At 48.5% G+C, this 57,671-nt stretch carries 49 protein-coding genes, 2 tRNA genes, 3 rRNA genes and 1 pseudogene (1 of these 55 running past the window's edge); 27 read left to right on the top strand and 28 right to left on the bottom strand.

Annotation, left to right across the window (positions count from 1 at the left end; translation table 11 throughout):
* The first annotated feature begins 176 nt into the window (after window positions 1-176).
* The 6 genes and pseudogenes from KGF88_RS00005 to KGF88_RS00030 form a co-directional block, all read left to right on the top strand.
* Window positions 177-1,720 (top strand): 16S ribosomal RNA (locus tag KGF88_RS00005).
* A gap of 70 nt (window positions 1,721-1,790) precedes the next feature.
* A tRNA-Ile gene (locus KGF88_RS00010) sits at window positions 1,791-1,867 on the top strand.
* Window positions 1,868-2,047: 180 nt separating this feature from the next.
* Window positions 2,048-2,123 (top strand) — tRNA-Ala (locus tag KGF88_RS00015).
* A gap of 253 nt (window positions 2,124-2,376) precedes the next feature.
* Window positions 2,377-5,258: ribosomal RNA gene (locus KGF88_RS00020) — 23S ribosomal RNA — on the top strand.
* 119 nt (window positions 5,259-5,377) lie between these two features.
* A 5S ribosomal RNA gene (gene rrf / locus KGF88_RS00025) occupies window positions 5,378-5,492 on the top strand.
* Together the 16S, 23S and 5S rRNA genes with 2 tRNA genes alongside form the textbook arrangement of a ribosomal RNA operon.
* Before the next feature lie 268 nt (window positions 5,493-5,760).
* Window positions 5,761-7,116: pseudogene (locus KGF88_RS00030) on the top strand (TonB-dependent receptor plug domain-containing protein); the annotation flags it as partial.
* Between the two features lie 41 nt (window positions 7,117-7,157).
* Here the strand turns inward: KGF88_RS00030 and KGF88_RS00035 are convergent.
* Window positions 7,158-8,363, bottom strand: a complete 1,206-nt coding sequence (locus KGF88_RS00035) for an IS256 family transposase (RefSeq protein WP_257119929.1) — start codon at window positions 8,361-8,363, stop codon at window positions 7,158-7,160.
* Here KGF88_RS00035 and KGF88_RS00040 point away from each other — a divergent pair.
* The 4 genes from KGF88_RS00040 to KGF88_RS00055 all read left to right on the top strand — a co-directional run bounded on the left by KGF88_RS00040 (window position 8,341) and on the right by KGF88_RS00055 (window position 11,173).
* Window positions 8,341-9,480: a TonB-dependent receptor domain-containing protein gene (locus KGF88_RS00040; RefSeq protein ID WP_228759536.1), complete on the top strand. Its 1,140-nt coding sequence runs from the start codon at window positions 8,341-8,343 to the stop codon at window positions 9,478-9,480. The two genes, KGF88_RS00035 and KGF88_RS00040, sit on opposite strands and share 23 nt — an antisense overlap.
* A gap of 156 nt (window positions 9,481-9,636) precedes the next feature.
* Entirely contained in the window at window positions 9,637-9,948 is a 312-nt protein-coding gene (locus KGF88_RS00045) for a hypothetical protein (RefSeq protein ID WP_153826813.1), read from the top strand.
* 35 nt (window positions 9,949-9,983) lie between these two features.
* Entirely contained in the window at window positions 9,984-10,409 is a 426-nt protein-coding gene (locus KGF88_RS00050; RefSeq protein WP_153826812.1) for a copper chaperone PCu(A)C, read from the top strand.
* A 14-nt stretch (window positions 10,410-10,423) separates the two neighbouring features.
* Entirely contained in the window at window positions 10,424-11,173 is a 750-nt protein-coding gene (locus tag KGF88_RS00055; RefSeq protein ID WP_110075903.1) for a TIGR04219 family outer membrane beta-barrel protein, read from the top strand.
* A gap of 23 nt (window positions 11,174-11,196) precedes the next feature.
* Here the strand turns inward: KGF88_RS00055 and KGF88_RS00060 are convergent, their stop codons facing one another.
* The 5 genes from KGF88_RS00060 to KGF88_RS00080 form a co-directional block, all read right to left on the bottom strand.
* Window positions 11,197-11,691: a DUF3299 domain-containing protein gene (locus KGF88_RS00060; RefSeq protein WP_153826811.1), complete on the bottom strand. Its 495-nt coding sequence runs from the start codon at window positions 11,689-11,691 to the stop codon at window positions 11,197-11,199.
* Window positions 11,688-12,941 carry an ABC transporter permease gene (locus KGF88_RS00065; RefSeq protein WP_153826810.1) on the bottom strand — a complete coding sequence of 418 codons (1,254 nt, stop codon included), beginning with the start codon at window positions 12,939-12,941 and terminating at the stop codon, window positions 11,688-11,690. The genes KGF88_RS00060 and KGF88_RS00065 overlap by 4 nt, the downstream gene beginning before the upstream one ends.
* On the bottom strand, window positions 12,934-13,632 hold the full coding sequence (locus KGF88_RS00070) for an ABC transporter ATP-binding protein (RefSeq protein WP_153826809.1): 699 nt from the start codon (window positions 13,630-13,632) through the stop codon (window positions 12,934-12,936). The genes KGF88_RS00065 and KGF88_RS00070 overlap by 8 nt, the downstream gene beginning before the upstream one ends.
* A gap of 8 nt (window positions 13,633-13,640) precedes the next feature.
* Entirely contained in the window at window positions 13,641-14,168 is a 528-nt protein-coding gene (ppa, locus tag KGF88_RS00075) for an inorganic diphosphatase (RefSeq protein WP_110075899.1), read from the bottom strand.
* A gap of 78 nt (window positions 14,169-14,246) precedes the next feature.
* Window positions 14,247-15,221: a class 1 fructose-bisphosphatase gene (locus KGF88_RS00080; RefSeq protein WP_153826808.1), complete on the bottom strand. Its 975-nt coding sequence runs from the start codon at window positions 15,219-15,221 to the stop codon at window positions 14,247-14,249.
* A 146-nt stretch (window positions 15,222-15,367) separates the two neighbouring features.
* Here KGF88_RS00080 and mpl point away from each other — a divergent pair, with 146 nt between their 5' ends.
* Genes mpl through panP form a run of 6 tightly spaced genes read left to right on the top strand, consistent with a single transcriptional unit; the run spans window position 15,368 to window position 21,498 of the window.
* A complete protein-coding gene (mpl, locus tag KGF88_RS00085; RefSeq protein WP_153826807.1) occupies window positions 15,368-16,708 on the top strand; it encodes a UDP-N-acetylmuramate:L-alanyl-gamma-D-glutamyl-meso-diaminopimelate ligase in 1,341 nt (446 codons plus the stop codon).
* Between the two features lie 52 nt (window positions 16,709-16,760).
* Window positions 16,761-17,381, top strand: coding sequence for a flavin prenyltransferase UbiX (locus tag KGF88_RS00090; protein WP_153826806.1), 621 nt, complete (start codon window positions 16,761-16,763; stop codon window positions 17,379-17,381).
* A gap of 3 nt (window positions 17,382-17,384) precedes the next feature.
* Entirely contained in the window at window positions 17,385-18,320 is a 936-nt protein-coding gene (locus tag KGF88_RS00095; protein WP_153826805.1) for an ABC transporter ATP-binding protein, read from the top strand.
* Between the two features lie 4 nt (window positions 18,321-18,324).
* Window positions 18,325-19,107 carry an ABC transporter permease gene (locus KGF88_RS00100; protein WP_110075894.1) on the top strand — a complete coding sequence of 261 codons (783 nt, stop codon included), beginning with the start codon at window positions 18,325-18,327 and terminating at the stop codon, window positions 19,105-19,107.
* Window positions 19,104-19,808: a tRNA (guanine(46)-N(7))-methyltransferase TrmB gene (gene trmB, locus KGF88_RS00105; protein ID WP_257119946.1), complete on the top strand. Its 705-nt coding sequence runs from the start codon at window positions 19,104-19,106 to the stop codon at window positions 19,806-19,808. Before KGF88_RS00100 ends, trmB begins: the two co-directional genes overlap by 4 nt.
* A gap of 37 nt (window positions 19,809-19,845) precedes the next feature.
* Window positions 19,846-21,498, top strand: a complete 1,653-nt coding sequence (panP, locus tag KGF88_RS00110; protein WP_110075893.1) for a pyridoxal-dependent aspartate 1-decarboxylase PanP — start codon at window positions 19,846-19,848, stop codon at window positions 21,496-21,498.
* Window positions 21,499-21,531: 33 nt separating this feature from the next.
* Here the strand turns inward: panP and panC are convergent, their stop codons facing one another.
* The 7 genes from panC to sfsA form a co-directional block, all read right to left on the bottom strand.
* Window positions 21,532-22,371: a pantoate--beta-alanine ligase gene (gene panC, locus KGF88_RS00115; protein ID WP_153826804.1), complete on the bottom strand. Its 840-nt coding sequence runs from the start codon at window positions 22,369-22,371 to the stop codon at window positions 21,532-21,534.
* Window positions 22,372-22,377: 6 nt separating this feature from the next.
* Window positions 22,378-23,172, bottom strand: coding sequence for a 3-methyl-2-oxobutanoate hydroxymethyltransferase (panB, locus tag KGF88_RS00120; protein ID WP_110075891.1), 795 nt, complete (start codon window positions 23,170-23,172; stop codon window positions 22,378-22,380).
* Between the two features lie 38 nt (window positions 23,173-23,210).
* Window positions 23,211-23,690: a 2-amino-4-hydroxy-6-hydroxymethyldihydropteridine diphosphokinase gene (gene folK, locus KGF88_RS00125; RefSeq protein ID WP_110075890.1), complete on the bottom strand. Its 480-nt coding sequence runs from the start codon at window positions 23,688-23,690 to the stop codon at window positions 23,211-23,213.
* Window positions 23,683-25,125, bottom strand: coding sequence for a polynucleotide adenylyltransferase PcnB (gene pcnB / locus KGF88_RS00130; protein WP_153826803.1), 1,443 nt, complete (start codon window positions 25,123-25,125; stop codon window positions 23,683-23,685). Before pcnB ends, folK begins: the two co-directional genes overlap by 8 nt.
* Before the next feature lie 64 nt (window positions 25,126-25,189).
* Window positions 25,190-26,080 carry a tRNA glutamyl-Q(34) synthetase GluQRS gene (gene gluQRS / locus KGF88_RS00135; RefSeq protein WP_228759535.1) on the bottom strand — a complete coding sequence of 297 codons (891 nt, stop codon included), beginning with the start codon at window positions 26,078-26,080 and terminating at the stop codon, window positions 25,190-25,192.
* A gap of 1 nt (window position 26,081) precedes the next feature.
* Complete coding sequence (gene dksA, locus KGF88_RS00140; RefSeq protein WP_110075888.1) at window positions 26,082-26,534, bottom strand: RNA polymerase-binding protein DksA; 453 nt, start codon at window positions 26,532-26,534, stop codon at window positions 26,082-26,084.
* Between the two features lie 87 nt (window positions 26,535-26,621).
* Window positions 26,622-27,347 carry a DNA/RNA nuclease SfsA gene (gene sfsA, locus KGF88_RS00145; RefSeq protein WP_153826802.1) on the bottom strand — a complete coding sequence of 242 codons (726 nt, stop codon included), beginning with the start codon at window positions 27,345-27,347 and terminating at the stop codon, window positions 26,622-26,624.
* 70 nt (window positions 27,348-27,417) lie between these two features.
* Between sfsA and pepB the strand changes: the two genes are divergently transcribed.
* The 3 genes from pepB to mrcB are packed head-to-tail and all read left to right on the top strand — an operon-like array spanning window position 27,418 to window position 33,447.
* Window positions 27,418-28,707, top strand: a complete 1,290-nt coding sequence (gene pepB, locus KGF88_RS00150; protein WP_153826801.1) for an aminopeptidase PepB — start codon at window positions 27,418-27,420, stop codon at window positions 28,705-28,707.
* 13 nt (window positions 28,708-28,720) lie between these two features.
* A complete protein-coding gene (hrpB, locus tag KGF88_RS00155; protein WP_153826800.1) occupies window positions 28,721-31,186 on the top strand; it encodes an ATP-dependent helicase HrpB in 2,466 nt (821 codons plus the stop codon).
* Window positions 31,183-33,447, top strand: a complete 2,265-nt coding sequence (gene mrcB, locus KGF88_RS00160) for a penicillin-binding protein 1B (RefSeq protein ID WP_153826799.1) — start codon at window positions 31,183-31,185, stop codon at window positions 33,445-33,447. The genes hrpB and mrcB overlap by 4 nt, the downstream gene beginning before the upstream one ends.
* On the opposite strand, the gene hemL is transcribed toward mrcB, so the two are convergent.
* The 3 genes from hemL to KGF88_RS00175 all read right to left on the bottom strand — a co-directional run bounded on the left by hemL (window position 33,439) and on the right by KGF88_RS00175 (window position 36,279).
* On the bottom strand, window positions 33,439-34,722 hold the full coding sequence (gene hemL / locus KGF88_RS00165) for a glutamate-1-semialdehyde 2,1-aminomutase (protein WP_153826798.1): 1,284 nt from the start codon (window positions 34,720-34,722) through the stop codon (window positions 33,439-33,441). The two genes, mrcB and hemL, sit on opposite strands and share 9 nt — an antisense overlap.
* Window positions 34,723-34,754: 32 nt before the next feature.
* On the bottom strand, window positions 34,755-35,771 hold the full coding sequence (locus KGF88_RS00170) for an aspartate carbamoyltransferase (protein ID WP_110075882.1): 1,017 nt from the start codon (window positions 35,769-35,771) through the stop codon (window positions 34,755-34,757).
* 79 nt (window positions 35,772-35,850) lie between these two features.
* Window positions 35,851-36,279: a CopD family protein gene (locus tag KGF88_RS00175; RefSeq protein ID WP_110075881.1), complete on the bottom strand. Its 429-nt coding sequence runs from the start codon at window positions 36,277-36,279 to the stop codon at window positions 35,851-35,853.
* Window positions 36,280-36,368: 89 nt separating this feature from the next.
* Between KGF88_RS00175 and KGF88_RS00180 the strand changes: the two genes are divergently transcribed.
* From KGF88_RS00180 to pepQ, 3 genes are read left to right on the top strand one after another with little or no spacing between them, the layout of a single operon-like run.
* Window positions 36,369-37,115 (top strand): DUF6776 family protein, encoded by a 747-nt coding sequence (locus KGF88_RS00180; RefSeq protein ID WP_153826797.1) that lies wholly within the window; start codon window positions 36,369-36,371, stop codon window positions 37,113-37,115.
* Window positions 37,116-37,173: 58 nt separating this feature from the next.
* The gene (gene erpA / locus KGF88_RS00185) at window positions 37,174-37,518 is read left to right on the top strand and encodes an iron-sulfur cluster insertion protein ErpA (protein WP_153826796.1); all 345 of its coding nucleotides are present in this window, start codon (window positions 37,174-37,176) and stop codon (window positions 37,516-37,518) included.
* Window positions 37,519-37,578: 60 nt separating this feature from the next.
* A complete protein-coding gene (pepQ, locus tag KGF88_RS00190; RefSeq protein WP_153826795.1) occupies window positions 37,579-38,895 on the top strand; it encodes a Xaa-Pro dipeptidase in 1,317 nt (438 codons plus the stop codon).
* Here pepQ and KGF88_RS00195 read toward each other — a convergent pair.
* Together KGF88_RS00195 and KGF88_RS00200 are read right to left on the bottom strand one after the other, a co-directional pair.
* Window positions 38,892-40,031 carry an anhydro-N-acetylmuramic acid kinase gene (locus tag KGF88_RS00195; RefSeq protein ID WP_153826794.1) on the bottom strand — a complete coding sequence of 380 codons (1,140 nt, stop codon included), beginning with the start codon at window positions 40,029-40,031 and terminating at the stop codon, window positions 38,892-38,894. The two genes, pepQ and KGF88_RS00195, sit on opposite strands and share 4 nt — an antisense overlap.
* Window positions 40,031-41,335, bottom strand: a complete 1,305-nt coding sequence (locus KGF88_RS00200) for a peptidoglycan DD-metalloendopeptidase family protein (protein ID WP_375152909.1) — start codon at window positions 41,333-41,335, stop codon at window positions 40,031-40,033. The genes KGF88_RS00195 and KGF88_RS00200 overlap by 1 nt, the downstream gene beginning before the upstream one ends.
* Before the next feature lie 191 nt (window positions 41,336-41,526).
* Here KGF88_RS00200 and tyrS point away from each other — a divergent pair, with 191 nt between their 5' ends.
* Window positions 41,527-42,732: a tyrosine--tRNA ligase gene (tyrS, locus tag KGF88_RS00205; protein WP_153826793.1), complete on the top strand. Its 1,206-nt coding sequence runs from the start codon at window positions 41,527-41,529 to the stop codon at window positions 42,730-42,732.
* 67 nt (window positions 42,733-42,799) lie between these two features.
* Here tyrS and KGF88_RS00210 read toward each other — a convergent pair whose 3' ends face one another.
* From KGF88_RS00210 to KGF88_RS00235, 6 genes are read right to left on the bottom strand one after another with little or no spacing between them, the layout of a single operon-like run.
* Window positions 42,800-43,648 carry a symmetrical bis(5'-nucleosyl)-tetraphosphatase gene (locus KGF88_RS00210; protein ID WP_153826792.1) on the bottom strand — a complete coding sequence of 283 codons (849 nt, stop codon included), beginning with the start codon at window positions 43,646-43,648 and terminating at the stop codon, window positions 42,800-42,802.
* A gap of 11 nt (window positions 43,649-43,659) precedes the next feature.
* A complete protein-coding gene (gene apaG / locus KGF88_RS00215) occupies window positions 43,660-44,028 on the bottom strand; it encodes a Co2+/Mg2+ efflux protein ApaG (protein WP_153826791.1) in 369 nt (122 codons plus the stop codon).
* Window positions 44,021-44,830, bottom strand: a complete 810-nt coding sequence (rsmA, locus tag KGF88_RS00220) for a 16S rRNA (adenine(1518)-N(6)/adenine(1519)-N(6))-dimethyltransferase RsmA (protein WP_153826790.1) — start codon at window positions 44,828-44,830, stop codon at window positions 44,021-44,023. The genes apaG and rsmA overlap by 8 nt, the downstream gene beginning before the upstream one ends.
* Window positions 44,827-45,807, bottom strand: coding sequence for a 4-hydroxythreonine-4-phosphate dehydrogenase PdxA (gene pdxA, locus KGF88_RS00225; RefSeq protein WP_153826789.1), 981 nt, complete (start codon window positions 45,805-45,807; stop codon window positions 44,827-44,829). The genes rsmA and pdxA overlap by 4 nt, the downstream gene beginning before the upstream one ends.
* A gap of 4 nt (window positions 45,808-45,811) precedes the next feature.
* Window positions 45,812-47,104, bottom strand: a complete 1,293-nt coding sequence (gene surA / locus KGF88_RS00230; protein WP_153826788.1) for a peptidylprolyl isomerase SurA — start codon at window positions 47,102-47,104, stop codon at window positions 45,812-45,814.
* A 13-nt stretch (window positions 47,105-47,117) separates the two neighbouring features.
* A complete protein-coding gene (locus KGF88_RS00235) occupies window positions 47,118-49,397 on the bottom strand; it encodes an LPS-assembly protein LptD (RefSeq protein ID WP_153826787.1) in 2,280 nt (759 codons plus the stop codon).
* 120 nt (window positions 49,398-49,517) lie between these two features.
* On the opposite strand from KGF88_RS00235, the gene KGF88_RS00240 reads away from it, so the two are divergent.
* From KGF88_RS00240 to djlA, 3 genes are read left to right on the top strand one after another with little or no spacing between them, the layout of a single operon-like run.
* Window positions 49,518-50,525 carry an aminoglycoside phosphotransferase family protein gene (locus tag KGF88_RS00240; protein ID WP_162014584.1) on the top strand — a complete coding sequence of 336 codons (1,008 nt, stop codon included), beginning with the start codon at window positions 49,518-49,520 and terminating at the stop codon, window positions 50,523-50,525.
* A gap of 5 nt (window positions 50,526-50,530) precedes the next feature.
* On the top strand, window positions 50,531-51,202 hold the full coding sequence (murU, locus tag KGF88_RS00245) for an N-acetylmuramate alpha-1-phosphate uridylyltransferase MurU (RefSeq protein ID WP_313932838.1): 672 nt from the start codon (window positions 50,531-50,533) through the stop codon (window positions 51,200-51,202).
* On the top strand, window positions 51,199-51,990 hold the full coding sequence (gene djlA / locus KGF88_RS00250) for a co-chaperone DjlA (protein ID WP_110075867.1): 792 nt from the start codon (window positions 51,199-51,201) through the stop codon (window positions 51,988-51,990). Before murU ends, djlA begins: the two co-directional genes overlap by 4 nt.
* Here the strand turns inward: djlA and KGF88_RS00255 are convergent.
* The gene (locus KGF88_RS00255; protein WP_153826785.1) at window positions 51,968-52,636 is read right to left on the bottom strand and encodes a pseudouridine synthase; all 669 of its coding nucleotides are present in this window, start codon (window positions 52,634-52,636) and stop codon (window positions 51,968-51,970) included. The genes djlA and KGF88_RS00255 overlap by 23 nt on opposite strands.
* Window positions 52,633-55,314 (bottom strand): SNF2-related protein, encoded by a 2,682-nt coding sequence (locus KGF88_RS00260; RefSeq protein ID WP_153826784.1) that lies wholly within the window; start codon window positions 55,312-55,314, stop codon window positions 52,633-52,635. Before KGF88_RS00260 ends, KGF88_RS00255 begins: the two co-directional genes overlap by 4 nt.
* Before the next feature lie 173 nt (window positions 55,315-55,487).
* On the opposite strand from KGF88_RS00260, the gene KGF88_RS00265 reads away from it, so the two are divergent.
* Window positions 55,488-56,873 carry a PhoH family protein gene (locus tag KGF88_RS00265; RefSeq protein ID WP_153826815.1) on the top strand — a complete coding sequence of 462 codons (1,386 nt, stop codon included), beginning with the start codon at window positions 55,488-55,490 and terminating at the stop codon, window positions 56,871-56,873.
* Window positions 56,874-56,944: 71 nt separating this feature from the next.
* Here KGF88_RS00265 and ruvX read toward each other — a convergent pair whose 3' ends face one another.
* Both ruvX and KGF88_RS00275 read right to left on the bottom strand, forming a co-directional pair.
* The gene (gene ruvX, locus KGF88_RS00270) at window positions 56,945-57,358 is read right to left on the bottom strand and encodes a Holliday junction resolvase RuvX (RefSeq protein ID WP_153826783.1); all 414 of its coding nucleotides are present in this window, start codon (window positions 57,356-57,358) and stop codon (window positions 56,945-56,947) included.
* Window positions 57,355-57,671: the 3' portion of a YqgE/AlgH family protein gene (locus tag KGF88_RS00275; protein ID WP_110075863.1), read on the bottom strand. Its footprint extends 250 nt past the window's final position; the window shows 317 of its 567 coding nt (coding positions 251-567); its start codon lies off the right edge, out of view; its stop codon occupies window positions 57,355-57,357. The genes ruvX and KGF88_RS00275 overlap by 4 nt, the downstream gene beginning before the upstream one ends.

Below are 57,671 nucleotides of genomic sequence, written 5' to 3' on the forward strand. Positions count from 1 at the left end.
CGTTCTTTAACAATATACCAAGCCAAGCAAACTGTGTGGGCACTTACCGGATTCAGGCAGAGAAGCATCTTCGGATGCAACAAAGGTCATTAACTTGATCACCTGACTGATTGGAAAAGTGCTTAACAAATTAGATTTTATTAAGTCATTGATTCAATGGGTCGATTAAACACTTTAAATTGAAGAGTTTGATCATGGCTCAGATTGAACGCTGGCGGCAGGCCTAACACATGCAAGTCGAGCGGCAGCGGGGAGTAGCTTGCTACTCTGCCGGCGAGCGGCGGACGGGTGAGTAATGCTTGGGAACTTGCCTTTAGGAGGGGGATAACCACGGGAAACTGTGGCTAATACCGCATAATGTCTACGGACCAAAGCAGGGGATCTTCGGACCTTGCACCTAGAGATAGGCCCAAGTGAGATTAGCTAGTTGGTGGGGTAAAGGCCCACCAAGGCGACGATCTCTAGCTGTTCTGAGAGGATGATCAGCCACACTGGGACTGAGACACGGCCCAGACTCCTACGGGAGGCAGCAGTGGGGAATATTGCACAATGGGGGAAACCCTGATGCAGCCATGCCGCGTGTGTGAAGAAGGCCTTCGGGTTGTAAAGCACTTTCAGTGGTGAGGAAGGCTTGTAGATTAATACTCTACAAGATTGACGTTAGCCACAGAAGAAGCACCGGCTAACTCCGTGCCAGCAGCCGCGGTAATACGGAGGGTGCAAGCGTTAATCGGAATTACTGGGCGTAAAGCGTACGTAGGCGGCTTGTTAAGCAAGATGTGAAATCCCCGGGCTCAACACTGGAATGGCATTTTGAACTGGCAGGCTCGAGTTCTGAAGAGGGTGGTAGAATTTCCAGTGTAGCGGTGAAATGCGTAGATATTGGAAGGAATACCGGTGGCGAAGGCGGCCACCTGGTCAGAAACTGACGCTGAGGTACGAAAGCGTGGGGAGCAAACAGGATTAGATACCCTGGTAGTCCACGCCGTAAACGATGTCAACTAGTTGTTCGTGTCATAAACGATGTGAGTAACGCAGCTAACGCACTAAGTTGACCGCCTGGGGAGTACGGCCGCAAGGTTAAAACTCAAATGAATTGACGGGGGCCCGCACAAGCGGTGGAGCATGTGGTTTAATTCGATGCAACGCGAAGAACCTTACCATCCCTTGACATCCAGTGAATCATCTAGAGATAGAAGAGTGCCTTCGGGAACACTGAGACAGGTGCTGCATGGCTGTCGTCAGCTCGTGTTGTGAGATGTTGGGTTAAGTCCCGCAACGAGCGCAACCCTTATCCTCAGTTGCCAGCACGTCATGGTGGGAACTCTGTGGAGACTGCCGGTGATAAACCGGAGGAAGGTGGGGACGACGTCAAGTCATCATGGCCCTTACGGGATGGGCTACACACGTGCTACAATGGCGCGTACAATGGGAAGCAAGCTAGCGATAGTAAGCGGATCTCAAAAAGCGCGTCGTAGTCCGGATCGGAGTCTGCAACTCGACTCCGTGAAGTCGGAATCGCTAGTAATCGTGGATCAGAATGCCACGGTGAATACGTTCCCGGGCCTTGTACACACCGCCCGTCACACCATGGGAGTGGGCTGCACCAGAAGTAGATAGCTTAACCTTCGGGAGGGCGTTTACCACGGTGTGGTTCATGACTGGGGTGAAGTCGTAACAAGGTAGCCGTAGGGGAACCTGCGGCTGGATCACCTCCTTATGAAAAAGCCTTGAAGAAGTTAAGTGCTCACACAGATTGCCTGGTTTGGTAGATGTAACGGATAGAAACTGGGTCTGTAGCTCAGCTGGTTAGAGCGCACCCCTGATAAGGGTGAGGTCGGTAGTTCAAGTCTACTCAGACCCACCACTTCTGCGGTTATGCTGCGTTGGAAAGCCACTCACATACTGATGTATGCTTCGTGCGTTCCCGCCTTGCCTAACCTTGAAGTTAGCCTTATCGGTTTGTTGGTTTGGTTATTGTGTTTGGTTTGTTGTTTTTACGAATAACGAACAACGAATAACGAACAGCGACAGGCCTACGGCCTGTGGGGCCATAGCTCAGCTGGGAGAGCGCCTGCCTTGCACGCAGGAGGTCAGCGGTTCGATCCCGCTTGGCTCCACCATTTCTTAGTTATCGAACAGCGAAGCGTACGAATAACGAATCACGTTTCTATCCAAAGTTAGCGATAAACATTCTCACGAGAATCTTTATCAGTAACTTGATGTTACACCGCTCTTTAACAATATGAACAAGCTGATTGTAATAAAGTAATGAAATGCCACTCTACTTGAATCCAAAAATGGTAGAGGCGTATCGAACTTGTGTACAGCAAAGAAACAGCCCATAGAGCTCGAATAAACATTTTCGGGTTGTATGGTTAAGTGACTAAGCGTAGACGGTGGATGCCTAGGCAGTTGGAGGCGATGAAGGACGTACTAACTTGCGATAAGCCATGATGAGGCAGTAAGAGCCGCTTGAGTCATGGATTTCCGAATGGGGAAACCCAGTGTGCATGCACACTATCTTGCACTGAATACATAGGTGTAAGAAGCGAACCCGGAGAACTGAAACATCTAAGTACCCGGAGGAAAAGAAATCAACCGAGATTTCCCTAGTAGCGGCGAGCGAACGGGAATTAGCCCTTAAGCAATCATGGTTCTAGTGGAATGAGTTGGAAAGCTCAACGATACAGGGTGATAGTCCCGTACACGAAGGAAACATGAAGGTGAAAACGAGTAGGTCGGGACACGTGTTATCTTGACTGAATATGGGGGGACCATCCTCCAAGGCTAAATACTCCCAACTGACCGATAGTGAACCAGTACCGTGAGGGAAAGGCGAAAAGAACCCCGGCGAGGGGAGTGAAATAGAACCTGAAACCGTCTACGTACAAGCAGTAGGAGCACCTTCGTGGTGTGACTGCGTACCTTTTGTATAATGGGTCAGCGACTTATATTTTGTAGCAAGGTTAACCGAATAGGGAGCCGTAGGGAAACCGAGTCTTAACTGGGCGTCTAGTTGCAAGGTATAGACCCGAAACCGGGCGATCTAGCCATGGGCAGGTTGAAGATTGAGTAACATCAATTGGAGGACCGAACTCACTAATGTTGAAAAATTAGGAGATGACCTGTGGCTCGGAGTGAAAGGCTAATCAAGCCCGGAGATAGCTGGTTCTCCCCGAAAGCTATTTAGGTAGCGCCTCGGACGAATACCACTGGGGGTAGAGCACTGTTTGGGCTAGGGGGTCATCCCGACTTACCAACCCCATGCAAACTCCGAATACCAGTGAGTACTATCCGGGAGACACACGGCGGGTGCTAACGTCCGTCGTGAAGAGGGAAACAACCCAGACCGCCAGCTAAGGTCCCCAAGTCATGGCTAAGTGGGAAACGATGTGGGAAGGCTTAGACAGCTAGGAGGTTGGCTTAGAAGCAGCCATCCTTTAAAGAAAGCGTAATAGCTCACTAGTCGAGTCGGCCTGCGCGGAAGATGTAACGGGGCTAAGCCATGCACCGAAGCTGCGGCAGCAAACTTGTTTTGCTGGGTAGGGGAGCGTTCTGTAAGCCGTTGAAGGTGTGTTGAGAAGCATGCTGGAGGTATCAGAAGTGCGAATGCTGACATGAGTAACGATAATGGGGGTGAAAAACCCCCACGCCGGAAGACCAAGGTTTCCTATCCCATGTTAATCAGGGTAGGGTAAGTCGGCCCCTAAGGCGAGGCCGAAAGGCGTAGTCGATGGGAAACGGGTTAATATTCCCGTACCGACATGAACTGCGATGGGGGGACGGAGAAGGCTAGGCAAGCCGGGTGTTGGTTATCCCGGTGAAAGTATGTAGGTTGGTGGTTTAGGAAAATCCGGACCGCTAAGACTGAGATACGAGACGAGCATCTACGGATGCGAAGTTGTTGATGCCATGCTTCCAGGAAAAGCCTCTAAGCTTCAGGTTCATGTTGACCGTACCCCAAACCGACACAGGTGGTCAGGTAGAGAATACTAAGGCGCTTGAGAGAACTCGGGTGAAGGAACTAGGCAAAATAGTACCGTAACTTCGGGAGAAGGTACGCCAGAGCTGGTGAAGTCCACACGGACGGAGCCGGAGCTGGCCGCAGTGACCAGGTGGCTGGGACTGTTTATTAAAAACACAGCACTCTGCAAAATCGAAAGATGACGTATAGGGTGTGACACCTGCCCGGTGCCGGAAGGTTAATTGATGGGGTTAGCGTAAGCGAAGCTCTTGATCGAAGCCCCGTAAACGGCGGCCGTAACTATAACGGTCCTAAGGTAGCGAAATTCCTTGTCGGGTAAGTTCCGACCTGCACGAATGGTGTAACCATGGCCACGCTGTCTCCACCCGAGACTCAGTGAAATTGAAATCGCCGTGAAGATGCGGTGTACCCGCGGCTAGACGGAAAGACCCCGTGAACCTTTACTACAGCTTGGCACTGAACATTGAACCTCCATGTGTAGGATAGGTGGGAGGCTATGAAGCGTTGGCGCTAGTTGACGTGGAGCCATCCTTGAAATACCACCCTTGTATGTTTGATGTTCTAACTTAGCCCCATTATCTGGGGTGAGGACAGTGCCTGGTGGGTAGTTTGACTGGGGCGGTCTCCTCCCAAAGAGTAACGGAGGAGCACGAAGGTTGGCTAAGTACGGTCGGACATCGTACGGTTAGTGTAATGGCACAAGCCAGCTTAACTGCGAGACAGACACGTCGAGCAGGTGCGAAAGCAGGTCATAGTGATCCGGTGGTTCTGAATGGAAGGGCCATCGCTCAACGGATAAAAGGTACTCCGGGGATAACAGGCTGATACCGCCCAAGAGTTCATATCGACGGCGGTGTTTGGCACCTCGATGTCGGCTCATCACATCCACGGGGCTGTAGTCGGTCCCAAGGGTATGGCTGTTCGCCATTTAAAGTGGTACGCGAGCTGGGTTTAGAACGTCGTGAGACAGTTCGGTCCCTATCTGCCGTGGGCGTTTGAGAGTTGAGAGGGGTTGCTCCTAGTACGAGAGGACCGGAGTGAACGAACCGCTGGTGTTCGGGTTGTCATGCCAATGGCACTGCCCGGTAGCTACGTTCGGAATCGATAACCGCTGAAAGCATCTAAGCGGGAAGCGAGCCTCAAGATAAGCTCTCACTGACATGTAATTGTCCTAAAGGGTCGTTGGAGACTACAACGTTGATAGGCGGGGTGTGGAAGCGTAGTAATGCGTTGAGCTAACCCGTACTAATTGCCCGTGAGGCTTAACCATACAACACCGAAGGTGTTTAGGGCTGTAGCCAAGACATAAGTTCGAGCTTCTACTAGGCTCAACTAGAGTGGTGCATTACTGGCACGACAATCAGCGAATTCATATTGTACAAGTTTACGCCTGGCGGCAATAGCGAAGTGGAACCACCTGATCCATTCCGAACTCAGAAGTGAAACGCTTCCGCGCCGATGGTAGTGTAGGGTCTCCCTATGCGAGAGTAGGTCACCGCCAGGCACCAAATACGAACAACCCCTAGCAGCTATGCTAGGGGTTTTTTCGTTGCGTGGTCGAAAAGATCGCGCAGAGCGTCCAATAATCTTAACTTTCTGTCTGTTCGTCTCATAAATCTGCATAAACATTGAACTATGTTAAATTTATATGCAGTCTCAGACTTTGGTCATATTGCTTTATGATCTATACAAGAAGATACTGATGTATATAAAAGAATAAATGTACTGCTAATATGTACTTTGATTTTTATAATAATCAGCAGGAGAAGAACATGAAATACGCGAAGTTAAGTTATCTGATTGCGGGAGCGTTAGCAGTTCCATCAGCTTTAATGACTCATTCAGCACTTGCCCAAGAGGCTTCAGTAGAAGCTGAAGAAACCATCCAAGTAGTAGGTTCTCGTTTATCGGTACGCACAGCGACTGACGGTTCGGCGCCAGTAGATATCATCAGTGGTGAAGATCTTGCGGCTAGCGGCATCACTGAAACGGCACGTGCATTACAATACGCAGTGCCTAGTTTTAACTTCCCATCGTCATCGATTACCGACGGTTCAGATGCCGTTCGCCCAGCGTCATTACGTGGTTTATCTCCTGATCACACACTCGTCTTGATTAACGGCAAGCGTCGTCACAGTAGTGCTCTCGTGCATTTAAATGGTACTACCGGACGTGGTAGTTCCAACGTCGATTTGAACGCAATCCCTATCTCATCCATCAAGCGCATTGAAGTTCTTCGTGATGGTGCAGCTGCACTATACGGTTCTGATGCAATTGCCGGGGTGATCAACATTGTACTCAAAGATCAATCAGAAGGCGGCTCAATAACAGCTAATGCAGGCCAAACTTATATTGGTGATGGTGACCAATATAAAGTACATGGTAACACTGGATTTGCGCTGGGTGACGATGGATCTTTGATGTTAGCGTTTGAATACCATCATAAAAATAAAACTAATCGTGCCGGTCCTGATCCACGCCAGCAATATGAGTTAATTAATGGTGAAGAAGATCCACGCGAAGAAACCTTCAACAGATTAAGTCATCATGTTGGTGATGCTTCGTTTGAAAACAAAGCCATCTTCTTTAACGCTAATATGGCAGCTGGTAACGAAGGCGAATTGTACGCCTTTGGTGGATACAGTGATAGAACATCGCAATCTGGTGCATTCTATCGTCGTGCTTTAGACAACCGTAACTTAACAGAAGTCTATCCGGATGGTTATCTGCCGCTTCTTACCCCAGAAACATCAGATTTTTCTGTAGTTGGTGGTTATAAATTCCTATTAGCTGATTGGAACGTAGATGCCAGCGTAGGTATGGGCACCAGTGAGTTCCAATATCGCTTGGAGAATTCGTTAAACGCATCTTTTGGTCCGTCAACGCCAACAGAATTTGATGCAGGTACTCTAGAACTGAATGAAGTTAATGCTAGCGTTGACGTTCAGCGGTTCTTCCCGTTTGTAAATAACTCAGATTTGTCGGTAGCTTTCGGGCTTAGCTATCGTGAGAACACTTATAAGATTTCAGCGGGAGAGCCAGCATCTTATGAGAACGGCGGTTACGATGGGCGTCCAGGAGGTAGCCAAGGTTTCACTGGGTTTAAACCTGAGTCTGAAGTAGATGAATGAGACTGTAAAAGATTTTGTGTAAATGGCTGGTTTCACTGTTAAATCCGATCCTGATATATAATCTCGAACTGTGCCATCGCTGGCTTCCAGTTGCGTATGGGCATAGTCCACTTTTTTGAAGCCTGATGCAAGGCCAAGTACAGCACCTTCATGACGGCTTCGTCGTTAGGGAACGACCGGCGAGTTTTGGTGATTTTGCGCAGTGACGCATTCAGCGACTCAATGGCATTGGTGGTATAAATGGCCTTGCGTATCTCAACTGGGTAGTCGAAGAACACACTTAAGCGCTCCCAGTTTGCCCGCCATGAGCGACTGATGGTGGGATGCTCAGAGTCCCATGTCGAGGCGAAATTTTCTAGTGCCTGCTCGGCTTCAGCGCGAGTAGCCGCGCCATAAATGAGTTTTAAATCAGCGGCAATAGTCTTGCGCTGTTTCCAGTTTACGTACCGCAGAGAGTGGCGAATTTGGTGCACAATGCACAGTTGCACTTGAGTCTTCGGGTAAACCGCCTCAATGGCTTCAGGGAAGCCTTTAAGGCCATCGCAGCAGGCAATGAAGATATCGTCTACACCACGGTTTTTCAGCTCGTTCATTACCGATAGCCAGAATTTAGCGCCTTCAGTTTGAGCCATCCACAGCCCGAGCAGCTCTTTTTCACCGTCAGTGTTGATGCCAAGCGCTAGGTACACTGACTTATTCTGTACAACACCAGAATCACGGCTGCGAACGACTAGACAATCAAGGTAAACAACTGGGTACAGCTTTGCCAACGGACGATGCTGCCAGGCCTTGACCTCGTCCATGACGGCGTTGGTCACCTGAGAAATGAACGTCGGCGAGACTTCAACACCATAGGCTTCTTCAAGGTATGCTTGAATGTCACGAGTAGTCATGCCACGCGCATACAATGCTATGATGCGCTCATCAAATCCATTCAGCTGGCGTTCGCCTTTGCGAACTAACTTGGGCTCAAAACTACCGTTACGGTCACGAGGAATATCTAGTTCGACATCGCCATTGATGCTACGAACAGTTTTCTTGGTTTTACCATTACGAGAGTTGCCGCTGTTGTTGCCGGCTGAGACATTTGGTGCGTAGCCTAAATGAGCTTCCATTTCAGCCTCTAGCACCCGCTCTGCCACCTTCTTGGTAAGCTGTTTGAGTAGGCCGGCTTCGCCTAAGATGTCTTCTGGGGAATCACAGCCGTCCAGCAGCTGGTCGATGAGTTTGTCTGATATTGGCATTCTGATATCCTTCTTCGATATTGTTAAGAATGCCATTTACACAGATATTTTTACACTCTCAGATGAATCGCGTGATAACGTGGGTTTGTATGTAGAGCTTGAAAACATGCTGACTACTCAGTTTCAATGGGGTGCAGCAGTTCGTTATGAAGACTATTCAGACTTCGGTAACAATACCAGCTGGAAGATCTCGGGCCGTTATGATGTGACTGATCAGTTCGCTATTCGAGCTACCGCGAACACCGGTTTCCGCGCTCCTAGTGTGCAGCAAATCTATTTCACGAATATCTCAACTCTGTTTGTTAACCGTAACGGTGAGTTAGTACCTGAACAGTCAGGTACCTTCAATAACATAAGCCCGGTAGCTCAAGCACTGCAGTTAGGTGCGCTACAACCAGAAGAGTCACAAAGCTTAAGCTTTGGTTTGGTTTGGAGTGGCGACGATGGCCTGTCAGTAACAGTTGATGCCTTCCAAATTGATATCGATGATCGAATCATTCTCTCTAGCTCGCTAATTCCAAGCGATTCTCCCGCAGTTGCTGCAGCGCTTGCGGCAGCTGGTGCAGATAACGCACGCTTCTTTATTAACGCAGTAGATACCTCAAGCCGTGGTGTGGATGTGGTGGCAACCCAAGAGTTCGATGTTGGTAGCTCGCTACTCAAAACGCAATTGGCTTATGGCTATAATAAAACGGAAGTGGATGGTGTTAACCTACCAACTATTTTGGATGGTTTAGAAGATAAACTGTTTGATAATGTGGAACAAACCCGCATGACTCGTTCAGTACCGCGGCATAGCGGCTCGTTATCTTTTACCTCGATTGTTGAAGATTTTGAAACTCGTTTGGGCTTCAATTACTTTGGCGATTACATGTTAGAGAATAATGCTGGGCTACAAACTGAGTTTAGCGGTAAATGGGTAGTTGATTTTTCCGTGAAGTATAAAATGGATGACAACTTATCTTTCAATGTGGGTGTACAAAACTTGCTGGACGAATACCCAGATAAGCAGGACCCATCAAACCAGTTTAATGGTATCTTTATGTATCCAAATACTAACGCACCGTTTGGTTTCAATGGTGGCTACTATTATGGTGAAGTGACTTATAGTTTTTAATAGCTAAAAATCGCTAATTATTGGTCAAAGCCGCTAACCTAGGTTAGCGGCTTTTTCTTTTTCATCTTATAAATCTATATTAAACAAAGCGTTATTAATTTCGGCATGGTAATTGCTTTATACCTTATGAGGTTTCTATCTTTTAGAGGATAAGCAATGAACAAACAATCATCATGGTTATGGATACTATTAGGATTATTTGCCTTAGTTGTTTTTGGCGATGAACTATTGGCTATTGTTGGGGCTATTATTGGAGTGATTTTCAGTGTTGGCTTCGCTGGATTATTGATACTTACCATCGCAGCGGTTGTGTTTGGCGCGGTGCTAGTAGTTGGTGGTAGTGTTGCAGTAGCGCTACTCGCAGCCGGTGTCGCTTTAGCTGCGGTCTTATTTAGTTGGTTATGGCCCTATTTATTGGTCGGTTTTATTATCTATCTAATGGTACGAAAACGCCCTAAAACTGTGTAAACTTGTTATCAAATAATAACAAGGTGAGCAAAATCATGTGGCGTATTCTATTGGCACTGGTATTTCTTGGTGGTGGTATTAGCCTAGTTGCGGCTGCAGAAGTAGAAATCAGTAATGTATGGATGAAAGAATCCATTCCTGGTACTGAGAACGGAGCAGCCTATTTTACGATCAGTAATAGCTCGGCTGCACCAGTCGTCTTGATCGGTGCCAATACTGATGCTGCTCGGGCCACCGAGGTACATCAACACGTTATGCGTGATGGTATGATGCGGATGCGCAGAGTACCAGAATTAGTGATAGAGCCCAATCAGACCCTAGTGTTTCAGCCGGGCGGCTATCACTTGATGCTATTTGGTGTAAAAAAAGCGTTTAAGCCAGGCGAAACGGTCGATTTTGTTTTAGAGTTTAATGATGGTGATACAGCCACTATGACTGCTGTAGTCAAAACAATACGATGAAAGGATGAGCATTAATGAGAAAACTAGCTACTGCGTTAGTACTACCCGCATTGCTGTTAGGTGCCAATGCACAAGCAGATACCATTTTAGGGATTTATGCCGGTGGCCAATATTGGGACACCAGTAACTCGGGTAATTTTGGCTCAGGTAATGGTACTCAAGGATTTAATTTTGCTGACGAAACGCAAAACAGTTTTTACGTCGCACTAGAGCATCCGATTCCATTGTTGCCAAACTTTAAGGTGCGCCGCAACGATTTAACGACCTACGGTGTCACCACGCTTGGTAGCGATTTTAGTTATAACGGCATCGGTTACAGTGCGGGCACAACCCTAAACAGCAGTGTCGATTTAACCCATACTGACTACACGTTGTACTACGAAATTTTTGATAACGATTTACTGAGTGTTGATTTAGGTATAACAGCGAAACAAGTGGATGGTTTATTGGCAGTAAGAGACGCTACTGCCGAAAACAGTTTAGATGCCGACGGTTGGATCCCAACCGGTTATGCTCAAGTGCGGGTCGGCATTCCTGCCACAGATCTTACGCTATATGGCTTAGCCAATGCGGTTTCTATTGATGATAGCAGCGTACGTGACATTGAAGCTGGTATTGAATATCGCTTAGTAGATAGCTTGGCGGTGAATTTAAATCTGCAACTGGGCTACCGGGATATCACGATTGAACTAGACGACTTAGATAACATCTATTCAGATATTCAGTTTAAAGGCCCTTACCTTGGCTTAGAAATCCATTTCTAAGCGCTCTGCAAGTTGATGGAGCCTTAATAATAAGGCGTTACTGTGGCGGCTGTCATTCGATAGCCGACCACGGCTACATCCCCTTCCACGCGTTCAACCTTAATAACTCCTTCTACCCATACGGCATCAAAAGTATCTTCGTACTTCACCCCTTCAGCAAAATCAACCAACACAATTTGATTTGGTGGTGGTGGTGGCACGTGTACACAAGCGCCAAAATAAGGAACCAACAGAAACTGTGTGACTTTCTCCGCGTCACCTTCTAACTGCACCACATAGCCAGGAATCTTTATTTTCTTGCCATCTAGCTCGGCTACCATTGGGGCATCAAGTTCAGGTTGATTAGCTAATTCGGGATTGGCATCATAAAAAGCTTGGCTTCGAACAGGCGGGGGCTTATAACCTGGGGGAACCAGTTCTTTCCACTGTGTATTCACATAGTCATCGGCAGCGAAAGCCGGCACGATTGCCGCCAAGCTTACCAGTAATAACGCAACATATTGACGAAATTTGATCATAATTTAATTGTTAAACCATCAGCTAGTGCATTGCGGAAGGCTCGCCATGCAGGGATTAAACTCAATATTAAAGCAGCAGCTAAAATGGCTGCCAGTAATACCCATTCGTTACTTGTTAAAGGGCTTGCTCTTAACAACATACCTGTGTGAGTGAGTAATAGATCGCCACCCAGCATTAACCCTAAGAACAGTAACAAAACCCCAGTACTAACGCCAATGACGGTAAGCAACATAGCTTCGCTCACCAAGAGGCTAAAAATACTAAATGGTCCGGCCCCAAGGGCTCGCAGCACGGCCATTTCTCGGCGCCGTTCGCGCAAGCTAGCCAAAAGTGTTGTGAGCATTCCTAATAGACCGGTTGCGACGACGAGCGCGGCGATCGCTAGCAGTGCTTGTTCGAATAGAGCTAAGGTGCGCCACAATTCGGTTAACGCCATTCCAGGCATAATTGCAGTGAGTGGTTCATTCTTGTAGGTATTGATTTGTCGTTGCATACGCAAGGCTAAAGGACGCGCTTCCAGCCCAATTAGGACAGCACTTAACGTATAAACAGGTGGTGCATGGCTAGCGTGGTCATGGTGATCATCATGGTCGTGATCTGCGCTATGCTCGGAATCAAACTCACCGTGTAAGAGACCAAGGCCTTCAAGATGAATATAGACAGCTTGGTCGACGGGGGTTCCAGTACGATTCAAAATGCCACTCACCACAAAGGGGTGCTGATCGTGGTCACTAAAACTGATACCGCCACTGCCATGTGCCAAGGTGAGCGGATCGCCTTGCTGTAGGCCAAGCCGGGCTGCCACCTCGGCACCCAGAGTGGCCTGGTTCATTTCGCTAAAGACAGTACCCTTAGCGAGTTCTAGAGAGAGTCCATCACCATAACGAAAATAGCTAAAGAAATCGCTGGTGGTTGCTACTACCGGATAGCCTGCCACGCTGTCGCCAAGAGCCATGGGAATATGCCACTTAACTCCGGGCAACTTAGTTAAATACTGATAACTATCCCAACTTAAGGTGTTATTCAGGCTGCCTATGTGAAACACGCTGCTTAATAGCAGTTGGGTTGATCCTGTTCTGGCACCAACAATTAAATCAGTGCCAGCAATGGTGTTAGCAAAATTAGCTTGGGTTTGTTCGCGCACCCGTTCTACTCCTAAGAGCAGGAGGGTACTGATAGCTATCGCCAGAATCGTGAGGATAGCGCTGGCACGACGATTACGTAAGCTAGCCCAAGCCAATTTAAGCATCGCCATCATCCTTACGTGCGTGATTGATATCGCTAAGTTCAATGGTTCTTTCAAACATTGGCGCTAGGCCTTGATCGTGCGTAACAAAGAGCAGCGTGGTTTGATTGGCAGCACAAGCTTTGAATAACACCTGAATGAATTCGTCTCGATGCTCGGCATCTAATGCTGATGTTGGCTCGTCGGCTATGATGAGAGAAGGCGCCCCAAACAGGGCTCGTGCAGCAGCCACGCGTTGTTGTTGGCCGACGCTCAATTGGCTAGCCAAGCGCTGGGTGTCTGCCGCAGCTAGGCCTAATTGCTTAAGCAAAGACTGAGCATGTTGTTCGGGGTTTTGTACACGTTTGCGCCGAGCGGGTGCAAATTGGCTTGCTAACGTGACATTTTCTTCTGCATTAAGAAAAGGTAGCAAGTTAAATTGCTGAAAAATATAGCCTATTTCATTAGCACGTAATTGGTCACGGCGGTGTTGGCTAAGCCGACCAAGATCATGTCCTAATACTTCGAGTTGTCCAGCTGGGGCTTGGTGCACGCCGGCAATCAAGCTCAGTAAGGTAGACTTACCCGAACCACTGGCACCACGAAGGAGGACTCGCTCACCACGAGCTATGGTCAATGATGGGATTGTCAGCAGGGGAGAAGGGGCACCCGGCCAGCGAAACTCGAGATGTTTTACTGCAATACAGGTGCCCATAGCGGTTCTTATTTCTGCGCCCGCTCGAACGAAGACATAATTTCTTCTTTGGCAGCGTTGATATCGCCCCAACCTTCAACTTTCACCCATTTTCCTTTCTCAAGCTCTTTGTAACGCTCGAAGAAGTGAGTGATTTGCGCTTTTAATAGCTCTGGCAAATCGTCAACATTTTGAATGTGATCGTATTCTTTCGTTAATTTACTCACTGGCACTGCAATGACCTTAGCATCTTCACCAGATTCATCAGTCATTTTCAATACGCCAACCGGACGACACTTAATCACAGAGCCAGCTTGCAGTGGATACGGCGTAGGTACTAGCACATCAACTGGGTCGCCATCTAACGATAAGGTATTGTTAACAAAACCGTAGTTACACGGATAGAACATTGGAGTAGACATAAAACGGTCAACCCATAAGGTGCCAGTTTCTTTATCAACTTCATATTTGATTGGGTCGGCATTGGCCGGAATTTCGATAACTACGTTTACTTCATCTGGCAGGTTATTACCTGCGCTTACATTACTTAAGCTCATGAAAGGTCCTGTTTACTTAGTTTTAAATGACGATAACTTAAATTCTTCTAATGGGCCCTATTATAAAGGCTGCTGGTGCTATTGCGAAGCTTTCAAATAGCCTAAACAAGCATTCACTTCATTGCGCGCACCAAGAATAATGCCGACTCGCTGGTGGATATCAGTTGGTTGAATATCCAAAATAGCCATGTCGCCACTATGAGCTAGACCGCCAGCTTGCTCTACGAGCATGGCCATCGGATTACCTTCATACATCAAGCGAAGCTTGTAGGGCTTATCAATCGAGCGTGCATCCCAAGGATACAGAAAGATGCCACCACGAATAAGCACACGGTGCACATCCGCCACCATGGCGGCAACCCAACGCATATTAAAGTTCTTACTACGCTGCCCACTGGTACCTGCTAGCAAATCATCAACGTAGAGTTGCATGCCTTCTTGCCAATGACGGTAATTGGACATATTAATGGCAAATTCAGAAGTATCAGGAGCTATTGCTAAATCACGTTTAGTTAGTAAAAACTCACCAACGGTCTGATCTAACGTGAAAATTTTAACGCCCTTGCCGGTCGTTAAAGCCATCATGATAGATGGGCCATACAAAATGTATCCTGCGGCAACTTGGTTGCGACCTGGCTGGAGGAACATATCCGCAGTGCCTGAATTATTTTCCGGAACGGGCAAAATCGAGAAAATGGTACCAACCATACTGTTGATATCAATATTTGAGCTGCCATCTAACGGATCAAACGCAATCAAGTACCCGCCATTTTCATGGCCCAACACGATTCCTTCTTCTTCTTCTGAAGCGACGGCACGCACATGGCCGCATTCCAGCAAAATATCTTTAATGAGCTGGTTGGATAGGATGTCGAGTTTCTTTTGGGTTTCGCCTTGAATATTCTCTGACAGGGTTGAGCCGAGGACACCGGCTAAATCACCTTGGCCAACTCGGAAAGAAATTTCTTTCGCAGTAATTTGCAAAGAATGAATAACTGAAATTAAAGCCTCGTCGACCTGATCTTGGCGCAAGGTCGGAATTAAGCGTTGCATGAAACCCTCGTACAGTAGCTGGTGTTACGGATAGGTGGCAAAAACGCTGCTAAGTTTACCGCATTTTTAGGCAAATTGCCTGCACAGAAATTCGCGCATTTTCATCCCCGTGGTACACTAGCCTTTTTGCTGCAATGAGACACATCATGCATATTCATATACTCGGCATATGCGGAACCTTTATGGGAGGCATCGCCGCCATTGCTAAGGCGCTGGGCCACCAGGTTACCGGAAGCGATGCTCAGGTCTATCCGCCGATGAGTGACCAATTACGGGCACTCGGCATTGAGTTAATCGAAGGTTATGATCCGGCACAGCTCCAGCCGCGGCCTGATTTAGTGATCATTGGTAATGCCATGAGCCGTGGTAACCCAGCGGTAGAAGCCGTGTTAAACCAGCGTATCCCGTATTGCTCGGGGGCGCAGTGGCTCCATGATGAAGTGCTGCAGCAACGTTGGGTGCTGGCGGTGGCTGGCACCCATGGTAAAACGACTACGGCTAGCATGCTCACTTGGTTACTTGATTATGCAGGGTTAAAGCCAGGGTTTTTAGTTGGTGGGGTGCTGGCTAATTTTGAGCAGTCGGCGCGCTTGGGCGAGAGCGATTTTTTTGTTATCGAAGCCGATGAATACGATACCGCCTTCTTTGATAAGCGCTCTAAATTCGTGCATTACTGCCCATCAACACTCATTTTGAATAATCTCGAATTTGACCATGCTGACATTTTTCCCGACTTAGCAGCGATTCAACGTCAGTTTCACCATCTAGTTAGAGTGGTCCCTGGGTATGGAAAAATCTTCCATCCGGCTGGAACAGAGACGCTAGAGCAAGTTTTACAGCAAGGCTGCTGGAGTGAGACCAGTACGGTTGGGATCGTTTCGGGCGACTGGCGAGCACAGTTAATCGAAGCTGATGGCAGTGCTTTTGCGGTCTATTGGCAAGGCCAAAAGCAGGGTGAAGTGCACTGGTCGTTGATCGGTACCCACAATGTTTACAATGGCTTAATGGCTATTGCGGCAGCCCAGCATGTGGGCGTGAGCGCTGCGGTAAGCTGTGCTGCTTTTAAACAATACCGCAACACCAAGCGCCGCTTAGAGCTAAAAGGGGTAGCGGCAGAGGTGGCTGTGTATGATGATTTTGCTCATCATCCAACGGCGATTGCTACGACGTTGGCAGGAATGCGTGCCAAAGTGGGCCAACAGCGGATTTTGGCCGTACTAGAGCCGCGTTCAAACACGATGAAGCTAGGCGTGTTAGCCGACCAATTAGCACCGGCGCTAGCAACGGCAGACCTAGTGTTTATGCTTCAGCCTGAGGGCTTACAGTGGTCTGTGGCTGAGCTGGTCCCGCAGGCGCAGGTCGCCGACTCAATCGAGCACTTAGTCGATCAGATTGTGGCGGCCACAGCAGCAGGTGACCACATCGTGGTGATGAGTAATGGCGGGTTTGGCCAGATCCATCAGCGGTTGCTGCAGGCATTGGCTTAGTTTGGACCACTGTTTTTGTAACTCATAGCCTTATTCAACAAAGGAGTTTGACATGACTGCTCAGCAAGTTACCGTGGCCATTACCGGCGCCTCTGGAGCACCTTATGCAATGCGCCTGATTGCTTGCTTATTAGAACAGCAGCAACAGGTTCACTTGTTAATGTCGAGTGCCGCCCGAGTGGTTTTTGCAACCGAGTTAGAGTGGCAGTTACCGGCAAATCCGAAAGCTTTGGCTGCGGCCTTGTGTGAGCATTTTTCGGTGTCAGCAGAACAACTGAAAGTGTATGGCAAAGACGAGTGGTTCGCGCCGGTCGCATCGGGCTCAGCAGCGCCAAAGAAGATGGTGGTATGCCCTTGCTCAACAGGAACTTTATCAGCCATCACTCACGGCGCGAGCGATACCTTGATAGAACGCGCAGCAGACGTTGTTATCAAAGAGCGAGGGCAACTTATTTTAGTGCCTCGAGAAATGCCGCTATCGGCTATTCATCTAGAGAATATGTTAAAATTAGCCCAGTTGGGAGTCACCATCATGCCAGCCGCACCAGGTTTTTATCATCAACCGCAAAGCATTGCTGATTTGGTTGATTTCGTGGTGGCCCGTATACTCGATCATCTTAACTTAACGCAGCAATTACAGCCGCGTTGGGGTTATGGACAGGAGCCTAAATAAGTTATGCAAGCGTTATCTATTCGCGGTTTAAAGAAAACCTATAAAGGTGGACATGAGGCCTTGAAGGGCATTGATTTGGATGTTGCTGAAGGGGATTTCTTTGCATTACTGGGGCCTAACGGTGCTGGTAAATCAACCACAATTGGAATTATCTCCTCATTAGTTAATAAATCAGCGGGCAAAGTAAGTGTGTTTGGCCATGATTTAGACACCGAGTTAGTTGCCTTAAAACGTCAAATTGGTCTGGTTCCGCAAGAGTTTAATTTTAACCAGTTTGAGACGGTACAGCAGATTGTGGTTAATCAGGCCGGTTATTATGGAGTACCGCGACAGCTTGCTAAACAGCGTTCAGAGAAATATCTGAAGCAGTTAAGCTTGTGGGAAAAACGCAATGCACCGGCGCGGATGCTGTCGGGTGGGATGAAGCGCCGACTGATGATAGCGCGGGCATTAGTTCATGAGCCGCGGTTACTTATTTTAGATGAGCCGACCGCGGGCGTTGATATTGAGCTGCGTCGCAGCATGTGGGATTTCTTGACCGAGATTAACAAGCAGGGAATTACTATTATTCTGACCACGCATTATTTGGAAGAAGCGGAAAGTCTTTGCCGCAATATTGCCATAATCGACCAAGGCTCGATTATCGAGAACACATCGATTAAAAAGCTTTTAGCCACTCTCAATATGGAAACTTTTGTGCTGGATGTTGAGTATCCAGCGGGTGTGACTAGTGCCACCTTAGAGGGTTTTACTTGGCGTGCAATTGATGATCACAGCATTGAGGTTGATGTTGAAAAGAGCCAAGGTTTGAATCCAGTGTTTGAACAACTCACGGCTCAATCGATACAAGTGTTGTCTATGCGCAACAAGGCAAATCGTCTAGAAGAACTTTTCGTGAACCTGGTCGAAAAAGGCCGTAAGCCACAAGGAGCAGCTTAATTACATGGCTTCGTTAACTTATACCGCATTAAAAACTATTTGGATAAAAGAATGCACAAGATTTTTGCGCATTTGGGTGCAAACCTTAGTCCCACCAGCCATTACCATGACTTTATACTTTGTCATCTTTGGTAATATTATTGGTACTAGAATTGATGCATCAGGCGGCATGAATGGCATTCCATACATGGAATTTATTGTCCCTGGGCTGATAATGATGTCGGTGATAACCAATTCCTATTCAAACGTAGCATCTTCGTTTTTTAGTGCAAAATTTCAGCGCAATATTGAAGAGATGCTTGTTGCGCCAGTGTCTAGTGCGGTGATTATTGCCGGCTATGTGGGCGGAAGCTTAGCGCGTGCCTTGATTGTGGCTTGTATTGTGACGGTTGTGTCTTTTATTTTTGTCGACAATATTCAAATTTATCATGCGGGCATTCTTGTTTTAACCGTGGTGTTAACCTCAACTTTGTTTAGTTTAGGTGGTTTGATTAACGCAGTGCATGCAAAAACATTTGATGACATATCAATTGTTCCAACCTTTGTATTAACCCCATTAACCTATTTAGGCGGGGTTTTCTTCAGCATTAGTATGCTGCCAGAGATTTGGCAAAACATTGCGCAAATCAATCCCGTGTTGTACATGGTGAATGCATTTAGATATGGCTTTTTAGGTGTGACTGACGTCAATATCGGCCTTGCCCTAGGATTACTCATAGGCTTTAACCTGATTCTTTTTGCTCTTGCTTATACGCTGCTGCAACGGGGTGCGGGGATTCGTTCGTGAATCATGAATCAAGACCTGTAACTACCAATCAGCATGGTAATCATGACGATTTAGTTAGTGTGGTGATGCGCCATTTACGCTCGCCTTTTCGTAAGCCGATTCAAACGCATAATCGCGAGGCTTTTGAGCAGGCGCAACAGTTAGTAGCAGATTGGCAAGGGCCACTGATTCTTGACTCTTGTTGTGGTGTCGGCGAAAGCACTGCTTGGATAGCCGAGCAGCATCCTGATGCGTTAGTTATCGGAGTAGATAAATCAGCTCACCGCTTAGGGCGTCATGCCCAATACGCAACGGCCGCAGCCGGCCAGCGCTATATGTTAGTACGAGCGGATTTGAATGATTTCTGGCGACTAGCAGTAGCAGCGCATTGGGAGTTAGAAAAACACTATATTCTGTACCCCAACCCTTGGCCTAAAGCCTCACATTTTAGTCGACGCTGGCATGGTAGCCCGGTCTGGCCTTATGTACTAGGCTTAGGTGGTACTTTGGTCATGCGCTCTAATTGGGTGACCTATTTAACTGAAGTGGCAAGTAGTTTGGCGCTGGTTAATTGTGCTGCACAGCTAACACCTCTGCTAGCTAAGCATGAGGCGATGACGCCGTTTGAGCGTAAGTATCAGCGCAGTGGACAGCAACTTTGGGAGTTGTCCGCTAAGCTGCCAGAAGACGGTCGCTATTTTTCTGCAATCGAGGCAGAATAGTGCACTTTTATGCGCGGGTAATCACAAGGAAATACGCTTGAGTGACAGTCATTTTGCAGAAGTAAGCCAAGAGGCGCTGCTAAAAATATTCACCATTCCTGAGGCGCCAGACTCTACCCTCGGGAAGATAGAGAAGCACCTCAGTGAAAATCTTATGGGCTTTTTAGGCGAGCACATCGTCGCCCGCGAAAAGCCCTTGCATGAGATTGAGCAAAACTTTAATGCCAGCGAAATTCCTGAGCAGCCGCAGTATGTATCGGACCACACTGAGTTTTTATTAAATAATTTAGTGGCTCATTCAGTGCATACCAGTTCGCCACGATTTATTGGCCACATGACCTCAGCACTGCCTTATTTTTTATTGCCGCTGGCTAAGCTGATGGTGGGTTTAAACCAAAACCTAGTCAAAATTGAAACCTCGAAGGCCTTTACCCCGCTCGAACGCAATGTCTTGGGTATGCTTCATCACCTCGTTTACCAACAAGATGCAGCTTTCTATCAGCGCTGGATGCATAGCGCCCAGCACTCGCTCGGAGCTATGTGCTCGGGCGGGACTGTGGCTAATATGACAGCTCTGTGGGTAGCACGTAATCTATTACTAAAACCTACGACAGGCTTCGCCGGTATTGCCAGTGAAGGGCTCGCAGCGGGATTACTGCATTATGGCTACAAGCGCCTGACTATTATGGTGTCTGAGCGTGGTCATTACTCGCTGGGCAAAGCTGCTGATGTGTTAGGGATCGGAAGAAAAAATTTAATAGCGGTTGCTACCGACGAGAATAATCGGATCAAAATAGATGCGCTACGTGAAGCTTGTGCTGCGGTTCAAGCCGATGGTGGGCAAGTATTAGCGATCATTGGGGTAGCGGGCACCACAGAAACGGGACACATAGATCCACTCGACAAAATGGCCGATGTGGCGAGTGAGGTTGGTGCGCACTTTCATGTAGATGCCGCATGGGGTGGGGCTACCTTGCTGTCGAACAATCATCGCCAATTGTTACATGGCATTGAGAGAGCCGACAGTGTCACTATTGATGCGCATAAACAGATGTACGTGCCGATGGGCGCTGGCATGGTGCTCTTCCGTGATCCAAGCATGGTGCGCGCGATTGAGCATCATGCGGAATATATTATTCGCCATGGTTCAAAGGATTTAGGTGCACATACCATGGAAGGCTCGCGGCCGGGAATGGCCATGTTGGTGTATTCGGCGCTACATGTCATGGGCCGGCGCGGCTACGAATTGTTAATTGATCAAAGCTTAGCCAAGGCTAAAGATTTTGCGCGCTTGATTGCCGCACAAGACGATTTTGAAGTAGTGACTGAACCCGAGCTATGCATTCTAACCTATCGTTTTGTCCCTGCTCGTATTAAGCCGTTATTGGCAGGCCTTAATGCTGAGCAAGTACGCCGCATTACGCCTCATTTAAATGCACTGACCAGGTTTATTCAGAAGCGCCAACGCGAAACGGGAAGCTCATTCGTGTCTCGTACTAAGCTGACTCCCGCACAATATCATCGTGAGCCTACGGTGGTGTTTAGAGTGGTATTAGCGAATCCTTTAACAACTCATGAGATGCTCGCAGAAATCCTTCAAGAGCAACGCGAGATAGCCGAACAGGCGATGAGTTTACGTGGTGCTTTATTTACTGAGCTTCGTGAACTGGGTTTGGTGCGCGAACGCTAATCAGTACCTAACCATGAGTTTTAAGCGGTTTGGTTAAGACCGCTTAAAACTTAAGTTATCGATAAGTCTGGTGCTGCCTAAGTAAGCTGCTACTAACAACACTAAATGCTTATCGGTTGCTTGTGCAGGTTGTAGATCTGCATGTTGGCGTAATTCTAAATAATCTAGTTTGAAGCCAGCAGCGGTGATGTGTGTCACCGCTTGATTAAGCACTTGCTGCGCATCCTCGCCAGCGCTGATTCGTTCGGCACAGGTTTTCAGTTGTTGATAGAGCAGTGGTGCTTGCTGGCGCTCGGTATCTGATAGATAACCATTGCGCGAGCTGAGTGCTAGGCCATCAGTCGCACGCTGAGTTGGCAGGCCTAAAATGTCCACAGGCAAGCTCAAATCTTGCACCATGAGACGAATAACTTGTAATTGTTGAAAGTCTTTTTCACCAAAAATGGCTAAATCTGGCTGCACCATATTGAACAACTTCGCCACAATCGTAGCCACCCCACGAAAATGACCAGGACGGCTAGCACCACAAAGAATGGTAGAGATACCAGGTACCTCTATTGTGGTTTGTTCCGCTAATCCGCGTGGATACATATCTTGTACGGTTGGAGCAAACACGGCGCTGACACCACGTTCAGCGAGCGCGCGACAATCAGCATCAAGGGTACGAGGGTAGTTATCAAGATCTTCGTTTTGACCAAACTGCAGCGGATTAACAAAGATACTCACGACGACTTTATCAGCCCGTTGGCGCGCCATATCAACCAACTTCAAATGACCTTCGTGCAAATTCCCCATGGTGGGTACGAGGGCTACTTGCCCCTGTTGTTGTGCACGCCAAGCGCGAAGTTCTTCAAGACTAGTGAGTCGTTGCATCGTGGGTTACTCAAAAGAATGTTCAGGACCTGGGAATTGCCCGGCTTTAACTTGCGCAACATACATCTCAACGGCACCGCGCAAATCACCGGCATCAGCTAAAAAGTTCTTTACAAATTTAGGTAAATAGTCGCTGTTTAAGCCAAACATATCATGCATGACTAAAATTTGTCCGTCTGTATGCGGACCAGCACCAATGCCAATGGTAGGGATGGTCAGGGCTTCGCTAATGCGTTGACCGAGGGCCACCGGCACACATTCTAGCACCAATAATTGTGCCCCAGCTTCTTGCAATGCCAACGCTTGGCGCAAGGTATTGTCCGCCGCAGATTGCTCTCTGCCTTGAATCTTATAACCGCCAAGTACATTAACCGATTGGGGTAACAGCCCTAAGTGGGCGCATACTGGAACGCTCCGTTCAACCAAACAGCGTATGGTTTCAAGCAGCCAATCGCCGCCTTCAAGCTTTACCATATTGGCGCCGGCGCGCATCAGTTCAGCGGCGTTATCGCATGCTTGGGCTGGGCTGGCATAAGTCATAAATGGCATGTCAGCCATCACGAAAGCCTCAGGGGCACCACGGCGCACAGCTTGAGTGTGATAAACAATATCAGCAAGAGTAACGGGCAAGGTGCTGGACTGCCCCTGTACCACGTTGCCTAAGGAGTCACCGACTAACATAAAATCGACGCCACACTCGGCAAAAAGCTTCGCAAACGAGGCATCGTAAGCCGTAATTGAGGTGATTTTTTCGCCAGCTAACTTCTTCTTAGCTAGTTTGGCTATGGTCATAGCGGCCATCAGATACTCCTTGCAGGAAAGCTCAGAACTTGATTGTATCAGCTAATCTTAACGAGGTCATGATGCTGCATGGACTGTTTTAACTGCTGTAGCGTCTGTCCGTTAGGTAACACTAAAGTTGGCGCTAGCTCAGCTAAGGGCACCACCACAAAATCTCTTTCAGAGAGGCCAGGGTGCGGAAGCGTTAACCGTTCGCTCGTACTCACTAGGTCATCCACCAGCAGAATATCTAAATCGAGTGTGCGAGGGCCCCAGTGGCGCAAACGCTGGCGCCCGAACTGCTGCTCAATGGCTTGCAGATAATCTAGCAGCGCTAGTGGTTCTAGCTCGGTGGTCGCAGTCACTACCGCGTTCACATAATCGGGTTGGTCAGCCGGGCCCATTGGCTTGCTGCGGTACAGTGAGCTGGCGCGAAGCTGCTGCAATGCAGGACCACTGGCTAATTCCAGTAAAGCATCTTTTAGCGTTTGCACAGGGTCGCCAAGATTAGCGCCCAAGGCGATATAAACCTTAGCCATTAGAGTTCTCTTGCTTGGGGCTTCGACGTCGACGTCCGGCTCTGCGGCCGCGCCGCTTAGGCTTGGGTCTATTGCCGGCATCATCTGCGCTAGGCGCAATAGCAGGGGTACCGTTTTGTTGCTGTTTGGTCCAAAACTGTGCCAGTTGCTCTAATTTACCGCGTTCAAGGGCGGTCGCTGTGTTAGCTCGCAGGAGCAAGAAATCGTATGCAGCGCGAAATTTCGGATGCCCTAAGACCATGCCAATGCGTTTACCTTGAGCGCGCTCTAAACGTTGCTGTAATTGCCAGATCTCACGCGCAGGAATGGTGAAGCGTTTAGGGATAGCAATACTTTGCACCTGTTTACCTATCACATCGGCTGCTGCTAAGTTAAGTGCATCAGCCTGAGATAGACCACCTTCAAAGGTCAGCTGTTCCATGCGAGCCTGGAGTGGCCACCACAATAGCGCTGCATATAAGTAAGCCGGAGTAATACGTTGACCATTGCGGACCCGCTCATCGGTATCTGCAAAGGTTTGTTTAAGCAACTGATAGGGTGCCTCGTCAGGGGCCTTCAGATAACTACGCAGTAGCGGGAATAGCTGTTGAAATAATTGATATTCAACCAGCATCTCAAAATTTGCGAGGCCTTTGCCAGCGGTAAATAGTTTGAGACTTTCTTCAAACAGGCGTGCTGCAGGAATATTTTGCAGCAACGGAGCTAGTTCTTTAATGGGGTCTGCAACACTGCTATCCATACGCATGTTTAACTTGGTGGCAAAGCGAATGGCACGCAACATGCGCACTGGGTCTTCACGGTAGCGAGTGGCACTATCACCAATCATCCGCAACACCCCAGCCTCGATGTCTTTCACCCCGTTGGCAAAATCATAAATACCAAAATCGGCGATGTTGTAGTAGAGCGCATTGACGGTGAAATCACGTCGTTGTGCATCTTCTTCAATAGAGCCGTAAACATTATCGCGAACCAACATACCGGCAGCATTTTGCTTGGCAATTTTATCGGTCTTGGCCGGCTCATCGGCGGGGCTATCGTGATGCCCACGAAAGGTGGCTACTTCGATAACTTCGCGGCCAAAAACAACGTGTGCTAAGCGAAAACGACGGCCAACTAAACGGCAGTTGCGAAATAACGCCTTCACTTGCTCAGGTTGAGCATTGGTAGCCACATCAAAATCTTTAGGTTGAATACCTAGTAATAAATCGCGTACACAACCGCCCACTAAGAAAGCTTGGTAGCCAGCATTGTGCAGGCGGTACAAAACTTTTAAGGCGTGCTCAGGAATGTCTTTACGCGAAATGGGATGCTGATCGCGAGTAATAACAATAGGTTTGGCAAGAATATTTGCTGGCAGCGAGGATTCTGGTTGACGTTGTAGGGCTCGCTTTGCCAATGCTTTAATGCGCTTAATAATGAGGGTTTCTCCGTACATTTAGATGAGGCGCGTGGCTGCGTCATAAGGCTAGCTACTCACATTAAGGCCTCGGTGCTTAAAATTAACGCGTTATTGTATCCTGTGCAGACGTTTCAGGAAAGAACTTAGCACGCCAAGCTTGAGTGGCTAGGCTTAAAAGGTCTGCGGAATTGGTTAAGGGGACTTCAGTGAGCTGTAGAAACTGACAGGCTTGCCAGAGTTGCTCACTAACTTGCTGCGGATTAAGCGCGGGGGCATGATTTTGCTTACTGAGTTTCTGCCCCTGTTCATCTAGAGCTAGCGGAATATGTTTAAAATGCGGCTGGCGCTGGCTAAAGTGGCGCCACAAATTAATTTGCCAACTGGTTGCAGTGAGCAGGTCTGCGCCGCGAACGATATCTGTAACCCCTTGATCAATATCATCTATCACAACCGCCAGTTGATAGGTGAACCAACCATCACGCCGCAACAACACAAAATCTTCGCCAGCAACAGCGGGAGCTATGTTCACCTCGCCTTGAATACCATCGGTAAAGGCCATAACAGGAGTTTGATTTAAATAGCGAATGGCATAGGGCCCAGGTCCTTCGACCCCGGCACGACAGTGACCGGTATAGTATTCACCACGGGCTTTGATTTGTTTTCGGGTGCAGTTGCAAGGATAGGTTAACTGTTGCTGCTGTAACTCAGCTAGAGCCTGACGATAACGCTCTTTGCGCTGACTTTGGTAAATAACGTCGCCGTCCCAATGCAGACCAAAGCGCTCTAATTGTTGCAGGATAACTTGGTCGGCTCTTGCTACTGCGCGCGGTTCGTCAATGTCCTCGATGCGCACTAGCCAGCGTCCGGCATGAGCTTTAGCATCTAAATAGCTGGCCAAAGCGGCTACTAATGAGCCAAAATGCAAGGGCCCCGACGGGGTCGGGGCAAAGCGGCCACAGTATGGCTGGTTGGCCATGCTTGGTGTCGCCATATTAGGCGCCGGTCATCTGCTTCTCTTTGATTTCGGCGAGGGTTTTGCAATCGACGCAAAGGTCAGCAGTAGGACGCGCTTCTAAACGTCGCACACCGATTTCAATGCCGCACGAATCACAAAAGCCGAAGTCATCAGCTTCAATTTTCTGCAGTGTTTTTTCAATTTTCTTGATCAGCTTACGCTCGCGGTCGCGAGTACGGAGTTCTAAACTGAACTCTTCTTCTTGCGCGGCGCGGTCCACTGGATCAGGGAAATTAGCTGCTTCGTCTTTCATGTGGTGAACAGTACGGTCAACTTCTTCACGCAACTGAGCACGCCACACTTCTAAAATTTTACGAAAATGCGCACGTTGCGCCTCATTCATGTATTCTTCACCTGGCTTCTCTTGATAAGGTTCAAGGCCAGCTTGTGCCAGAATGCCATGGGCTTTTTTCGGCGTTCCTTGAGGCATTATGGATCTCCTGTATGAGACGGTTAAAAAAATGGTCGGTACATATACCAGAAAGTAATCGGCGGTGCAATTTTATTTAAACAAAAGTTAACTTTTTGCACTGCTGCTAACAGGTATCACCGGCAAGGTTGTTGTCGCGGTGATTTCGCTCGGGCTGATATGGCACCCCAATGCGTAAAATTCAACTCCTATTTTTGCCGCCTCAATACACATCTGCGCGTAGTTTGGATCAAGCTGGCTAGCTGCCGTGACCTGTTCGATAGCGCTATGCAAGACCACGTAGAGCACTACCGCCCGATGACCATCGTTAACCATATCCATCAAACTGCGTAAATGTTGCGTTGCCCGTTGGCTAACAGTATCGGGAAAATAGCCCTGATTATGCTCAGCTAAGGTGACACTTTTTACTTCAATAAAGACTTTTTGCGCATGTTTATCCAGACCCAGCCAGTCAATGCGGCGGTTGTCGTAACCATATTTCTGCTCCGCTTGCAGTTCGTGTAACCCCTCCAGTTGCGGAATCACGCCATCAGCTAAAGCCTCGCCAGCAATCTTGTTGGCTTGCTGGGTATTCACGCAGATCATGTGACCGGCGCTGCTTTGGGCGAGTTCCCAAGTGTAGCGATATTTACGTTTAGGATTATCCGAGGCGCTCATCCATACCCGCATGCCGGGTTCGGCACAACCGGTCATGGCACCAGTGTTTGGGCAGTGAATGGTAAAGGCTCTACCATCGGCAGTCTCCACATCTGCTAGGAAGCGTTGGTAACGTTTAGTTAAGGTTGCCGGCTTAAGTACCTTGATAAACTTCATTGTCAGCCCCATCTTGCTCAAGTACGATAGACACCATCTAAACACGCAAACATACTGGGAGCCACATCGCATGTCTAGCACAGTACCTGTCTTTTTAGAATCCGCAAGCACCACCACTACAGGCGGTTGGAAGGCTTCTGCCGCGGTCATCATGAATGAACGCGGCGCCGTGATCTCGTTAACTGGCAATGAAGCTAACGATTTACGTAAAATTCAGCGGGCCGGCCGCCAATTAGATAATCTTGGAATCAATGCTGTTAGCTTGCGGGGTGACAACTGGAACTTAGAGCAGCAATGGGCTTTCGCTAAAGGCTTTACGGACACTCTTAGCAAAAATAAGATCACGTGGGCCAACCATGAGCAGCAACTTAATTTATTACAGAAGCATGCAAATTGGGTGCGAGAGTTAATTAATTTACCGCCCGAGGCCATCTATCCTGAGGCCCTTGCCCAACGTGTGGCTGATAAACTTACCGAGTTGGCACCAGCAGCTATTAGTGTCCGCAAAGTGGTTGGCGATGAGTTATTGGCTGAGCAACGTATGGGTATTCATACGGTGGGTAGAGCTAGCGTCAAGCCACCGGTGATGCTGGTGGTAGACTACAACCCAAGCAAGGACCCAAAAGCTGAGGTAGACACAGTATTGATTGGTAAAGGGATCACCTTTGATAGCGGTGGCCTAAGTATTAAGTCTAGCGAAGGCATGTTAGCAATGAAGTGCGACATGGGTGGCGCGGCAACCGTAGCAGGTGCTTTAGGATATGCCATTGAACAGGGCCTAAACAAACGAGTGCAATTGGTGTTGTGTTGTGCGGAAAACCTGATTGATGGGCGCGCCTATAAGTTAGGTGACATCATTACTTATAAAAATGGCACCACAGTAGAGATTGTCAACACTGATGCCGAAGGACGTTTGGTGCTAGCCGATGGCCTTATTTATGCGGCTGAAGTTAATGCCAAGCATATCATTGACGCAGCCACGTTAACGGGCGCAGCGCAGGTTGCTGTTGGTACTGAGTACAATGCGTTATTTAGTGTTGATGATGACTACGCTCAGCAGGCGCTAGACTCAGCTGCGGCTAATCAAGAATTACTCTGGCGTTTGCCGTTGCAACCATGGCATCGTGATAATTGCCCATCCGCTTTTGCAGATACCGCCAATAGCCGTCCGCAAAAAGGTGGTGGTGCTGGTGGCGCAAGTAATGCCGCTGGCTTTTTATTGCGTTTTGCGCCGAATGAAGGTGCGGGTTGGCTGCATTTTGACATTGCTGCGGCGTATCATGGTAGTGCTAATGGAATGTGTGCGGCGGGCGCCACCGCGCTGGGCTTCCGTACTATTGCGGCCACCTTGTTAAACTGATTTGTAAGCGTAAATGACCACAGAGCAGTTGCCGGTACAAGCTTTAATTGAACCTTTGGTAAAGTTGTTACCGGCGGCTCGAGTTGTCATCGAAGCCCCGCCAGGGGCGGGCAAGTCGACACTGTTGCCACTGGCGTTGTTGCAGCAGCCTAGTCTCGCTCAGCAACGCATTTTAATGTTGCAACCGCGGCGGCTAGCAACCCTTGCCATTGCAACCTATCTGGCTCGACAGCTGGATGAACCCGTGGGGCAAACGGTAGGTTACCACATTCGCGGCGAGGCTCGCTTTAACCAACACACTCGGTTGCTCATTGTTACCGAGGGTATGTTTACTCAATACCTGCAACAAGACCCGGAGCTAGCCGGGGTGGGTATGGTGATTTTTGACGAGTTTCATGAGCGGAATTTGGCGAGTGACTTGGGCCTAGCAATGTTGCAAGAAAGCCTCCTATTGCGACCTGACTTAAGTGTACTGGTGATGTCGGCCACGTTACCAGCAGAGCCGATTGCGGCTTGGCTTAGCGAAGCTGGGGTAGATTGCCAGATTCTTCGCAGTGAAGGGCGTCAGTATCCCATCAGCATTCATTATCGACCACCTCCTGCCAGTAGCCGTTGGCAGCAGCATTTACCTCAAGTTATCCAAGAAGCATGCCAAGTAGCACAACAAGATGTGCTGGTATTTGTGCCTGGGCTTGCTGATATTCAGTATGTTACGCGCTCCTTGAATGAGCAGTTGCAGGAGCAGTGGCAAGTTTATCCACTACACCGGCAAGTAGCGCCGGCAGCACAGCGTGACGTCTTACGAGGGCGCCAAGGCGAAGGTAAACGGCGAATTATCTTAGCGACAAATATTGCTGAAACCAGTGTGACCATTCCTGGGGTAGATGTAGTGGTGGATAGCGGTCGTGAGCGCCAAGCTCTTTATTATCCCCAACATGGCGTTAGTCGCTTAGTCACCCGGCGGATTAGCAAGGCTTCTGCTACGCAGCGAGCTGGCCGTGCTGGACGAACGGCGGCCGGGGTTTGTTTTAGAGTGTGGGCTGAAGCAGATCAGCATGGCTTGCGTGATTATCAAGTGCCAGAACTTGAAACCGCAGATTTAACCTCGCTGCTACTAGAGTGCAAGCGATGGGGCAGTGAGCCTGCCCAACTGCGCTTCTTTACCCCTCCGTCGGCAGCCAATTTAGCCGCTGCGCAGCAAGCATTGGTTAACTTGCAGGCCGTGCAAGAGAACGGACGTTTAACCGCGCTCGGTCAACAGCTAAGTGAGTTGGGGAGTGACCCGCGTTTAGCGCGAATCATAGCTCATGCACAATCACAATCAGCCAGCTACCGGGCGACAGTGGCCTATTTAATCGCGCAACTGGAGCAGCTACCGCGTCAACCGCAGCAGTTTCCGCAGCCGCTGGCTCAATTCAATAGCGCCCAACAACAACGCTATCAGTATTGGTTAAAACGCTTAGGAATAACTGCTAGTGAGCGCCTACTTCCGCCCAGTGCGTTTGCAGAAATATTGCTGTGGGGCTTTGCTGATCGAGTGGGCTTACAGCGAGCTAAGAGTGATCGATATCTACTAGCCTATGGCGGTGGTGCCAGTTTTCATCATCAAGACTTACGTCAACCTAGCCGCTGGCTGTTAGTACTGACAGTCAACTTCAGCGAAGGCCAAGCGGATGCTATTATTGGTGCTGCGCTAGAATTAACTGAGGCAGATTTAACGCATCCAGCGTTAACCATCAGTAGTTACGATGAAACCACGTGGAGTGGGCCGAGCAAGCGCTTACAAACGACTCGTTGGCAGCAGTTGGGAGCGATTAAGTTTAATCCGCAACCAGTAGCTCAGCTGCCTAGTGCGGAGCAACGGATACAGGCATTACGCGACTATGTACAGCAACAGGGATTGGCTGTGTTGGGTTGGAGTGCTAGCTGTCAGCAATGGCTGGCGCGAGCACGGCTCTTAGAACAGCATTTACCAGCGGCCCAGCAAGCCCAGTGGCCGAGTTTTTCTGAGGCTTATTTACTAACTAGCTTAGCTGACTGGGCGAGTCCCTATTGGCAAGATATTACCAGTTTGCAGCAGCTAACCCAGTGGCGTCCACTTACGGCTTTGCAAGCTCGGTTGAACTACTCTCAGCAGCAACTCTTACAGCAAGCTTGTCCCAGTCAATTGCGCTTGCCTAGCGGCCGTGAACAAACGATTGACTATACCCAGGCAACGCCACTGATAGCGGTTAAATTACAAGAAATGTTTGGTGAACCAGTGTCACCAACACTGTGCTTCGGACAAGTCACCCTTACCATAGATTTACTCTCTCCGGCGGGCAGATTGTTGCAACGAACCGCCGATTTAGCTAGCTTTTGGAATGACGCATATACTGCGGTAAAAAAAGAAATGAAAGGCCGCTATCCCAAACATCCATGGCCAGATCAGCCACACTTAGCCATGGCGACACATAAAACAAAGAGACACCTTGAATGACCCGTACCAGAGCTGTATTTAGGTATTTACTCATCACTGGGTTAAAGCTGGCATTGATCGGACTAGTACTGGTAGCGGGCTACCTCATTTATCTTGATGCTTCGTTAACCAAGCGTTTTAGCTCTAATCGCTTTCAAGCCCCGGCACTGGTTTATGCTCGCAGTTTAGAGCTGGTGCCAGGGAGCACTATTGCAGCCCCGACTGTGATTGCTGAGTTGGAGCGCTTGAGTTATCAACGGGTAACGCAGATCACCGATTCAGGGCAATATCAGCAAAGCGGTAGTAGCCTGACCATCTATCGGCGTCCGTTTGACTTTGCTGATGGTCCGGCAATGGCGCGGCGAGTGCGACTTGAATTTGCAGCAGGCGGCATCCGTGGGATTCAGAGTTTACCCGATGGCCGAGCACTGAATAGGTTTCGCCTAGAAGCACCGCTACTCGGGCGTTTAGCTGGTGGCAGTGATGAAGATCGGTTGTTGGTAGGGTTAGAGTTGGTGCCAAACTTACTGATTGAAACTCTCCTGTTAGTTGAAGACCGAGATTTTTATCATCATGCTGGTATCTCAGTCTCTTCGATTGCGCGTGCAGCGGTAGCCAATCTGATAGCGATGCGGACGGTACAAGGTGGCAGCACACTCACTCAGCAGCTGGTTAAAAATTTATACTTAACCCGCGAGCGTAGTTTGTGGCGCAAAGCAAATGAAGCGCTGATGGCGCTTATTATTGATTATCGCTTTAGTAAAAATGAAATCTTAGAAACCTATTTGAATGAGGTTTATTTTGGGCAAGACCGAGGCTCGGCGATTCATGGAATTGGCTTAGCCAGTCGCCTGTATTTTGGTAAACAAGTTCAAGAACTAACAGCTTCCGATATCGCGTTATTGGTTGGAGTCATTAAAGGTCCTTCTTATTATGACCCAAGGCGCTATCCAGAACGAGCGCTAGAGCGCCGAGATATGATCCTCCAATTAATGCTTGAGCATAATTTGCTAGACCCCAACAGCTATCAGATGGCAGTAGCAGCTAAGCTGATGCCAACTGGTTCAGGACAATTAGTTAAGGCCAGACTGCCTCATTATTTAGAACGCGTTCAGCAAGAACTGAGCCAAATTGCGTTACCTCATAATTGGCAGCAACAGGGTTTGCGAGTGTTCACTTACTTTGACCCCAATGCACAGCAAGCGGCTGAACAAGCACTGCAACAGCAACTGGCACAGGTCAGTAAAGATCCACTATTGCAAGGAGCTGTGGTGGTGGTTAACCATCAGCAAGCGGGGATAGCTGCGGTGGTGGGGGATCGGCAGCCTCGAGCGGTAGGATTTAACCGCGCCCTAAATGCGATGCGTCCTGTCGGTTCCCTGGTTAAACCACTGATTTATGCTGCCGCGTTTGAGCATCAAGGTCTAGAACTAGGGCAAGTGATTCGCGATGAGCCGATTGTGGTGCCACGTCAAGGACAAGCCGATTGGCAACCACAAAACTATGACGAAACTTTTTTGGGTGATTTATCGGTTTATGATGCCTTGGTGCAATCACGTAATGTGCCCGCCGTAAAGCTAGCTCAACAAGTAGGTATTAAGCAATTGGTGGCGATGTTGCAGGCAACCGGTGTGGACACCCCAATACCTGAGGTACCTGCCCTAGCGTTGGGGTCGGTGGCACTGTCGCCGCTGCAAGTGAGTGAAATCTATGCCATGTTGGCGCAGTCAGGCAAACATCGACCGGTGGCCGCGATTGCCGCTATGACGGATCACCAAGGGTTGAATTTATACCAACGTTCGCCGCAAACAGCCCAACAGGTGTTCAGTGCTGAGGTTGGCTATTTAATCAATTATGGTCTGCGGGGGGTGATCAACGAAGGCACCGGCAAAACCTTAGCGCAGCTTGTTGGTTCGCAACAGCTCGCTGGTAAAAGCGGTACTACCAATGATTATCGTGATAGTTGGTTTGTCGCCTACGATCAGCAGCATGTGTTTAGTGTCTGGGTAGGGCGAGATGATAATCAGCCGGTAGGACTTACAGGTAGTCGAGGCGCGTTACCTGTGGTAGCAGCCTTATTACAGCAATTTAAACCACAACCGCTGCAGTTAGAGATGCCAGCTACAGTGACTGTGGTGAATTTTCATCGCCAGCTTGGGGTGCCAATTCCCGACGATTGTGAGGCTGGCTTACGCGTACCTGCGCGCTTTAAAACAATGCCGGAAGACCAAGGGTGTTCCGGCACAGTAGAAAAGAAAAGCTGGTGGCAACGCTTATTTTAATTCAGCGAAAGCGACCTTAGCGGCTGCTAGTGTGGCCTCGATATCAGCGTCCGTGTGAGCTGCTGACATGAAACCAGCCTCAAACGCTGATGGCGCTAAGTAAACACCTTGGCGCAACATACTATGGTAGAACTTGCGGAAATGCTCAATGTTGCATTCGGTAGCTTGCTGGTAACTTGTTACTTGCGCTTCTTTGCTAAAGAAAAAGCCAAACATCGAGCCAGCGCGGTTGGTGGTAAATGGAATACCAGCCTCGTCAGCTAAGGCTTGCAAGCCATTCACTAATTGTTCAACTTTGGCTGTTAACCCAGGATACAGCTGTTCGTCATCCAATTGGTTTAAGGCAGCTAAGCCGGCCGCCATAGCCACTGGGTTGCCTGATAAGGTGCCAGCTTGGTAGACGGGACCAACAGGAGCAATGTAATCCATGATTTCACGTTTACCGCCAAAGGCACCTACTGGCATGCCACCGCCAATAACCTTACCTAGGGTGGTTAAATCTGGGATAACTTGGTAGTACTCTTGCGCACCGCCACGAGCCACACGGAAGCCTGTCATTACTTCATCAAAAATCAGCACGCTACCGTATTGATCACAGATCTCACGTAAGCCTTCAAGAAAACCTGGTACCGGTGGAATGCAGTTCATGTTGCCGGCTACGGGCTCAACGATGATGGTTGCGATTTGGTCGCCAACTTCGGCGAAAATCTGTTTCACCGAAGCTAAATCATTGTAGGTTACCGTTAAGGTATGCTTAGCAAAGTCCTCAGGGATCCCAGGTGAGTTAGGTACGCCCAGCGTTAATGCACCCGAGCCAGCTTTCACTAATAACGCGTCAGCATGACCGTGATAACAGCCTTCAAATTTCAAGATTTTATCGCGACCAGTATAACCACGGGCTAAACGAATAGCTGTCATGGTAGCTTCGGTACCGGAATTCACCATGCGCACCTTCTCAATCGATGGCACGATTTGCTTGATGCGCTCAGCCATAGTGATTTCGTTAGGGGTAGGGGTGCCAAAACTTAAACCACGATCGACAGCAGCATGAGTCGCTTCGCGAATTGCAGTGTTGTTATGGCCAAGAATCATCGGCCCCCAAGAGCCCACATAATCAATGTATTTGTTGCCATCAGCATCAAACATATAGGCGCCATCGGCACTTTCAATAAAGATTGGAGAGCCACCTACGCCATTAAAGGCACGTACCGGCGAGTTCACGCCACCGGGAATACTTTGTTGAGCTTGAGCAAATAATTCATCAGAACGAGACATGAGTTTCCTCTTATTTAACAGCTAATAGCGAATTAGTACGAGTTGCGTTTATCGCTGTACCAATTCACCTCGCAATCGTATTTTTCAACCTGCTCGGCTACCCCTAGCGTTAGTGCAAAGAGCGCCATACGAATCAGCACGCCGTTGTCCGCTTGGCGGAAAATAGCAAGGTTAGGATGTTGATTTAAATCGTTATCTAGTTCGTTTGCTTCTGCGCGTGAATCGCGCGGCAAAGGATGCATGATAACGGTATTAGGTTTGTAGTGCTTGGTATAGATTTCGCTATTTAAACGAAACTTACCGCGATATTGATCAGCCTCTTGAGGCGTAGTAAACCGCTCTTGCTGAATCCGGGTTTGATAAACAATATCAGCATCTGAACTACCACTGACTTGATCCGTGATAGTGACACGGTGACCGGCTTGGTCTAACACGGCTAACACACTATCAGGCATGGCCAATTCTTGGGGCGAAATCAAGGTGAAACGAATATTTTTATAGAGTGCGAGTAAGCGTGACAGCGAGTGCACGGTGCGCCCGTATTTTAAATCACCCATCATGCAAATATGCATCCCATCAATAAGATGACCATGGTAAGCCAGCTCTTTTTTAATAGTGTAGAGATCTAGCAAGGCTTGGGTAGGATGCTCGTTGGCTCCATCACCGCCGTTGATAACAGGCACCCGACTGCCTTGCGCAAACTCGGCAACAGAACCTGATTTAGGATGGCGCATGGCAATCACATCGCTGTAACTACTCAGCACTCGGGCGGTATCGTATAAAGATTCGCCTTTGGCCAGCGCTGAGCTTTCCATACCAGTGGTTTCACGAACTTCACCACCGAGCAGGTTAAACGCAGTACCAAAACTCACCCTAGTACGGGTTGAAGCTTCAAAAAATAAATTACCTAAGATGGCACCATCGAGAACTTTGGTACGTTTTTGCCTACGTGCGTATGGCTGCATGCGATCGGCCGTGGCAAAAATCTGCTGAATACTGTCGAGGTCAAACTGCTCGACTGAAAGGATATTAGAACCGGTAAAATTCATGATGGGTAGCCCTGCAGTGAAGGTAAACACTGGAGGGCTACTCTAGCAGATTTTGTGGTTAAAAAGAATGCTGGAGCGCTTAAAAGGGCTTCATCACCGCCAAAATAATAATGGCAAACAGAGCTAACACGGGCACTTCGTTAAAAACCCGATAAAAGCGATGGCTGCGAGTGTTCCGTTGGTGTTTAAAGTCAGCCAAAATCTTAAAACAGTAGCCATGGTAAACGTACAGTAAGGTAACGATCACGAGCTTAACGTGTAACCATCCCGAAGCTTTGAGCCAAGCACCACCATAAATCCACATCAACCATAAGCCAAAAATCAGCGTTAACAATGCAAATGGCGTGACAAAATAAAGCAACCGTCGTTCCATAATCTTAAACTGCTGATTAACCTCTTCAGAGGTATTCTGGGCATGATAGACGAAGAGGCGCGGCAGATAAAAAATGCCAGCAAACCAAGCCACCATAAAGGCAATGTGTAGTGCTTTAATGAGTAAAATAGACATCTAATCCTCGTTCAACTGCGATGATTTTTGGTTGCGCCACAAGCGCGGCCTGCGTAGCATGGCGAAGTTCCATCATAAGAAGTGTCACTATGAAAGAGAAGCAGAATATTATTATTGCCAGCCTTTTGCACCGATTTGGCGGTTGGTTGGTGCTAGCTGTGGTCCTTGGCCTTGGCGTTGCGGCTGGTTATTGGGGCGGCAATTGGCATCTAGTGCAGTTACAGCAGCAACTACAACAACAGCAAACAACCATAGCTGAGCTCTATGAACGCACCGAACGGTTTGATTATCAGCAACATATTGCACAAGTAGAATTGGGCATTGAGCAGGCTGCCAGTAAAGGTCTGCAGCAAGAACTGTTGATGGCGCAAGACGAGAACTTTGCGCTTCGGCGTGAGTTAGCCTTTTATCAAAAAATTATGGCACCTGAATTAGAGGCCAGTGGGGTGATGGTTGATTCGTTTGAATTACAGCCTAACCGCAGCCCCGGCCATTTTCATTTCAGGCTCGCCCTTGTACAAATGGACCGTCTACGTAATTTAACCAAAGGCTCAATTGAAATTAGATTAAGTGGACGCCTTCAAGATCAAGCACAGAGTTACGACCTATTGGAACTGGCGCACGTGGAAGCTAAAGACCGCCAATTCAGCATGCGCTACTTTACCGTTCAAGCCGGCGATTTCGTGGTGCCCGAGGGCTTTCTTCCCGAACGGATTGATGTGGTGGTGAACGTTAGCGGTAGCAAACAAAACTTAAGTCGTAGCTTTTATTGGGCCGACTTGTTGGCTGCGCGACCAACGGCTAGCAAAGCTGGCGATAGCAGCGACAATACTTGACCCTTTTACTCAGGTAAGCGAAAATAGCGGTCAGAATTTCTAAGAGGTACACAACATCATGAGTGACACAGCAGCAATGCCTATTCAGTTCACTGAATCTGCGGCCAACAAAGTAAAGAAACTTATTGCTGAAGAAGAAAATCCAGCCTTAAAATTGCGCGTCTATGTAACTGGTGGTGGTTGCTCTGGTTTCCAGTACGGTTTTACCTTTGATGAAAAGAGCAATCCTGGTGATACTGAAATCGAACGTAACGGTGTGACCTTAGTGGTTGATCCTATGAGTCTGCAGTATTTAGTTGGTGGTGTGGTTAATTATGAAGAAGGCTTGCAGGGCGCGCGATTCTTCGTTGATAACCCAAATGCGACCACTACCTGTGGTTGTGGGTCAAGTTTCTCCATCTGAGGATGAGATACACCTCGCTTTGCGGTAAGATGTTGCGACATTTTACAGGCGAGGTGTGTTATGAGTTCATACGCAAACCATATTGCGACCGTCCAAGCACGATTTGATGCAGCTTTAACTGCAACAGGTTTCGATTCGGTATTGATTTATGCGGGCCAACCGCGTGTAGCATTTCTTGACGACAATGCTGCTCCCTACAAAGTTAATCCTCTGTTCAAATACTGGATACCCGTACTAGAAAGTCCTAAAAGCGCGATTTATTACAAAGTGGGTGAAAAGCCAGTCGTGTTTTTATTTCAACCACGTGATTTTTGGCATGCTCAAGCTGAAGTTCCTCATGAAGAGTGGCAACAGCACGTTGAGTTAGTCGTGATTGATGAGCAAGAAAAAATGACGGCTTGGCTAGGCGACAAATTAGCAGCGGCCGCTTTCATTGGTGAGGATTTTGCTGAGCCAGTGGCAAGTTGGCAGGTAAAGGCACGTAACCCTCAAGCTTTGATCGATCATTTACACTTCCACCGTGCTATTAAAACCAGCTGGGAAATCGAGAATATGCGAGCAGCCAATAAATTGGCAGCTACCGCTCACTTAGCCGCTCGTGATGCATTTTTTGCTGGCGCCAGTGAGTTAGAAATTCATCATGCCTATCTAGCTGCGATTGCCGCCCGCGAAACCCAGTTGCCATACAATAGTATTGTGGCTCTGAACGAGCATGGAGCGATCTTACATTACGATATGTATCAAACAAAAGCCCCCGCACAAGCGCGCTCATTCCTGATTGATGCTGGCGCCCTCTATAAAGGCTACTGTGCTGATATTACCCGAACCTATGCCCGTGAGAGCGGCTTCTTTGCGGATCTGATTGCCGCGATGGATGATGCACAGCAAGCCTTGCTGAGTGAAATTAAACCGGGTATTAGCTATTACCAACTTCACGTATCTCAACACTTAAAGATTGCCCAAGTATTAAGTGAGTTTGGCTTTGTGAAAGGCTCAGCTGAAAGTATTTACGAGCAAGGTTATAGCAGTGCTTTCTTCCCGCATGGGTTGGGCCACTTTATCGGCCTACAAGTGCATGATGTCGGCGGTTTCTTAGCCAATGATCGTGGTGATGCTATTGCTCGTGATCCACGCCATCCGTTTTTACGCTTACTACGTGAAGTAGAGGCTGGCCAAGTATTTACAATTGAACCGGGTTTATACGTGGTCGATCAGTTGCTGGAAGCCCATGCTGGTAACAACGACTTTAATTGGCAGCGGATTGACGAGCTACGCCCATACGGCGGCGTGCGCATTGAAGATAGCATTGTTGTTGGCGAAGACGGCAATAACGAAAACCTAACTCGTGATGCTTTCGCTAGCTTAGCTAACCATTAAGGTAAGAAGAGACCGCCCAAAATAGTTGGGCGGCTAGCACCGGTAACAGCTGGGAGATTTCCCGGCTGTTTTTTTAGGTAGCAACGAGCTAACCAAGCAAAAGCCATAGCCTCTACATGTTGAGGGTTTACTCCTAACACAGCTGTCGAGTGCCAATGACACTGAGGTAAAGCGGCGGTTAGGGCACTCATTAGTAACGGGTTGTAAGCTCCCCCACCACAAACAAATAAGGTTTCTGGTAAGTTCGGCAGCCAGCTGTTTATTGCTTGGGCGACGGAGCGTGCGGTTAACTCAATCAGGGTTGCTTGCACATCGGCAGGCTTGAATTCAGATAATTGTCGTCCTGTTAACTGCGCCCGCGTAGCTAACCACGTGAGATTAAAATCGTCACGGCCGGTGCTTTTCGGTGGTTGCTTGGCAAAATAGTCATCAGCCAAACAGTGATCCAGTAAATCCTGCTGAACCTTGCCTTGGGCGGCAAAAGCGCCATGGCGATCAAAGCTATCAGGAGCCTCTGGATGGCAACGTCTAAACCAGCCATCAAGTAGTGTATTTGCTGGCCCCGTATCAAAGCCCATGACCCCATTAGCAGGGCCTGGCAGCCAAGTTACGTTGGCTATACCCCCCAAATTTAATATCGCCCGCGGTTGCTCAGAACTACTGAACAAAGCCTGATGAAATGCTGGTACTAAAGGAGCACCTTGCCCGCCTAAGGCAATATCTTTACGTCTAAAATCAGCAACCACGGGAATACCAGTTAACGCAGCTAAGGTATTAGCATCACCCAGTTGTAAGGTGTAACTTGGTTGTGCGGAGGGAGCATGACGCACGGTTTGTCCGTGACTGCCGATAGCGCAAATATCAGTGTGTGCTAGTTGCAGGTCAGCGAGAAATTGGTTTACGGCGGCTGCGCAGAATTCAGCGAAGGCTCTATCGGCAAGGGCATAGTGATGTAATTCATCGGCTAGTGCCTGCGGTTGACACAATAAGCTTAAACGTTCAACAAGCTCTTTTGGCAGTGGGCATTGGCGATGATGTAGAAGCTCAATCTGGTGCTCCTCAAAAGCCACCACGACCATGTCTAGGCCATCCATACTGGTACCTGACATAAGCCCAAGATAAAGATCTGCGGCCATTAGCGCATCGCCAAATAGAACCGCTTATTATCATTAAGTATGGCCAATCGCTCACCCACCAGATTCTTGAAGATAGGCAATTCATTCTTAGCCAAGGATTCCGCTTGAGGGAATTTGACTGTACGCGGATTGCGGTGCACACCATCGACCAAAAACTCATAGTGTAAATGAGCACCAGTAACACGGCCGGTAGCACCTACACGACCAATCAATTCACCCTGTTTGACGCGCTGCCCGGTTTTCACCAAGCGTTTGCTTAGATGTAGGTACTTGGTGACATAGCGTTCACCATGCTGAATAAATACATAGTGACCGTTGAGATTGTTGTAGGCACTGGCAATAACTTTACCATCCCCCGAGGACATCACCGGAGTACCGGTAGCTGCAGCATAATCAATCCCATTGTGGGCACGAACTTGGCCTGTGACTGGATGCAGTCGGCGTGGATTAAAGTTAGAGCTGATGTAATTGAATTTTACCGGCGAGCGTAAAAAGGATTTACGCATGGCGCGCCCTTCGGCGGTGTAATATTGGCCATTATCGTGTAGAAAGGCTTGAAAATGTTGGCCGCGGTTTACGAACTCGGCCGCCAAGACTCGGCCAAAACCAACAAAATCACCATCAACGTAGTTCTTTTCGAACAAAATACTGAATTCATCGCCGGCGCGGATATCTAGCGCAAAATCGATGTCCCAACCAAACATGTCAGCAATACTCATAATCTGGCCATCGGTAAGGCCGGCGTCTATACCTGCGTTCCAGAAGCTGCTAGAAATGGTCGCGTGGGCAAAGCTGGTTCTAACCTCAACACTTTTGCTCTCGATGCTACTTACATAGCCTTGCTCTTGCTGGGTGACAACTAAGGTATCGGTTTCGTTTAACTGGTAAGCAATTTGCACCAACTGATCTTGACTATCGCGGGCAAACCGCACGGTATCACCCGGGTGTAAATTAGTCAGGATTTTGGCGGCTTGTTGATCTTGGGTGACCCGATACAATTGCTGTGGGCTTAGTCCCATACGATCAAAAATACGCGCTAAACTATCACCGCTACGCACTTCATAACCGCTCCAACGAATATCGTCGTAGCTAGGAGCTACGTTGCTACTCGCTTCATTTAGCTGTAACTGCAATGGATAACGCTGGCCGAGAATCAACTCTGCTTGGCCTAGTTGGGGCTCACTGACATGCCGCGAAGCCGTGGCCGGCTCTGAGGGTAATAGCATAGCTAGCAGGGTTACACCGCCAGCAACGGATAGCATAACTTGATGACGCCTAGGCAGGCGCGCAAGCAGGGCTGTGATTCGCTTTGCAAGTGATGTCATAGAGTCTCGAACTGTTAGCGCAATTTTATTTTTGTCAATCATTATCGGCAGAATAATACGAAGAGCGACGTTTTTCCAGCTACTTTACGGTTAATTGCGCTTAAAACACTGCATTAAATAGCATACAATGCGGTGATTATCGGTCGAATCATCCTGTCAGGAGAAAGTTAATGAAGGCAGTATCTGCTGCAGAAGCCTTTGCTGAAATTGCACGAGGCACCGAAGAAATTCTTTTAGCTGAAGAACTTAAAGAAAAATTAGCCAGTGGTAAACCCTTAGTGGTTAAAGCTGGATTTGACCCAACCGCACCGGATTTACACTTAGGTCACACGGTACTCATTAATAAAATGCGGTTATTGCAAGATTTAGGTCATCAAATTATTTTCTTGATTGGTGACTTTACCGGCATGATTGGTGACCCTACCGGTAAAAACGTCACACGTAAGCCACTATCGCGCGAAGATGTGCTGGCGAACGCAGAAACCTATAAAGAACAAGTATTCAAGATCCTCGACCCAGCTAAAACCATCATTCGCTTTAATTCTGAGTGGATGAATGATTTAGGCGCAGCGGGCATGATTCGATTAGCTGCCCAACAAACGGTGGCACGGATGCTAGAGCGTGATGATTTTAAAAAGCGTTATGCCGGCGGACAGCCGATTGCTATTCATGAATTTTTATATCCGTTAGTACAAGGCTGGGATTCCGTTGCCCTGAAAGCCGATATTGAATTAGGTGGTACCGACCAGCGCTTTAATCTACTGATGGGGCGTGAGCTACAAAAAGCAGAAGGTATGGCGCCGCAAACAGTGATCATGATGCCATTATTAGAAGGCTTAGACGGCGTTCAAAAGATGTCGAAGTCACTCGGTAACTATATTGGTATTACTGAGCCTGCCAACGATATGTTCGGCAAAATGATGTCAATTTCTGATGAGTTAATGTGGCGTTACTATCAGCTATTAAGTTTCCGTCCTTTGGAAGAGATTGCGGGCTTTAAGCAGGCGATTGCTGATGGTGCTAACCCACGTGATTATAAAGTCTTGTTAGCTAAAGAAATCATCACTCGATTTCATGATGCTGCTGCGGCAGATGCAGCCGAGCAAGACTTTGTGCAGCGGTTCAGTAAAAATGCGATTCCTGATGACCTGCCTGAGCTAGAGTTAGTGGCTGCTGAAGGCAGTATCGCCATTGCTAATTTACTCCGTGAAGCTGACCTAGTAGCCTCCACCTCTGAAGCGATGCGGATGATCAAACAGGGTGGGGTGAAGATAGACGGCGCGAAAGTGGAAGATACCAAATTCGTTGTGACCGCTGGTAGCACCGCAGTTTATCAAGTAGGCAAACGCAAGTTCGCGCGTATTAGCGTGAAGTAATGGGTGTGCCAGGTCGTGCCGTAAGGTTCGGCCTGGCGTGTGTTTTGTGCAAGCCTCGCTGTGGCTGTTAGCAGTCACTTTGACAAGGCAAGCTAACGATCTCCCCCGTCGGCCAGCGCAGCAGCGTAAGCTGATTGCCCCAGACACAACCCGTATCTAAACCAATCACATCATCGCGCTGGGTCTGCCCCATGAGCGCCGCCCAATGGCCAAACACCAAGCAGTTATCGGTGACCTCGGTCAGCTCGTACCAAGGGACTAAATCGCTAGGATGTCGCTGTTGCTGTGGTGCGGTCTTACAAGTCAGCTCAAGTTCACCGTAATCATAGCTGGGGGTCACACGACAATACCGCATCCGAGTAAGCGCATTGATGATAAAACGATGTCGGTCCGCACCGCTTAGATCCGGATGCCAGCGATTTGGCTCATTCCCATACATACTCGCCAACCACTCGCCAAGTTGTTGCTGTTGCCAGGCTTGTTGTAACGCGGAGCTAGTTTCATCAGCATAATCCTGTGCTTCAGCCAAGGACCACCACGGATAGATACCGGCGTGACTCATCACTAAACCATCGTTACTGGTGAGCATTAAGGGCTGTTGCACTAGCCAAGCGAGCCAGTGCTGTTGTTCAAGCTGGGGAAGCGCCACGATGGCGTCGAGTTTATCGCTAGGATGAGCTGCGCGTACCCCCGCTAAAATCGCCATCAGGTTCAGATCGTGATTACCTAAGACGACCTTGGCACTGCTACCTAAATCGTGAAGAAATTGCAGACAAGCGAGAGAATCTGGGCCACGCCCAACCAAATCACCAACACACCAAAGCTGGTCGAAGCTAGGATCAAAGCCTACTTGCTGTAACAACAACTTCAGCTCGGTTGCACAGCCTTGGATGTCACCAACAATGTAGCGGCTCATCGGCGACTTACTTAATGGATGATATTGGGGATGGCAAGGCGAAACGAAGGGATCTGTACGTCGAATAACTCACCCTTGCTACCTTTCATGGTGTAAAAGCCTTCCATGGTACCAATCGGAGTCGCCAGCACAGTACCACTGGTGTAACTAAAGCTTTCACCTGGCGCCAATTGTGGTTGTTGCCCTACCACGCCATCACCAGCTACTCGAGTGATTTTATGTTCGGCATCGGTAATCTTCCAGGAGCGTTTTAGTAGTTGCACCGTCTCGGTCGATTGATTCTCTATAGTAATGGTGTAAGCAAACATATATTGCTCATCGGCAGCTACCGATTGTGCTGCTAAATATTGCGTGGTTACAGAAATAAGAATCTTACTCATGGGCTTGTTGTTGCTCCGTATACCAGTTAGCTAAGCGACAGTAATCTGCCACGCTGAGTGTTTCTGGGCGAGCATTAGGGTCGATGCCAAGTTGCTCTAATTGCTCGTCAGTGCAAAGCTGCTTGAGATTATTGCGGATGGTTTTGCGGCGCATGTTAAATGCCATCAAGCAGACTTTTTGTAGGTCGCTACGGCTGTGGACCGGGTAAGGCGACTCAGTGTAAGGAGTAAGACGCACCACGGCAGACTCTACCTTAGGAGGCGGAATAAAGGCTCTTGGCGGCACCATCAGCACCGGCTCTACGGCACAGGCTTGCTGAATAGCAACGCTAATACGTCCGTAGGCTTTACTATTGGGCTCTGCCGCTAGCCGCTCTACCACTTCTTTTTGTAGCATAAAATGCATATCGCCAATCACTTCTAGATGCTCTAGCAAATGAAAAATAATCGGCGTAGAAATGTTGTAGGGTAAGTTACCAAAGACGCGTAGCGGTTGGCCTTGATAGAACTGACGGAAATCGGTTTTTAATGCATCACCACGAAATACGTTAAGCTTACTGGCCAAAAACGGATGTTGTTCAAGCCGATCGGCAAGGTCACGGTCGAGCTCCACCACGGTCAAGTGTTGACTGCGCTCCACTACCGGTTCAGTGAGAGCTGCAAGGCCCGGACCGATTTCAATCAGGGCTTGGCCTGGCTGTGGATTAATGGCATCTACAATGTCATTAATCACAAACTCATCGTGTAAAAAGTTTTGTCCAAAACGCTTACGAGCGCGGTGTCCTAAATGTGTCTTTGTCATCGATTTACCATGTCAATAGCGGTCGTTAAAGCGAGTTTGGCGCTACTGATATCTACGTTTGCTGTTGCCGCTCGATCTAAGGCCGTGCCATGATCAACCGACGTTCGAATAAAGGGTAAGCCTAACGTAATGTTTATGGCGTTACCAAAGCCTTGGTATTTTAGCACGGGCAAACCTTGATCGTGGTACATCGCTAATACGGTATCGGCATGCGCTAAGTAACTGGGCTGAAATACGGTGTCGGCAGGGTAGGGGCCACTCGCGGCAATACCTTGCTGCTGTGCTGCGGCAATCGCAGGAATAATGTGGTCTAATTCTTCACGCCCTAGATGGCCTTGTTCACCGGCATGTGGATTAAGCCCACAGACTAAAATGCGTGGTTGCGCTAAGCCCCATTTTTGCTTCATGTCGGCATCAATGATTTCGATAACGCGCAATACTTTGTCATAAGTGATTGCCTCAGCAACCTCTTTTAAAGGTAAGTGCGTGGTTACTAAGCTAACCCGTAAGCCTTCAGTTGCTAGCATCATGACTACTTGCGGCGTCTGGCTTAGTTCTGCAAAAAACTCCGTGTGGCCACTAAAGGCTATACCAGCGTCATTAATTACGCCTTTGTGGACGGGGCCGGTTACAACAGCCGCAAACTCGCCGGTCATACAGCCCTGTCCAGCGCGAGCTAGGGTAGCCAACACATAGTCGGCATTAGCATTATTAAGCTGCTGTGGGATCACCTTAGCAGCGCAGGCAAGATGACAGACGGTTAGTGTTCCTGCGGCTTGTGGCTGGGGAGCTTGGTGAGGGTCGTAAGGAATAATCTGTAGCGGTAGTCCCAATGCCGCAGCCCGTTGTTGCAGCATGTTGCTATCAGCAATGGCTATCCAAGCCACGGGCCATTCGTATTGCGCTAACCGCACGGCTAAATCAGGGCCAATCCCGGCCGGTTCGCCTGGAGTAAACGCAATACGAGGCACAGACATAGCTCTAACCTTCTTGGTCAACTACTTCAATATAGGCTTGATCACGAATTTCTTGTTGCCAGTTTTCTAATTCTTCTTGGTACTTACGGCTAAAGAGTAACTGATAGGCGCGGTTTTCTTGGCTGCGCTTAGTAGCATCCTGTACGCGTCTATCTACTACTTCCATAATGTGCCAACCAAACTGAGTTTTAAATGGAGCACTTAGTTCGCCAACCGGCAGGGTGCGCGCTCGGTAAGCAAACTCTTCGGCATAAATACTTGGCTCACTCCAGTCTAGCTCGCCACCGTTAGCGGCAGAACCTGGATCGGCAGAATGCTCACGAGCAAGGTCGGCAAATTCAGCCTCGCCAGCCAGAATTTGCTCACGAAACTCAGCGAGCATTTCTTCAGTACGTCGCTCAGATAAGATAATCGATGGCTGAACTAGAATATGACGAACTTTCACTTCTTCAATTTCAACAGCTTCAACACCGCGCACATCGGTTACTTTGAGGATATGAAAGCCAACACCACTACGCAACGGGCCCACCAATTCGCCTTTCTTTTTACCACGTACAACTTCAGCAAATAGGGTCGGCATAGCGTTGATGTTCATCCAGCCCAAGTCTCCGCCTTCTAATGCCCGTGAACCTGATGACGAGGTGATAGCTGCTTGGGCAAAATCCGCACCATCATTGAGTAACTTCAGGAGTTGCTCGGCGCGGTCGCGAGTTTCTTGAACTTCGTCAGCATTAGCACCATCGCGAATACCTACTAAGATGTGGCCTAAACGGTATTCCACTTCTTCTTCGCTGGCTTCAGTTAATAAATTAACCAAACCACTGATTTCTTGTGGTGAGATGTACACGCGACGTTGAACCGCAGCACGCTGTACTTCACCGGTGATGATTTCTTTACGAACACTTTCACGGTAATCATCCCAAGGAGTGCCCGATGCGGTGATCCGGCCACGCATCTCATCAACACTCATGCCTTCGTCACGGGCAATATTTTGGATAGTCTGTTGTAATTGCGTATCAGAAATAGTGATACCCATCCGGCTCGCCATTTGTAATTGCAACTGCTGCATCACCAGACGGTCGGTGGCTTGAACTCGCAAGACGCTGTCTTCTGGTAACTGCGCATCTCTGTTTGCAGCGTTATTTTTAACTTCGCGAAGGAGTTGTTGCACTTCGCTTTCTAATACGACGCCTTCGTTGACGATCACAGCAACACGGTCAAGTACCTGTTGTGCTACAGCCATGGATGTAACAGCTGTGAATGCTACTGCGACGACTAATTTAACCAGTTTACTCATGAATACTTACTACCTAGTTGCTTAAGTGGAATGGTTGACGATAACCAAACAAGCTCTGCTCGAGCAGATCTAGCAGACTTTGATTATCACTACCCAGCCCTTTTATTATGAATTGGAAACTCACGCCGGTATCAAATTCCGGTTCGCCAATTACCGGTTGCCCATTAAAAAATTCAAAACTGCGGTCGATGCGGCGATAGGCGCTAACACGCATGGCCCAACAGCAATCACTGTACTGTAACGCAATCAGCGCGTCGTTGGTACGGTTGTGATGCAAGTCGTAGTACCAATTTGAGGCTAACTGCCAACGCGGGCTCAGTTCAACCACACCTAACATACCAAATTGCTCGATGTTATCGTCAAGAATACTGGTGACGGTGCGATGACTTACTTGCATCAAGTTTTTCGAGTCTTTACGGTATTCTACCGAGGTCTGACTCTTACGAGTGCTATTCAGTTCCATGTCGTATTGAATTGCACTATCAACATACCAGCGATTGTTTAATCTAAAGCGAGTTTCTATGGCTAAATCTGAACGATCGGCGGCGATGGCGCCTTGTTGTTCGAGCAATTGGGTTTCGCTGTCCGAAAAATAGTAAATTTGCGCCAGGCTCAAGCGAGCAAGCTCACGCGCTTGGCTATCGAATAGGCTGGTAGAAGCACCCACGGCGACTTGGTTCGCATCGGCGATCCGGTCTAGTCCGGAAAAGCGCCGGGCTCTAAATAAGCCTTGGTAGTCGTCTTGCATCAGCGTCGAATCATAAATACCGATCCCCGCTTGGTCTCGATAAGGGGTGTATAAGTATTGAATCTGCGGTTGCAAGGTTTGTTGATAACTGGCGCCGTTAATTTCTAGTTGGCGTTCAAAATTCAAACGTCCGCGCCAGCGGAAATTCATCATGCCACGGCTTGGGTTTTCTAGCAGGCCTCGATCGAGATCTTCATTCTGGTCATAATAAGTGTAAGCATAGCCAAGCTCTGCCAGCCAATCAAAACCCGGTTGCTCAAGTGAAAAACGAACTTGCGGCTCTAAATGCAGCCGAGTGGCGTAATCTGAACTGAGTTCCTGATTGCGAAAGTGGCTAAGCTCAGAGAAGACGTCAAAATCAAGACCAAAGGGGCCCGTGTAGGTGTAGTAACTGCTTATTTGCGGCAGAGTTCGATAGGGTGAACGAAAGTTACCTAGTAGCTCAAAGTCTTCGCTGCGTAGCGTTACCTGCCATTGCTCCGATAAATAATCCACTTGCACGTGCCGATATAATTGTGCATCGGCGCGGCCAGCAAAATCACTACCGAAGTCGTTGAGGTAATCATCGTCGCTGATAAAGGTACCATTGGCATAGGCACGCCAATTTTCACCCCAAGTATGTTCTTGTTCTACGCGCCATAAGAAACGCGAATTATCACCAGTACGACTGCTATCATTCTCCAGCAAAGCTAGATTATATTGGCCGCGACTGCTTGCTGTAAGAAAGCGAAATTCGCCCTGCATTTGCAAGCCGCGTTCGGCCATGTAGCGCGGCGTGATGGTTGCATCCATATGCGGAGCAATATTGATGTAATAAGGTACTTCTAATTCAAAGCCATTTTTTTGCGATGAACGCACGGTTGGAAATAGAAAACCAGATTTACGTTCATCGGTAATCGGAAAGCTCATGTAAGGTATGTACACAACAGGTACGCCAAATAATTCAAATTTGGCATGCCAAGCTTCCCCAAAAGCTTCGTCTTCATTTAAAGAAATGGTCCGAGCGCTTAACTGCCAGGCCGGGTCCGTGGTTGGACAGGTGGTGAAAGTAGAGCCTTCTAATCGTACCGATTGTGGCGATAAGGATAAAATATCGGCTTTGCCACGCGCCCCAGACGCTACTAATTGATATTGAGCGCCGCTAATATAAGCTTGGTTTTCAGCTGAGTTTAGGCGAAAATTTTCTGATTCTACTTGCACGTAACCATTGGTGTAGCGCGTGCGGCCACTGGCGTTAATAGCACCACTTTGCTGATTAATTTGCGCTTGTTCGGTACGCAGTTGTTGGTTATCCAACTGTACTTCAACATCACCAAAGAATGAGGCAACCTCGGTGCGATAATCTAGATCAGAACGCTCTGAGCGTACGCCGATAGCGCCTTTGGGCAAGTTTGCAATCGGCTCTATGGGGGGTTGAAATAACTCGGTCGGCAACGGACAGACACCCATCGGCAAGGGTTGCTTGGGTTGCGCCGATTGCGCCCATACTGGCGCAATGCTGCATAGGCCTATCGCCCAAACCCATGTCTGTAACAATTTACTCATGTAACTTTGATTCCGAGTTATCCTTCACAATGTGCAGGGTATGATAAAGCAATTTTTATTCGGCCGCCATTTGCTACACTTGATATTCTGTAAAAACCAATCAGTTGCCATGAGGTTCATGTGGAAAACCAACGAGAAATAGCACTGCAAGCTTGGTGTGAGTCTATCACCGGGCATGCGCAAAGACGTTTACAACCGGTATCAGGGGATGCCAGTTTTCGACGCTACTTTAGAACCAGTGATGGTCAGCGTAGCTTAATTGCGGTGGATGCACCGCCGCCGCAAGAATCATTGCAGCCATTTATGGCGATAGCAGCCAGTTATGCAGCCGCAGGTGTGACGGTACCCGAGGTGATTGCAGCAAATCAAGAGCAGGGTTTTATGTTGCTCTCGGATCTTGGTTCAACGTTACTGCTCTCGGAGTTAACAGAAACCAACATGAGCGAGTGGTATCAGCGGGCATTGCAGGATTTAATGGCCTTGATGTCAGTCACTAGCACTGAACTTGGGCCCTTGCCTTGTTACGATGAAGCGCTATTACGGCGCGAATTAGCGCTATTTCATGACTGGCTTGTGACTGAACACCTGCAACTAAAACTAAGCCGCGAAGAACAGCTTTTATGGCAAGAGTTTTGCGATACCTTGGTTACCAATGCGTTAGAGCAGCCACAAGTGGGTGTGCATCGCGATTTTCATGCCCGCAACATCATGGTACTTGGACCACAACAACTGGCCTATATCGACTTTCAAGATGCGGTGGTGGGACCTATTACCTACGATGCTGTGAGCCTTTTGCGTGACTGCTATGTGCGCTGGCCGCTGGCGCAAGTGCGAGAATTGAGTCAGTACTTATACTTGCATTTGCAGCAACAAGGCCTTATTTCTCAACAAGTGTCGGCAGCACAATGGCATCGTTGGTTCGATTTGATGGGACTGCAGCGACATACCAAAGCCGCTGGGATATTTGCACGACTTTATCACCGTGATGGTAAAGCCGGGTATTTAGCTGATATTCCGCGTACCGTGGGTTATCTGCATGATATTGCAGGCTTGTATCCAGAGTTTAGCGAGTATCAACGCTGGTTGGCGCGTGCCATACAACCCGCGTTACAGGAGTTATCAGCTTGAAAGCAATGATTTTGGCTGCCGGTCGTGGTAAACGGATGCAGCCATTAACGGATACAATACCTAAACCGCTGTTAGCAGTACGAGGTAAACCGCTGATTCAGTACCACCTCGAGAAACTAGCAGCATTAGGAGTTGAACAGGTAGTGATTAACCATGCCTGGTTAGGGCATCTGTTACAACAGCAGTTGGGAGATGGCAGCCAGTTTGGTTTACGTCTTTGTTACTCGGCTGAGCCACCGGGCGGTCTTGAAACTGCCGGAGGCATTATCAAAGCGCTGCCATGGTTAGGCGATGAACCTTTTTGGGTGATCAATGGCGATGTTTTTACTGACTTAGATTTCGGCAATTTACCGCGGCAGCTAGAGGCTGATGCGGACGCGCATTTGTTGTTAGTAGCAAACCCCGTACATCATCCGCGAGGGGATTTTGCGCTAGCTAGCTCAGGGTTATTAAGCACTGACGCACATGCATCAAATAGGTTAACCTACAGCGGTGTGGGCTTGTTTCATCCGCGTTTGTTTGCAGCTTATCCAGCCGGTAGTGAGCAGGTGCTCGCACTGCGCTCGTTATTTGAACAAGCGATTCAGCGACAAGCCTTATATGGTAGTTACATAACGGCGGCATGGACCGATGTGGGTACCCCCGAACGTTTAGCACAATTACAGGAGCCAGTATGATTTGGGGTAAAGTTTTAGGTGGTTTTTTCGGCTTTTTGCTGTTGCGCTGGGTCGGTATTGTGATTGGTGTGATGGTCGGCCACTGGTTTGATCAAGCATTACAAAAGAATATGAAGCAAGGGGGTAACCCTGCCAATCATCAGCAGTTTTTGGATACTTTGTTTGCGGTACTTGGGCATCTTGCAAAGTCGAAAGGCCGAGTTACTGAGCAAGATATTGGCTATATAAGCCAGTTGATGGCGCATTTGCGCCTATCCGAAGATGCTAAAGTGCGCGCACAAGCTGCGTTTCGCGAAGGTAAACAAGCTGACTACCCGTTAAACGAGCGGGTGCAGCAGTTTAAGCAACAGTTTGCTTGGCGCCGCGATGTACTTCAGTTCTTTTTGGAACAAGTACTAACGGTAGCCTTGATTGACGGTCAAGTAGACCAAGCAGAGTATCAAGTACTACAGCGGATAACCCAAAACCTTGGCTTTCATAAAGCGCAACTTGATATGTTGTTGCAGATGGCGCAAGCCGGTCAACGCTTTCGTGGTGGGCGGCAAGGAGCAGCAGGCAACGCTCGCAGTAGTGCTAGCCAACTTGACGATGCTTATGCCGTACTGGGGGTACCACGCAGCGCCAATGCCGCTGAAGTGAAAAAGGCTTATCGCAAACTCATGTCGAAACATCATCCAGACAAGCTGGCGGCGCAAGGGTTGCCACCAGAAATGCGAGAGTCAGCGCAGGCAAAAGCCCAAGAAATTCAAGCGGCTTATGAGCTGATTAAAAGCCAGCAGGGGCAGTAAAACTCAGCCATTGCTGACTACTTGGCTGAAAAAAGCCGAGCTGTTGTGCATGCAGGAATAAGCGTTCAGCAGCTGCGTAGGCCTGCTGATGAGCGTAGAATTTATCCCCCAGAATAGGGGTGCCCAAGGCCTGCATGTGCACCCTTAATTGATGTGACCGCCCAGTAAAAGGTTCCAACTCTACCCGGCTAATCAGCTGCTGTTGCTGCTGGCGCTGGGCCAGCACTCGGTAGAAAGTTAAGGCTGGTTTTCCAAGGCTTAAATCAACCATTTGCCGGGGACGATTGGGCCAGTCGCAACGCATGGCAAGATCGATAGCCCCGGCCATGGCAGGTAAGGCTCCCCAGACTTCGGCAAGGTAGCGTTTGTAGACTCGACGTTGTTCAAATTGACGCTGTAAATGAGCTTGGGCTGTTTTATGCAAAGCAAACACCAGTAAGCCCGAAGTCGCCATATCCAACCTATGTACGACTCTAATATCGGGAAACACCCAAGCCAGCCGCGCCCAGCTTGAATCGCGATGAGCTGGGTCTTTGCCAGGTACACTCAATAATCCACTTGGCTTGTTAATAACCACCACATCATCGTCTCGATAGACAATGTCTAGAAAAGGGTGCTGTGGCGGGTTATAGGTAAGCAAAGTCATGCTGGAATATTCACCATAACTCGCACTGCATCTAATTGTAATACAGGCTGTGTCAGTGCTTGCAGTAATTGCTCGCGACGCTCTCGCACTGCATTAATTTCTGAGTCACGCACCAATGGGTTGTGTTGTTGCAACTGCTCTAAGCGGGCCAGCTGTTGCGCTAATTGCTGTTCGACAGCGGTTGCCGCGGCAGCAACAAAGCTAGATTGTGCTTGTTCGGCTGGTGACCAAGCCGTTTTGATTGCTTGCTGACAAGGGCCGCGCAATTGCTTCAATAGCCCTCGAGCTTGCTTTTTATCTAGCGGCAATAACTGTTTGTCTAGGCCTGCGGCGGCAACCTTAGCAGTCAAGTCGCGGCCTTGACTGTCTAAGAGCACGCGAATTCGCTGTTGCGGATAAAACTCATGGGCTTGTAGCGCTTTTGGTGCCATTAAAGTGCTGACAAACTGCAGTTCAATAAACCATGTGCCGGCAGGTAGAGCACGGTTTTTGAGTTGTGCAACACAGGTACTGCCGTAACTATCGAAACTTAGCAACTCCAGTGCTTGTTGAACAAACGGGTGGTCCCAACTTAAGAACTCCACGTCTTCGTGCTGTAACGCATAACCGCGCGCAAAAGTAACGGTCACGCCCTCTTCTGGTAATCCCGCGATAGGCACACGCAGCTGTTCAGTGGGACGTAACCAACCGCTACTGTCGTTGAGCGCATCATAGTCGATACCAAACCGGTCCCAGAATTGCTCCATGAATGCCTGTAAGGCTTGATAGTCATCAGCAGCGCAAATGGCATCTAGCACGGGTTGTACTTGATGCGGTCGGCAGGCATTCAGTTCTTGCAGGCGATCGCGACCTGCTTGCACTTGTTCGCGCAAATCTGCCGCCATAGTCTCGGTGGCAATGATGAGTTCGTCTAATAGCTGATTATCCTCACCTTCTGCATCAGTCATAGTGCTAGCTGCTAGCACTTGGTCGTGTAGCTGGTCATAGATGGCAGCTCCGACCGCATTCGGTTGGTTAAAAGCATCCATGGCTTGATACCAAGCAAAGAGTGCGGCTTCGGCGCTATCGGCAACAATAGGCACATGAAGATGAATGGTATCTTGCTGGCCAATCCTATCCAAACGGCCAATTCGTTGCTCCAGCAGATCAGGATGGTTAGGTAAATCAAACAAAATCAAATGCTGAGCACATTGGAAATTTCGTCCTTCGCTACCGATTTCAGAGCATATTAATAAGGGGCAGCCTTCTTCAGGGCTCGCAAAATAGGCTGCGGCTCGATCGCGTTCTAGTAACGTGAGTTGTTCATGAAACACAGCTGCATGGATGCCAGTTTTTACTCGCAATTGTTCTTGTAATAACAAGACCTGATCTGTGTGACGACAAATAAGCACAAACTTTTGCTGTTTGTGCTGCTTCAGTAGCTCGATTAACCAGTCTAGCTTGTTCTGCTCGGGCGTGAGTCGCTGTGGGTGCAAGACGCGTTGCGGAAACTGTCCAACATGACTGCGGCTATTACGAAACATGACCCGGCCGGTACCGTAGTGATCTAATAATTGGTCCAGCTCGGCATCTTTGCCAGCGACCGCTAAGGCAGCGGCTTGGGGGGCCAGTGTTTGGTAATGCTGCTGCTCTTGCTGAAAACTAGCGAAATCACTAAAACGATCCGGATCAAGTAATTGTAACCGAGCAAAATGAGCTTCGGCTCCCGCTTGTTCAGGGGTGGCGGTTAGCAAAATGACCGAACCAATCGCTTCGCAAAGCTCACTTAATTTGCTAAACGCAGGGGTAGCTGGGGTCAGTTGATGAGCCTCATCAACAAGCAGTAAATCCCAGTTTACCTCCAATAACTCTAAGCTCCAGAACTTATGGATAAGTAGGGATTGCGGTACGATAACTAATTGCTCAGTGGCAAACACGCTATCGGCATCTAGCGCTGCCTGTTCACAGCGCTCTTGATCAAACAAGCTAAAACGCAAATTAAAGCGCCGTAACAGTTCGACAATCCACTGATGAGCTAGGCTATCAGGTACCACAATCAATACTCGCTCGCTGCGACCTGTCAGCAAACGGCGCTGCAAAATCAAGCCGGCTTCAATGGTTTTGCCAAGGCCCACTTCATCAGCTAAGAGCACTCGTGGATTGAAGCGATCGGCAACAGTTGCCGCAATAAAAATCTGATGGGCAAGAACATCAGCACGGGCCCCGAGTAACCCCGCAGCTGGATTTTGCTGCCATTGCTGTAAATACTGTTGTGCTTGGTGACGTAGCCGATACAAATCGAGCCGATCGACCTTACCAGCCAAGATCCGAGTTAAAGGGTGATTGGCCGCCACTTGGGCCGCTAGGTGCACTTCGGCGATAACCACAGTGTCACCGTTATCTTCACGTTGCGCCTGATAGTTGATGACACCATCTTGCACAGTCACCTCGGTTACCCGAAAGTACCAACCATCGGCGTGTTGACCGCGTTCATCAACCAGCAAGTGGTAGCGCGCTAGTGGCGCATCGCGGCGGGCATAGTGGCGCATTTCGCCGGTGGCAGGAAACAGTACCGCGACGGTGCGGTCTTGCACTTGGGTGATCACTCCCAAGCCTTGTTCCATTTCGGTTTCACTTAACCAGCGTTGACCCATTGCAAAATCGGCGGTTGTCACATCAGTTACCACATCAGTTACCATAGTGTTGAAAGACCTTTACAGCATAGCGGAATATTGACCGCATAAAAAAGGGCGCACATGGTAACTAAAATTATTTGAATGTTCACATGATTTTCATAAAAGATGCGCTAATCTTAGAAAAGCAAGCTCGTGGTGATAGTACTTACCTTGATAACATCAACGCAGAGGTGCGCATGACCGAAACCCCCGCTAAATATTACCTACTCGACACAAATATTCTGCTACATGAACCCCTTGCCTTTTTAAACTTTGAAGAGCATCACGTGATTATTCCGATGGTGGTGCTAGAAGAGCTCGATAACATCAAAGATCGTCATAAAGATGTCAGTCGTGAAGCGCGGTTAGCTATTCGGTCGTTAGAAGATGCGTTAAAAGCAGCTACGCCTGAACAGATCTTAGCTGGGGTGCCGTTGAATCGAATGCAAGGTGCTCATCATGCCCAAGGCACGTTAGCTATCTATCCGGATTACCAATTAAAGCAACAAGATGCGGTATTGAACCTAAAAGAGAACGACCACCGCATCATTCAGTCTGCATTAGCGTTGCAAGCGCTGCATCAGCACACCAAAGTAGTGCTCGTGACCAAAGATATCAACATGCGCTTAAAGGCTAAGGGAGCTGGAGTTAATTATGTCGAAGACTATCGTACCGACCAGTTGATTGATGATATTCGTTTCTTATCCAAAGGTTTTGTTGAAATAGACGGTGATTTTTGGCAATCCGTAGGCGAGGTCACGAGCGTTCAGCAGGGGCGAGAAACATTTCATGAAATAGACCGTAAGTTATTGCCACATGTGTTTAGAAACCAATATTTAATTGATGATAGCGAGCACTTTGCCGCCAAGGTCGTAGCCTATGATACGGACCGTGTACGGCTGCAAGATCTGGGTTTTGAACGCATGATGAGTTATCGCGCCTGGGGCATTCATCCGAAGAACATTTATCAAGCGATGGCTTTGAATGCACTGTTAGATCCTCACATTGATTTGGTGATTTTAACTGGGCCTGCCGGCAGTGGAAAGACCTTGTTGGCACTGGCCGCTGCGCTAGAACTCGTGGTCGAGCAGGGCACCTATGAGAAAATTATCGTGACCAGAAATACCCCAGAAATTGCTGAATCTATTGGTTATTTGCCAGGTACAGAAGAAGAGAAAATGGCCCCGTGGCTAGCAGCTATTACAGATTCGTTAGAGGTCTTGCACAAACATGATGAAAGCATGGAAGCGAGTATGAACTACATCATGAACAAGGCGAACATTCAGTTTAAATCTTTGAATTTTATGCGTGGTCGCAGTATTCAAAATGCAATTGTAATACTCGACGAATCGCAAAATCTAACAGCTTCACAACTAAAAACCTTGCTAACTAGGTGTGGTACGGGCACTAAAATTGTATGTACTGGTAATTTGGCGCAGATTGATAGTTATTATCTGACCGCAGTAACCTCGGGCTTAACCTATATTGTAGAGCGTTTTAAAGATTACCCGGGCAGCGCGACGATTAATTTAAATGGGGTTGTAAGAAGCTCCTTAGCACAATACGCAGAAGAAAATCTGTAATGGCAGGAATGCATCTTTCGCGACTAGGTTTAGCTTTGATGACTTAGCTTTGATGACTTAGCTTGGATGACTCAGCTTTGATGACTAAGATAGTCTTCTAAAATTAACTGGGCGGCGGCGCTGTCAATTTTATCTTTTTGTAATTGCCGGTAGCCGCCACGCGCAAAGAGTTCCTCTTTGGCTGCGACCGTGGTTAGCCGTTCATCTTGCAGCTCTACCGGCAAGCCAAAGCGACCATGCAGGCGGTTAGCAAACTTACGAGCTAGATCCGTCAGCGGCTGTTCGCTGCCATCCATATTTAATGGCAGGCCAACCACTAGGAGTTTTGGTTGCCAAGTTTGGATCAACTTGGCAACCAAATCCCAATTAGGTTGACCATCTTTGGCTTTCAGGGCTGCCAGTGGTGAGGCTGTTCCTGTGATGGCTTGGCCAACTGCCACGCCAATGCTGTGGGTGCCAAAATCAAAACCAAGAACCTGGCTCATGCGTGGCCTACATCCGGACCTAATTGCCACAAATCGATGCCAAGTTTGGCCACCGCTTTTTGCCAACGCTCTTTGCTGGGAGTGTTGAACAAAATATCTGGGTCGGCAGGAATCGTTAACCAGCTATTACTGGCTAGTTCTTCTTCAAGCTGACCCGCATCCCAACCAGCATAGCCCAGTGTCATCAGGAACTTTTCAGGGGGGAACCCCTTTCCCATCGCCTCTAAAATATCCTTAGAGGTAGTAATACTCAACTCGTCACTGAGCTTAATTGAGCTACGCCAGTCATGATCTGGACTATGCAGCACAAAGC

It is taken from the genome of Idiomarina loihiensis (genome assembly GCF_024584785.1).
Lineage (GTDB): Bacteria > Pseudomonadota > Gammaproteobacteria > Enterobacterales > Alteromonadaceae > Pseudidiomarina > Pseudidiomarina fusca.

Excerpts from the sequence above, each read along its gene's own strand:
- KGF88_RS00040 (WP_228759536.1), top strand. The coding sequence starts at position 8,341 with ATGAGTTTGTCTGATATTGGCATTCTGATATCCTTCTTCGATATTGTT.
- KGF88_RS00035 (WP_257119929.1), bottom strand. The coding sequence starts at position 8,363 with ATGCCAATATCAGACAAACTCATCGACCAGCTGCTGGACGGCTGTGAT.
- KGF88_RS00045 (WP_153826813.1), top strand. The coding sequence starts at position 9,637 with ATGAACAAACAATCATCATGGTTATGGATACTATTAGGATTATTTGCC.
- KGF88_RS00050 (WP_153826812.1), top strand. The coding sequence starts at position 9,984 with ATGTGGCGTATTCTATTGGCACTGGTATTTCTTGGTGGTGGTATTAGC.
- KGF88_RS00055 (WP_110075903.1), top strand. The coding sequence starts at position 10,424 with ATGAGAAAACTAGCTACTGCGTTAGTACTACCCGCATTGCTGTTAGGT.
- KGF88_RS00060 (WP_153826811.1), bottom strand. The coding sequence starts at position 11,691 with ATGATCAAATTTCGTCAATATGTTGCGTTATTACTGGTAAGCTTGGCG.
- KGF88_RS00065 (WP_153826810.1), bottom strand. The coding sequence starts at position 12,941 with ATGCTTAAATTGGCTTGGGCTAGCTTACGTAATCGTCGTGCCAGCGCT.
- KGF88_RS00070 (WP_153826809.1), bottom strand. The coding sequence starts at position 13,632 with ATGGGCACCTGTATTGCAGTAAAACATCTCGAGTTTCGCTGGCCGGGT.
- ppa (WP_110075899.1), bottom strand. The coding sequence starts at position 14,168 with ATGAGCTTAAGTAATGTAAGCGCAGGTAATAACCTGCCAGATGAAGTA.
- KGF88_RS00080 (WP_153826808.1), bottom strand. The coding sequence starts at position 15,221 with ATGCAACGCTTAATTCCGACCTTGCGCCAAGATCAGGTCGACGAGGCT.
- mpl (WP_153826807.1), top strand. The coding sequence starts at position 15,368 with ATGCATATTCATATACTCGGCATATGCGGAACCTTTATGGGAGGCATC.
- KGF88_RS00090 (WP_153826806.1), top strand. The coding sequence starts at position 16,761 with ATGACTGCTCAGCAAGTTACCGTGGCCATTACCGGCGCCTCTGGAGCA.
- KGF88_RS00095 (WP_153826805.1), top strand. The coding sequence starts at position 17,385 with ATGCAAGCGTTATCTATTCGCGGTTTAAAGAAAACCTATAAAGGTGGA.
- KGF88_RS00100 (WP_110075894.1), top strand. The coding sequence starts at position 18,325 with ATGGCTTCGTTAACTTATACCGCATTAAAAACTATTTGGATAAAAGAA.
- panC (WP_153826804.1), bottom strand. The coding sequence starts at position 22,371 with ATGCAACGACTCACTAGTCTTGAAGAACTTCGCGCTTGGCGTGCACAA.
- panB (WP_110075891.1), bottom strand. The coding sequence starts at position 23,172 with ATGGCCGCTATGACCATAGCCAAACTAGCTAAGAAGAAGTTAGCTGGC.
- folK (WP_110075890.1), bottom strand. The coding sequence starts at position 23,690 with ATGGCTAAGGTTTATATCGCCTTGGGCGCTAATCTTGGCGACCCTGTG.
- pcnB (WP_153826803.1), bottom strand. The coding sequence starts at position 25,125 with ATGTACGGAGAAACCCTCATTATTAAGCGCATTAAAGCATTGGCAAAG.
- gluQRS (WP_228759535.1), bottom strand. The coding sequence starts at position 26,080 with ATGGCGACACCAAGCATGGCCAACCAGCCATACTGTGGCCGCTTTGCC.
- dksA (WP_110075888.1), bottom strand. The coding sequence starts at position 26,534 with ATGCCTCAAGGAACGCCGAAAAAAGCCCATGGCATTCTGGCACAAGCT.
- sfsA (WP_153826802.1), bottom strand. The coding sequence starts at position 27,347 with ATGAAGTTTATCAAGGTACTTAAGCCGGCAACCTTAACTAAACGTTAC.
- pepB (WP_153826801.1), top strand. The coding sequence starts at position 27,418 with ATGTCTAGCACAGTACCTGTCTTTTTAGAATCCGCAAGCACCACCACT.
- hrpB (WP_153826800.1), top strand. The coding sequence starts at position 28,721 with ATGACCACAGAGCAGTTGCCGGTACAAGCTTTAATTGAACCTTTGGTA.
- mrcB (WP_153826799.1), top strand. The coding sequence starts at position 31,183 with ATGACCCGTACCAGAGCTGTATTTAGGTATTTACTCATCACTGGGTTA.
- hemL (WP_153826798.1), bottom strand. The coding sequence starts at position 34,722 with ATGTCTCGTTCTGATGAATTATTTGCTCAAGCTCAACAAAGTATTCCC.
- KGF88_RS00170 (WP_110075882.1), bottom strand. The coding sequence starts at position 35,771 with ATGAATTTTACCGGTTCTAATATCCTTTCAGTCGAGCAGTTTGACCTC.
- KGF88_RS00175 (WP_110075881.1), bottom strand. The coding sequence starts at position 36,279 with ATGTCTATTTTACTCATTAAAGCACTACACATTGCCTTTATGGTGGCT.
- KGF88_RS00180 (WP_153826797.1), top strand. The coding sequence starts at position 36,369 with ATGAAAGAGAAGCAGAATATTATTATTGCCAGCCTTTTGCACCGATTT.
- erpA (WP_153826796.1), top strand. The coding sequence starts at position 37,174 with ATGAGTGACACAGCAGCAATGCCTATTCAGTTCACTGAATCTGCGGCC.
- pepQ (WP_153826795.1), top strand. The coding sequence starts at position 37,579 with ATGAGTTCATACGCAAACCATATTGCGACCGTCCAAGCACGATTTGAT.
- KGF88_RS00195 (WP_153826794.1), bottom strand. The coding sequence starts at position 40,031 with ATGGCCGCAGATCTTTATCTTGGGCTTATGTCAGGTACCAGTATGGAT.
- tyrS (WP_153826793.1), top strand. The coding sequence starts at position 41,527 with ATGAAGGCAGTATCTGCTGCAGAAGCCTTTGCTGAAATTGCACGAGGC.
- KGF88_RS00210 (WP_153826792.1), bottom strand. The coding sequence starts at position 43,648 with ATGAGCCGCTACATTGTTGGTGACATCCAAGGCTGTGCAACCGAGCTG.
- apaG (WP_153826791.1), bottom strand. The coding sequence starts at position 44,028 with ATGAGTAAGATTCTTATTTCTGTAACCACGCAATATTTAGCAGCACAA.
- rsmA (WP_153826790.1), bottom strand. The coding sequence starts at position 44,830 with ATGACAAAGACACATTTAGGACACCGCGCTCGTAAGCGTTTTGGACAA.
- pdxA (WP_153826789.1), bottom strand. The coding sequence starts at position 45,807 with ATGTCTGTGCCTCGTATTGCGTTTACTCCAGGCGAACCGGCCGGGATT.
- surA (WP_153826788.1), bottom strand. The coding sequence starts at position 47,104 with ATGAGTAAACTGGTTAAATTAGTCGTCGCAGTAGCATTCACAGCTGTT.
- KGF88_RS00235 (WP_153826787.1), bottom strand. The coding sequence starts at position 49,397 with ATGAGTAAATTGTTACAGACATGGGTTTGGGCGATAGGCCTATGCAGC.
- murU (WP_313932838.1), top strand. The coding sequence starts at position 50,531 with ATGATTTTGGCTGCCGGTCGTGGTAAACGGATGCAGCCATTAACGGAT.
- djlA (WP_110075867.1), top strand. The coding sequence starts at position 51,199 with ATGATTTGGGGTAAAGTTTTAGGTGGTTTTTTCGGCTTTTTGCTGTTG.
- KGF88_RS00255 (WP_153826785.1), bottom strand. The coding sequence starts at position 52,636 with ATGACTTTGCTTACCTATAACCCGCCACAGCACCCTTTTCTAGACATT.
- KGF88_RS00260 (WP_153826784.1), bottom strand. The coding sequence starts at position 55,314 with ATGGTAACTGATGTGGTAACTGATGTGACAACCGCCGATTTTGCAATG.
- KGF88_RS00265 (WP_153826815.1), top strand. The coding sequence starts at position 55,488 with ATGACCGAAACCCCCGCTAAATATTACCTACTCGACACAAATATTCTG.
- ruvX (WP_153826783.1), bottom strand. The coding sequence starts at position 57,358 with ATGAGCCAGGTTCTTGGTTTTGATTTTGGCACCCACAGCATTGGCGTG.